This window comes from Pseudomonas sp. TJI-51 (genome assembly GCF_000190455.2).
Taxonomy (GTDB): domain Bacteria; phylum Pseudomonadota; class Gammaproteobacteria; order Pseudomonadales; family Pseudomonadaceae; genus Aquipseudomonas; species Aquipseudomonas juntendi.
Genome location: NZ_AEWE02000084.1, coordinates 1 through 46,310, shown reverse-complemented (window position 1 = coordinate 46,310; position 46,310 = coordinate 1). Strand labels below are relative to the sequence as shown.

At 63.6% G+C, this 46,310-nt stretch carries 41 protein-coding genes; 19 read left to right on the top strand and 22 right to left on the bottom strand.

Going from position 1 to position 46,310, the window contains the following annotated elements:
- Positions 1-1,145 (bottom strand): transcription termination factor Rho (gene rho, locus G1E_RS18535; protein ID WP_047149998.1); only part of this gene is annotated, 1,145 nt, incomplete at its 3' end.
- A gap of 226 nt (positions 1,146-1,371) precedes the next feature.
- On the bottom strand, positions 1,372-1,701 hold the full coding sequence (gene trxA, locus G1E_RS18530) for a thioredoxin TrxA (RefSeq protein WP_009684153.1): 330 nt from the start codon (positions 1,699-1,701) through the stop codon (positions 1,372-1,374).
- 242 nt (positions 1,702-1,943) lie between these two features.
- Between trxA and ppx the strand changes: the two genes are divergently transcribed.
- Positions 1,944-3,446: an exopolyphosphatase gene (gene ppx / locus G1E_RS18525; RefSeq protein ID WP_047149997.1), complete on the top strand. Its 1,503-nt coding sequence runs from the start codon at positions 1,944-1,946 to the stop codon at positions 3,444-3,446.
- On the opposite strand, the gene ppk1 is transcribed toward ppx, so the two are convergent.
- On the bottom strand, positions 3,433-5,682 hold the full coding sequence (gene ppk1 / locus G1E_RS18520) for a polyphosphate kinase 1 (protein WP_029886227.1): 2,250 nt from the start codon (positions 5,680-5,682) through the stop codon (positions 3,433-3,435). The genes ppx and ppk1 overlap by 14 nt on opposite strands.
- A 211-nt stretch (positions 5,683-5,893) precedes the next feature.
- On the opposite strand from ppk1, the gene G1E_RS18515 reads away from it, so the two are divergent.
- The gene (locus G1E_RS18515; RefSeq protein ID WP_009681657.1) at positions 5,894-6,496 is read left to right on the top strand and encodes a DedA family protein; all 603 of its coding nucleotides are present in this window, start codon (positions 5,894-5,896) and stop codon (positions 6,494-6,496) included.
- A 187-nt stretch (positions 6,497-6,683) separates the two neighbouring features.
- Positions 6,684-7,343, top strand: coding sequence for an isoprenoid biosynthesis glyoxalase ElbB (elbB, locus tag G1E_RS18510; RefSeq protein WP_009681656.1), 660 nt, complete (start codon positions 6,684-6,686; stop codon positions 7,341-7,343).
- A gap of 174 nt (positions 7,344-7,517) precedes the next feature.
- Here elbB and G1E_RS18505 read toward each other — a convergent pair whose 3' ends face one another.
- Positions 7,518-7,970: a YaiI/YqxD family protein gene (locus G1E_RS18505; protein ID WP_009681655.1), complete on the bottom strand. Its 453-nt coding sequence runs from the start codon at positions 7,968-7,970 to the stop codon at positions 7,518-7,520.
- Positions 7,971-8,138: 168 nt separating this feature from the next.
- Between G1E_RS18505 and G1E_RS18500 the strand changes: the two genes are divergently transcribed.
- Positions 8,139-10,988, top strand: a complete 2,850-nt coding sequence (locus tag G1E_RS18500) for a class I adenylate cyclase (protein ID WP_009681654.1) — start codon at positions 8,139-8,141, stop codon at positions 10,986-10,988.
- A 39-nt stretch (positions 10,989-11,027) separates the two neighbouring features.
- Here G1E_RS18500 and rnk read toward each other — a convergent pair whose 3' ends face one another.
- The 3 genes from rnk to cyaY form a co-directional block, all read right to left on the bottom strand.
- On the bottom strand, positions 11,028-11,438 hold the full coding sequence (rnk, locus tag G1E_RS18495) for a nucleoside diphosphate kinase regulator (RefSeq protein ID WP_009681653.1): 411 nt from the start codon (positions 11,436-11,438) through the stop codon (positions 11,028-11,030).
- Positions 11,439-11,584: 146 nt separating this feature from the next.
- Complete coding sequence (locus G1E_RS18490; protein WP_009681652.1) at positions 11,585-11,809, bottom strand: DUF1289 domain-containing protein; 225 nt, start codon at positions 11,807-11,809, stop codon at positions 11,585-11,587.
- 1 nt (position 11,810) lies between these two features.
- Complete coding sequence (gene cyaY / locus G1E_RS18485) at positions 11,811-12,143, bottom strand: iron donor protein CyaY (RefSeq protein WP_009681651.1); 333 nt, start codon at positions 12,141-12,143, stop codon at positions 11,811-11,813.
- Between the two features lie 250 nt (positions 12,144-12,393).
- Between cyaY and G1E_RS27095 the strand changes: the two genes are divergently transcribed.
- Genes G1E_RS27095 through G1E_RS18455 form a run of 6 tightly spaced genes read left to right on the top strand, consistent with a single transcriptional unit; the run spans position 12,394 to position 17,014 of the window.
- Positions 12,394-12,606 carry a lipoprotein gene (locus G1E_RS27095; protein WP_009681650.1) on the top strand — a complete coding sequence of 71 codons (213 nt, stop codon included), beginning with the start codon at positions 12,394-12,396 and terminating at the stop codon, positions 12,604-12,606.
- A 10-nt stretch (positions 12,607-12,616) separates the two neighbouring features.
- Positions 12,617-13,864, top strand: coding sequence for a diaminopimelate decarboxylase (gene lysA / locus G1E_RS18475; RefSeq protein ID WP_009681649.1), 1,248 nt, complete (start codon positions 12,617-12,619; stop codon positions 13,862-13,864).
- Positions 13,865-13,868: 4 nt separating this feature from the next.
- Positions 13,869-14,699, top strand: a complete 831-nt coding sequence (gene dapF / locus G1E_RS18470) for a diaminopimelate epimerase (protein WP_009681648.1) — start codon at positions 13,869-13,871, stop codon at positions 14,697-14,699.
- Between the two features lie 13 nt (positions 14,700-14,712).
- Positions 14,713-15,423 carry a DUF484 family protein gene (locus G1E_RS18465; protein ID WP_009681647.1) on the top strand — a complete coding sequence of 237 codons (711 nt, stop codon included), beginning with the start codon at positions 14,713-14,715 and terminating at the stop codon, positions 15,421-15,423.
- Positions 15,423-16,322 (top strand): tyrosine recombinase XerC, encoded by a 900-nt coding sequence (xerC, locus tag G1E_RS18460; protein ID WP_009681646.1) that lies wholly within the window; start codon positions 15,423-15,425, stop codon positions 16,320-16,322. The genes G1E_RS18465 and xerC overlap by 1 nt, the downstream gene beginning before the upstream one ends.
- On the top strand, positions 16,319-17,014 hold the full coding sequence (locus G1E_RS18455; RefSeq protein ID WP_009681645.1) for an HAD family hydrolase: 696 nt from the start codon (positions 16,319-16,321) through the stop codon (positions 17,012-17,014). Before xerC ends, G1E_RS18455 begins: the two co-directional genes overlap by 4 nt.
- A 163-nt stretch (positions 17,015-17,177) precedes the next feature.
- On the opposite strand, the gene sutA is transcribed toward G1E_RS18455, so the two are convergent.
- The 3 genes from sutA to glnK all read right to left on the bottom strand — a co-directional run bounded on the left by sutA (position 17,178) and on the right by glnK (position 19,655).
- A complete protein-coding gene (gene sutA, locus G1E_RS18450; RefSeq protein WP_009681644.1) occupies positions 17,178-17,507 on the bottom strand; it encodes a transcriptional regulator SutA in 330 nt (109 codons plus the stop codon).
- Between the two features lie 431 nt (positions 17,508-17,938).
- A complete protein-coding gene (locus G1E_RS18445; protein ID WP_009681643.1) occupies positions 17,939-19,270 on the bottom strand; it encodes an ammonium transporter in 1,332 nt (443 codons plus the stop codon).
- A gap of 46 nt (positions 19,271-19,316) precedes the next feature.
- On the bottom strand, positions 19,317-19,655 hold the full coding sequence (glnK, locus tag G1E_RS18440) for a P-II family nitrogen regulator (protein ID WP_002555808.1): 339 nt from the start codon (positions 19,653-19,655) through the stop codon (positions 19,317-19,319).
- A 384-nt stretch (positions 19,656-20,039) separates the two neighbouring features.
- On the opposite strand from glnK, the gene G1E_RS18435 reads away from it, so the two are divergent.
- On the top strand, positions 20,040-20,306 hold the full coding sequence (locus G1E_RS18435; RefSeq protein WP_009681642.1) for an accessory factor UbiK family protein: 267 nt from the start codon (positions 20,040-20,042) through the stop codon (positions 20,304-20,306).
- Between the two features lie 23 nt (positions 20,307-20,329).
- Here the strand turns inward: G1E_RS18435 and G1E_RS18430 are convergent, their stop codons facing one another.
- Positions 20,330-22,342: a DUF4034 domain-containing protein gene (locus tag G1E_RS18430; RefSeq protein ID WP_047149996.1), complete on the bottom strand. Its 2,013-nt coding sequence runs from the start codon at positions 22,340-22,342 to the stop codon at positions 20,330-20,332.
- Between the two features lie 257 nt (positions 22,343-22,599).
- Between G1E_RS18430 and G1E_RS18425 the strand changes: the two genes are divergently transcribed.
- Complete coding sequence (locus tag G1E_RS18425) at positions 22,600-24,090, top strand: YifB family Mg chelatase-like AAA ATPase (RefSeq protein ID WP_029887803.1); 1,491 nt, start codon at positions 22,600-22,602, stop codon at positions 24,088-24,090.
- A 45-nt stretch (positions 24,091-24,135) separates the two neighbouring features.
- Here G1E_RS18425 and G1E_RS18420 read toward each other — a convergent pair whose 3' ends face one another.
- Both G1E_RS18420 and G1E_RS18415 read right to left on the bottom strand, forming a co-directional pair.
- Complete coding sequence (locus G1E_RS18420; protein ID WP_009681637.1) at positions 24,136-24,504, bottom strand: response regulator; 369 nt, start codon at positions 24,502-24,504, stop codon at positions 24,136-24,138.
- Complete coding sequence (locus G1E_RS18415) at positions 24,501-25,493, bottom strand: response regulator (protein WP_009681636.1); 993 nt, start codon at positions 25,491-25,493, stop codon at positions 24,501-24,503. The genes G1E_RS18420 and G1E_RS18415 overlap by 4 nt, the downstream gene beginning before the upstream one ends.
- Before the next feature lie 241 nt (positions 25,494-25,734).
- On the opposite strand from G1E_RS18415, the gene G1E_RS18410 reads away from it, so the two are divergent.
- Complete coding sequence (locus G1E_RS18410) at positions 25,735-30,783, top strand: ATP-binding sensor histidine kinase (protein ID WP_009681635.1); 5,049 nt, start codon at positions 25,735-25,737, stop codon at positions 30,781-30,783.
- 91 nt (positions 30,784-30,874) lie between these two features.
- Here the strand turns inward: G1E_RS18410 and ycaC (G1E_RS18405) are convergent, their stop codons facing one another.
- Positions 30,875-31,501, bottom strand: coding sequence for an isochorismate family cysteine hydrolase YcaC (gene ycaC / locus G1E_RS18405; protein ID WP_009681634.1), 627 nt, complete (start codon positions 31,499-31,501; stop codon positions 30,875-30,877).
- A gap of 72 nt (positions 31,502-31,573) precedes the next feature.
- Positions 31,574-31,936, bottom strand: coding sequence for an AraC family transcriptional regulator (locus G1E_RS18400; protein WP_029887800.1), 363 nt, complete (start codon positions 31,934-31,936; stop codon positions 31,574-31,576).
- A gap of 180 nt (positions 31,937-32,116) precedes the next feature.
- Between G1E_RS18400 and G1E_RS18395 the strand changes: the two genes are divergently transcribed.
- Positions 32,117-33,091 (top strand): GlxA family transcriptional regulator, encoded by a 975-nt coding sequence (locus G1E_RS18395; protein WP_009681632.1) that lies wholly within the window; start codon positions 32,117-32,119, stop codon positions 33,089-33,091.
- A 185-nt stretch (positions 33,092-33,276) separates the two neighbouring features.
- The gene (locus tag G1E_RS18390; protein WP_009681631.1) at positions 33,277-35,064 is read left to right on the top strand and encodes a monovalent cation:proton antiporter-2 (CPA2) family protein; all 1,788 of its coding nucleotides are present in this window, start codon (positions 33,277-33,279) and stop codon (positions 35,062-35,064) included.
- Positions 35,065-35,068: 4 nt separating this feature from the next.
- Here the strand turns inward: G1E_RS18390 and G1E_RS27810 are convergent, their stop codons facing one another.
- Together G1E_RS27810 and G1E_RS27805 are read right to left on the bottom strand one after the other, a co-directional pair.
- A complete protein-coding gene (locus G1E_RS27810; RefSeq protein WP_009681630.1) occupies positions 35,069-35,353 on the bottom strand; it encodes a HigA family addiction module antitoxin in 285 nt (94 codons plus the stop codon).
- A 13-nt stretch (positions 35,354-35,366) separates the two neighbouring features.
- A complete protein-coding gene (locus tag G1E_RS27805) occupies positions 35,367-35,645 on the bottom strand; it encodes a type II toxin-antitoxin system RelE/ParE family toxin (RefSeq protein WP_009681629.1) in 279 nt (92 codons plus the stop codon).
- 851 nt (positions 35,646-36,496) lie between these two features.
- Here G1E_RS27805 and G1E_RS29660 point away from each other — a divergent pair.
- Positions 36,497-36,853: a PBECR2 nuclease fold domain-containing protein gene (locus G1E_RS29660; RefSeq protein WP_009681628.1), complete on the top strand. Its 357-nt coding sequence runs from the start codon at positions 36,497-36,499 to the stop codon at positions 36,851-36,853.
- 196 nt (positions 36,854-37,049) lie between these two features.
- Here G1E_RS29660 and ycaC (G1E_RS18375) read toward each other — a convergent pair whose 3' ends face one another.
- Positions 37,050-37,679 carry an isochorismate family cysteine hydrolase YcaC gene (gene ycaC / locus G1E_RS18375; protein ID WP_009681627.1) on the bottom strand — a complete coding sequence of 210 codons (630 nt, stop codon included), beginning with the start codon at positions 37,677-37,679 and terminating at the stop codon, positions 37,050-37,052.
- Between the two features lie 191 nt (positions 37,680-37,870).
- Between ycaC (G1E_RS18375) and G1E_RS18370 the strand changes: the two genes are divergently transcribed.
- Both G1E_RS18370 and G1E_RS18365 read left to right on the top strand, forming a co-directional pair.
- Entirely contained in the window at positions 37,871-38,782 is a 912-nt protein-coding gene (locus G1E_RS18370; protein WP_009681626.1) for a LysR substrate-binding domain-containing protein, read from the top strand.
- A 186-nt stretch (positions 38,783-38,968) separates the two neighbouring features.
- Positions 38,969-40,231 (top strand): OprD family porin, encoded by a 1,263-nt coding sequence (locus tag G1E_RS18365; RefSeq protein WP_047149995.1) that lies wholly within the window; start codon positions 38,969-38,971, stop codon positions 40,229-40,231.
- A gap of 120 nt (positions 40,232-40,351) precedes the next feature.
- Here the strand turns inward: G1E_RS18365 and G1E_RS18360 are convergent, their stop codons facing one another.
- From G1E_RS18360 to ycaC (G1E_RS18345), 4 genes are all read right to left on the bottom strand, one after another.
- Positions 40,352-42,193 carry an amidohydrolase gene (locus tag G1E_RS18360; protein ID WP_009681624.1) on the bottom strand — a complete coding sequence of 614 codons (1,842 nt, stop codon included), beginning with the start codon at positions 42,191-42,193 and terminating at the stop codon, positions 40,352-40,354.
- A gap of 387 nt (positions 42,194-42,580) precedes the next feature.
- Positions 42,581-43,399 (bottom strand): alpha/beta fold hydrolase, encoded by an 819-nt coding sequence (locus tag G1E_RS18355; RefSeq protein ID WP_009681623.1) that lies wholly within the window; start codon positions 43,397-43,399, stop codon positions 42,581-42,583.
- A 37-nt stretch (positions 43,400-43,436) separates the two neighbouring features.
- A complete protein-coding gene (locus G1E_RS18350) occupies positions 43,437-43,745 on the bottom strand; it encodes a hypothetical protein (RefSeq protein WP_009681622.1) in 309 nt (102 codons plus the stop codon).
- A gap of 114 nt (positions 43,746-43,859) precedes the next feature.
- On the bottom strand, positions 43,860-44,489 hold the full coding sequence (ycaC, locus tag G1E_RS18345) for an isochorismate family cysteine hydrolase YcaC (protein ID WP_009681621.1): 630 nt from the start codon (positions 44,487-44,489) through the stop codon (positions 43,860-43,862).
- Between the two features lie 309 nt (positions 44,490-44,798).
- Between ycaC (G1E_RS18345) and G1E_RS18340 the strand changes: the two genes are divergently transcribed.
- Positions 44,799-46,226, top strand: a complete 1,428-nt coding sequence (locus G1E_RS18340) for a mechanosensitive ion channel family protein (protein WP_009681620.1) — start codon at positions 44,799-44,801, stop codon at positions 46,224-46,226.
- The last annotated feature ends 84 nt before the right edge of the window (positions 46,227-46,310 follow it).

Below are 46,310 nucleotides of genomic sequence, written 5' to 3'. Positions count from 1 at the left end.
ATCCACATGCGCTGCAATTCGTCGTCGGCGGTCAGCAGCTCTTCGCGGCGGGGACCGGGGCGGGTGGTGTTGATGGCCGGGAACACGCGCTTCTCGGCGATGCGGCGATCCAGCGGCAGCTCCATGTTGCCGGTGCCCTTGAACTCTTCGTAGATCACTTCGTCCATCTTCGAGCCGGTTTCGACCAGCGCGGTGGCGATGATGGTCAGCGAACCGCCTTCCTCGATGTTACGTGCCGCACCGAAGAAGCGCTTCGGCTTTTCCAGGGCGTGGGCGTCGACACCACCGGTCAGTACCTTGCCAGAGCTCGGGATCACGGTGTTGTAGGCACGCGCCAGGCGGGTGATGGAATCCAGCAGGATCACCACGTCTTTCTTGTGCTCGACCAGGCGCTTGGCCTTCTCGATCACCATTTCGGCAACCTGCACGTGGCGCGCTGGCGGCTCGTCGAAGGTAGAGGCAACCACTTCGCCGCGCACGGTACGCTGCATTTCGGTCACTTCTTCCGGGCGCTCGTCGATCAGCAGGACGATCAGGTGGCACTCAGGGTTATTACGGGTGATGTTCGCCGCGATGTTCTGCAGCATGATGGTCTTGCCCGCTTTTGGCGGAGCAACGATCAGGCCGCGCTGGCCCTTGCCGATCGGGGCGCACAGGTCGATGACGCGGCCGGTCAAGTCCTCGGTGGAACCGTTGCCGGCTTCCATCTTCAGGCGCTTGTTCGGGAACAGCGGCGTCAGGTTTTCGAACAGGATCTTGTTCTTGGCGTTTTCCGGGCGGTCGAAGTTGATGGTGTCGACCTTCAGCAGCGCGAAGTAACGCTCCCCTTCTTTCGGTGGGCGGATCTTGCCGACGATGGTGTCGCCGGTGCGCAGGTTGAAACGGCGGATCTGGCTGGGCGAGACGTAGATATCGTCAGGGCCGGCCAGGTAGGACGCATCAGCCGAACGCAGAAAACCGAAACCATCCTGGAGAATCTCCAGCACGCCATCACCGGAGATCTCTTCGCCGCTTTTCGCGTGCTTTTTCAGCAGGGCGAAAATCACGTCCTGTTTGCGCGAACGGGCCATGTTTTCGATGCCCATCTGTTCGGCCATTTCCAAAAGATCGGTAATCGGCTTTTGCTTGAGTTCAGTCAGGTTCATAAGGGGAATGACGTAATCATGTAAGAAGGGAGAATTAAGCTTTGGCTTAATGAAGCCGCGCCGCTAGATGGCGACAGGATCGCGTACTGATTCGAATTGGGGATGCTTCGGCGACGGCATGTAGAGGGCACTGGAGAAGCAGTGCGAGGCCGAATGTAACACTTGCTTTTTTCTGCGTCTAGTGCTCTGAAAAAGAAAAGCCCCGCATTCGCGGGGCCTTTTCACATCACAGGTGGGCGTCGAGGAACGCGGCCAGCTGGGATTTGGACAGCGCGCCCACCTTGGTGGCCTCGACGTTGCCGTTCTTGAACAACATCAGCGTCGGGATGCCACGCACGCCATGCTTGGCCGGGGTTTCCTGGTTATCGTCGATGTTCAGCTTGGCGACGGTCAGCTTGCCCTCGTAGGTGGAAGCGATGTCGTCCAGTACCGGCGCGATCATCTTGCACGGGCCGCACCATTCAGCCCAGTAGTCGACCAGCACCGGGCCTTGAGCCTGCAGGACTTCGGCTTCGAAGGTGGCATCGGTGACATGTTTGATCAGATCGCTGCTCATGGATATCTCCAGGGTCGTAAGCAAAAAAACGTGGCCCATGATAGCCGCACCCACGCTCGACAGGAAGCTGCGGTCGATTGAGTGTAACTATAGTCGGGCAAGACGCCACGAATCGAAACTGTCATCTGCGTGTAATAGCATCGGATGGCACATTGCCTTGCATCAAGGCCTGGCGTGGCACGCGTTGGCGACAGCCTGCTATCGTGGCACGATTGCCGGGTTAACGACCGAGAACACACAGCATGCCGCACAACATCGCGAAGAACCTGTCTCTGATCGCCGCCATCGACCTTGGCTCCAACAGTTTTCACATGGTCGTGGCCAAGGCCCACCATACCGAAATCCGCATCCTCGAGCGGCTCGGCGAGAAGGTTCAGCTTGCCGCCGGCATCGACGAAGAGCGCAAGCTCAGTGAAGAGGCGATGGAGCGGGGCCTGGACTGCCTCAAGCGCTTTTCCCAACTGATCCACGGCATGCCGGCTGGCTCGGTGCGCATCGTCGGTACCAATGCCCTGCGCGAATCGCGCAACCGCAACGAATTCATCCAGCGTGCCGAAGCCATCCTCGGGCACCCGGTCGAGGTCATCTCCGGCCGCGAAGAGGCGCGCCTGATCTACCTGGGTGTGTCCCACACCTTGGCCGACACCCCCGGCAAGCGCCTGGTCGCCGACATCGGCGGCGGCAGCACCGAGTTCATCATTGGCCAGCGCTTCGAGCCGCTGCTGCGCGAAAGCCTGCAAATGGGTTGCGTCAGCTTCACCCAGCGCTACTTCCGCGACGGCAAGATCACGCCGGCCCGCTACGCCCAAGCCTACACCGCCGCGCGCCTGGAGCTGATGAGCATCGAAAACGCCCTGCACCGCCTGACCTGGGACGAGGCCATCGGTTCGTCCGGGACCATCCGTGCCATCGCTGCCGCCATCAAGGACGGCGGCCTGGGCAACGGCGAGGTCAACGCCGAGGGCCTGGCCTGGGTCAAGCGCAAGCTGTTCAAGCTGGGCGACGTCGACAAGATCGACTTCGAAGGCATCAAGCCGGACCGCCGTACCATCTTCCCTGCCGGCCTGGCGATTCTGGAAGCCATCTTCGATGCCCTGGAACTGCAGCGCATGGACCATTGCGACGGCGCGCTGCGCGAAGGCGTGCTGTTCGACCTGCTAGGCCGCCACCACCATGAAGATGTGCGCGAACGCACCCTGAACTCACTGATGGAGCGTTACCACGTCGACCAGGGCCAGGCAGCGCGCGTCGAGCGCAAGGCCTTGCACGCCTTCGACCAGGTCGCGGACGCCTGGGGGTTGAAGGATGGAAATTGGCGCGATCTGCTCGGCTGGGCAGCCAAAGTGCATGAAATCGGCCTGGATATCGCCCACTACCACTACCACAAGCATGGCGCCTACCTGATCGAACACTCCGACCTGGCGGGCTTCTCGCGCGAAGACCAGCAGATGATGGCCCTGCTGGTACGCGGCCACCGCCGCAACATTCCCAAGGACAAGTTTGCCGAACTGGGCGAGGAAGGCGTGAAACTGCTGCGCCTGTGCGTGCTGCTGCGCTTCGCCATCCTGTTCCACCATATCCGTGGCAACCAGCAGATGCCGAAGGTCCAGCTCAAGGCTGCCGGGGAAAGCCTCGACATCGCCTTCCCTGAAGGCTGGCTGGAACAGAACCAGCTGACCCAGGCCGACTTCGCCAACGAGGCGGAGTGGCTGACCCGGGTCGGCTTCGTCCTCAGCGTACGTTGAGGACCGGGTTGCTCAGGCGCTCCAGCAGGGTCGCCTGAACGCTGCGCGGGTTCTGGTTGCCGGTTGGGGTGCTGCGCACGTAGCGCCCGTCGGGCTGCAAGGTCCAGGCATGGGTGTTGTCGGTCAGGTAGCCTTCCAGCTCTTTCTTCACCCGCAGCAACAGCTTCTTGCCTTCGACCGGGAAGCAGGTCTCGACACGCTTGTCGAGGTTGCGCTCCATCCAGTCGGCGCTGGACAGGTAGATCTGCTCTTCGCCGCCATTGAGGAAGTAGAACACCCGCGTGTGCTCCAGGAATCGACCGATGATCGAGCGCACCTGGATATTGTGCGAAACCCCCGGAATACCTGGGCGCAGGCAGCACATGCCACGCACCACCAGGTCGATCTTCACGCCAGACTGGCTGGCCTTGTACAGCGCCTTGATCACCTTGGCGTCGGTCAGCGAGTTGAACTTGGCGATGATGTGCGCCGGCTTGCCGTCGAGGGCGAACTGGGTTTCCCGCGCGATCATGTCGAGCATGCCCTTCTTCAGGGTAAACGGCGCGTGCAGCAGCTTTTTCATGCGCAGGGTCTTGCCCATGCCGATCAGCTGGCTGAACAGCTTGCCAACGTCCTCGGTGAGGGCGTCGTCTGAGGTCAGCAGGCTGTAGTCGGTGTACAGGCGGGCGTTACCGGCGTGGTAGTTGCCGGTACCCAGGTGGGCGTAGCGCACGATCTCGCCGTGCTCGCGGCGCAGGATCAGCATCATCTTGGCGTGGGTCTTGAAACCGACCACGCCGTAGATCACCACCGCACCCGCCGCTTGCAGGCGGCTGGCCATCTGCAGGTTGGACTCTTCGTCGAAACGCGCACGCAGTTCGATCACCGCGGTGACCTCCTTGCCGTTTCGCGCTGCATCCACCAGGGCATCGACGATTTCCGAGTTGGCCCCGGACCGGTAAAGGGTCTGGCGCACGGCGAGCACGTGCGGGTCCTTGGCGGCCTGGCGCAGCAGGTCGATCACCGGGGTGAAGGACTCGAATGGGTGCATCAGCAGGATGTCCTGCTTGCCGATCACGCTGAAGATGTTGTCGGCGTTCTGCAGCAGCTTGGGGATCGCCGGCGTGAACGGCGTGTATTGCAGCTCCGGGTGGCTGTCCAGGCCGGTGATGCTGAACAGGCGCGTGAGGTTGACCGGGCCATTGACCTGGTACAGCTCGCTTTCGCTGAGGCTGAACTGCTTGAGCAGGTAGTCCGACAGGTGTTTCGGGCACGTGTCGGCGACCTCCAGGCGCACGGCATCGCCGTAGCGGCGCGAGAACAGCTCGCCGCGCAAGGCGCGGGCCAGGTCGTCAACCTCTTCGGAGTCCAGTGCCAGGTCGGCGTTACGGGTAAGGCGGAACTGGTAGCAACCCTTGACCTTCATGCCCTGGAACAGGTCGTCGGCATGCGCGTGGATCATCGACGACAGGAACACATAGTTGGCACCCGGGCCACCGACTTCTTCCGGCACGCGAATCACTCGCGGCAGCAGGCGGGGGGCAGGGATGATCGCCAGGCCCGAATCACGGCCGAACGCGTCCACCCCTTCCAGCTCGACGATGAAGTTCAGGCTCTTGTTCACCAGCAGCGGGAACGGGTGGGTCGGGTCGAGGCCGATGGGGGTGATGATCGGGGCGATTTCGTCGCGGAAGTAGCGGCGCACCCAGGTCTTGAGCTTGGGTGTCCAGTAACGGCGGCGAATGAAGCGGATCTGGTGTTTTTCCAGCTCCGGCAGCAGCACGTCGTTGAGAATGGCGTATTGCCGGTCGACTTCCAGGTGCACCAGCTCGCTGATGCGCGCCAGTGCCTGGTGCGGCTGCAGGCCGTCGGCGCCGGCCAGTTCGCGGGCAAAATTGATCTGCTTCTTGAGGCCGGCCACCCGGATTTCAAAGAACTCGTCAAGGTTGCTGGAGAAGATCAGCAGGAACTTGAGCCGCTCCAGCAGTGGGTAGCTCTCGTCCAGCGCCTGCTCCAGCACACGAATATTGAACTGCAACTGCGAGAGTTCGCGATGAATGTACAGGCTGCTGTCGTCCAGGCCAGGCACCACGATTGCCGGGGCCGGCGGCGGCGCAGGCACCGGGGCGGCAGGCTCGGCCGCCTGCCCGGCTTCCGGCGCGGTGGCCGGCGGCAGGTCTGGAGGGGTCTGCAGCATCTCTTCGGGGAGCTCCTGGGCATCCTTGATCGCGACAGGGCTAAGCACTTCATTATTCATCTGACGTTCCTGAGGACGTTAACGCCCTATCATCAATTGAGCGGCAAGATAAGCGCCCATTATGACGCCTGTGTGACATGGCAGGGCAAGCCATGACGCGTGGCTATGGCAATGCGGTGTAGGAATTGTTCATGTGGAGACACATTTGGACACTTTCCCGAATGCCCGCGAAGGGGTAGGCTGCGCGTTCATTTCGCCAGCACCTCAGAAAATGCTTCAACAATTCCTGCAGGATTTCGGCTACTTTGCCCTTTTTCTAGGCACCTTCTTCGAAGGCGAGACCATCCTGGTGCTTGCAGGATTCCTTGCATTCCGCGGTTACATGGACATCAACCTGGTGTGCCTGGTGGCGTTCTTCGGCAGCTATGCCGGCGACCAGTTGTGGTATTTCATGGGCCGGCGCCACGGCCGCAAGATTCTGGCCCGCAAGCCGCGCTGGCAGGCGATGGGCGACCGGGCGCTGGCCCACATTCGCCGCCACCCCGACATCTGGGTACTGAGTTTCCGCTTCGTCTACGGCCTGCGCACGGTCATGCCCGTGGCCATTGGCCTGTCGGGCTATCCGCCACGCCGCTACCTGCTGCTGAACGGCATTGGCGCAGCGATCTGGGCCATTGCCCTGGGTGCGGCGGCCTACCACTTCGGCGCCATCCTCGAAGGCCTGCTGGGCAACGTCAAGCGGTACGAACTATGGGTGTTGGCCGCCCTGCTGGGGCTGGGCGTGCTGTTGTGGCTGCGCCGTCGCTTCCGTGCCCTGCGCGCAGAGCGCAAGGCCGCCGCCCAGGCGGCGGGCGAACAGCGCGACCAGCAGTGACCCCGAGGCGCCAGTGCGGCGCATCGGGTTGCACACAGCGTGTCAGGTTGCCGGACGAACAAGGCGGCCGCGTGCCTGTCACAAGCATGACTGGCCCTGAAAACCAACCCGGCGAGCGCCCGCTCGCAATGCGCCGCGCAGGCAGCGCTCGATCTCCCAGGCGCGACACAACACTGGAGCTTCAAACATGACTAAAAAAGTAGCGGTGGTTCTTTCCGGCTGTGGCGTGTACGACGGCGCCGAAATTCACGAAAGCGTGATCACCCTGCTGCGCCTGGACCAGCGCGGCGCGCAAGTGCAGTGCTTCGCGCCGAACATTGCGCAGATGCATGTGATCAACCACCTGACCGGCGAAGAGATGCCCGAGTCGCGCAACGTGCTGGTGGAATCGGCGCGCATTGCCCGGGGCGAGGTCAAGGACATCCGCGAGGCCAAGGCCGAAGACTTCGATGCGCTGATCGTGCCGGGTGGCTTTGGGGCGGCGAAGAACCTGTCCAACTTCGCCGTGGAAGGCGCCAACTGCAGCGTCAACCCAGACGTGCTGGCCCTGGCCGAAGCCTTTGCCGCTGCCTGCAAGCCGATTGGCCTGATCTGCATTTCGCCGGCGCTGGCGGCGAAGATCTACGGGCCGGGGGTGGTCTGCACCATTGGCAGCGACGCGGATACTGCGGCGGCAGTGGTGAAGATGGGCGGCACCCATGAAGAATGCGACGTGCACGACATCGTCGAAGATACCCAACGCAAGCTGGTGACGACCCCGGCTTACATGGAGGCCAAGTCGATCAGCGAGGCGGCTGGTGGCATCAACAAGCTGGTGGACCGGGTGCTGGAGCTGACCCACGAGTAAGGCCTGCCTACGCGAAGCCCAGAATCCCGCGCGGCCCTTTGTAGGAGCGGCCTTGTGTCGCGAAAGGGCCGCGCAGCGGCCCCAGGATTTGAGCTTCGCCGCCTAAATTGCCGGGGCCGCTTCGCGCCCCTTTCGCGACACAAGGCCGCTCCCACAAAAGGGCCGCGTTACACTTCAGGCCCTCGATAGTCGCGAAATGATCCGGTCCAGCGCATTGGCGAACGCCTGCTTGTCGCGCTCCCCATAAGCCGCCTGCCCTCCCCCGACCTGGCCCTGCTCGCGCAAATCGGTGAACAGGTTGCGCGCGGCCAGCCGATCACCCATGTTGCGCTCGTCGAACTCGCGCCCGCGTGGGTCCAGCACTGCCACGCCCTTCTTGACCAGGCGGTCGGCCAACGGCACGTCACTACAGATCACCAGCTCGCCCGGCACGGCATGCTCGACCAGATAATCGTCGGCCGCATCCATGCCACTGGGCACCACGATCAACCGCACGATCGCAAACGCAGGCCTGGCCACTGCCTGGCCCGCCACCATCACCACCTCGAACTTGCGCTTGAGGGCGAACTTGACGATCAGATCCTTGGCTGCCTTGGGGCAGGCATCGGCATCGATCCATACACGCATCGGATAATCTCTTCATCAGCTCAATGTGCTCATGATGCCTCATGCACGGTAAAAGCCGGAACCGGCCGGCGCGCTGGAAAAATGGCGCCAATATTCCAATTAGCGCTTATCCGCCCCTGTTACTCAGGCTAAACTCGCCACAGCTTCACTGGCCTGCCCGAGCGCGCAATGAACCACCCCCACGAAATCCGCCCCGACCTGGACCAAGGCATCGACCGCAAAGTCCTGGCGACACTGCGCGCGCGTTTCCTGCACCTGAACCAGGCTCGGCTGCAGCGGGCAATGGAGGGCCTGTCGACACGTCAGCAACAAGTGCTGCTGCTGTTGCCCTTGCTGTTTCACGTGAACCACCCGCTATTGCCGGGTTACGTCTCGGGCAGCACCCCCGCAGGCGTCTCGGGCTACGAGCCCGGTAGCGAGCTGGTCGCAGAAGCCCAGCGCCTGGCCCGCTCATTCACCTACAAGGCCCAGCACGGCAACCCGCCACGGCCGATACACGGCCTGTTCCTGATGGGCAGCCTGGGCTCGCTGGCGCAGGCCGAGCACAGCGACATGGACGTATGGGTATGCCACGCCCCCGACTTGCCCGAGCCGTTGCTCGAAGAGCTGCGCCGCAAGTGCCAACTGCTGGAAACCTGGGCGGCCAGCCTGGGCGCAGAGGCACACTTTTTCCTGATCGACACCCAAGGGTTTGCCCAAGGCCAGCGTGATGGTCAGCTTGGCTCAGACAATTGCGGGACTACCCAGCATTACCTGCTGCTGGACGAGTTCTACCGCACAACCGTGTGGCTGGCCGGGCGTACGCCGCTGTGGTGGCTGGTGCCGGTCTACGAAGAAGGCAATTACCAGGCCTATACCCAGACCCTGCTGGCCAAGCGTTTTATCCGCAGCCAGGATGTGCTCGACCTGGGCAACCTGGCGCACATTCCGCCCGGCGAGTTCATTGGTGCCGGCCTGTGGCAACTGTTCAAAGGCATCGACTCACCCTACAAGTCGCTGCTCAAACTGCTGCTGACCGAGGCCTACGCCAGTGAATACCCTGGCGTGCGCTGCCTGAGCCTGGACTACAAGCAGGCAGTGTTCGCCAACCAGCTGGACCTGGACGAGCTGGACCCGTATGTCATGGTCTACCGGCGCATCGAACGCTACCTGCTGCAAAGGGGCGAGCCTGTGCGCCTGGAACGGGTACGGCGCAGCCTGTACTTGAAGGTGAACAAGAAGCTCAGCGATCAGAACCGTAGCAATGGCTGGCAGCGCCGTTTGCTTCAGCGCCTGGCTGACGAGTGGGGGTGGGATGAGCGCCAGCTGGCGATACTGGACAGCCGCAGCCAATGGAAAGTCCAGCAGGTTGCCGTGGAGCGCCGCGAACTGGTGGCCGAGCTGAACCACAGCTATCGCTTCCTTGGCCAGTTCGCACGCACCCGGAACGCCAGCAGCCGTGCCGACCAACGCGAGCTCAACGTACTGGGCAGGCGCCTGTATGCGGCCTTCGAGCGCCGTGCCGGCAAGGTCGAGGTGATCAACCCGGGTATCGCTCCGGACCTCGCCGAAGACACCCTCACCCTGGTTCAGTTACCTAACCGCAAGGAACCAGGTAACTACCACTGGGAACTGTACAGCGGCAACCTGAACTCTCACGACGTCGAGTACTTCAACCCGATAAAACGCTGCCGCGAGCTGCTGGAGCTGCTGGCCTGGGCCCATCGCAACGGGGTCATCGACAGCGGCACGCGCTTGGCGCTGCACCCAGGTGTCAGTGACCTGAGCGAGTTCGAGCTGGTCAACCTGCTCGGTTGCCTGCAGCAATGCATCCCCCTGCCCTTGCCGACCGTGAGTGAGGTGCGCCTGCTGCAACCCAGCGTTGCCGAGGAAGTGCTGCTACTGGTCAACGTGGCCATCGACCCACTGCGCCATCACCGCGACCTGAACATCCTGATGACCACCGAGCGCACCGACTCACTGAGCTATGCCGGGGTGCGGGAGAACCTGGTGCTGACCTTGGACCAGGTCACCCTGAACAGCTGGAACGAAGTGCTGGTTCAGCGCTTTGACGGCGAACACGCGCTGGTGCGCTGCCTGCGTGACTTTCTCAACAGCCCGGTGGCGCATGGCCACCGGCCGCGGGTACGGGTGCATTGCTTCTGCCCGAGCCGCGCACAGGCCATCAGCCAACGGGTTGAAGAGATCTTCGACACCGTGCAGCTGTTGCAAGCCCAGGGCCTGCAGCACCGCTACCTGCTACAGGTTGCCCAGCACACCCATGTGCTGGAGCTGCAACCGGGGCATGTCAGCCTGAGCACCCTGGCCGAGCACGATGCCCTGCTGGCCTACCTGGGCGAAGAACGCAGCGTCTACAGCCCGTTGTACCTGGACGCCAACGCCCTGCAAGATCACGACCTGCGCCTGGTGCTGGAGCAGGGTCGACCGGCGTGCATTCAGGTGTTCTACCGCCTGCAGGACGAATGGGCCGAGCTGTATGTGCTGGATGAATGCAACGCGTTATGGCAACAACGCCTGCCGCTGCATGACGAGGCGCACCTGCTGTTGCCGCTGCAGCGCTTTTTGCGCTCGGTGGTGATGCGCCGCGAGGCTCGCCTGCCGCTGGATGACCTTGGGCAGGCGGCCCTGGATATCCAGTACGCGCAGCTACTGCCTGGCGGCCCGGGCAAGGCCCGCAGCATCGAACCGCGCGTGGCGCCGCAGGAGGGCAGTGACCAGCCTTACTATGAAGTGCAGGCCATCATCCAGGCCGGTGTAGGGGGTGCTGCGCATGTGACACTGTACTGCGACCAGCAGGAGTTTTCCGAGCTGGAGCATGGGCCGCAGCTGTATGCGGTAGTGGCGCGGCAGATCATTGGCCAGCGGCGCGGGGCCGGGAAGTACCGGTGCTATATCACCGACCTGGACTTGTCCGAGCTGCTGGATGACCGGCTGGGGGCAACGCAGGTTTACCTGAGCTACAAGCGGGTGCTGGAGCAGGCATTGAACGAGGGGTTGGAGCAGGTGCTGTGCCAATGACCGGGCTGCTCCAACATGGGCCGCATGGCGGCCCAGGCCTCAGAGGTCGAAATCACCCGCCGCTTCAGGCTGGTACTCGACTTCCAGCAGTTTCAGCTTGAGGGTTTTGCCCCCCGGCGCCGGCCAGTCGATCTGTTCACCCACCGACAACCCCAGCAAAGCGCAGCCAATTGGCGCCAGCACCGAAACCTTGCCTTCCGCCCCGGCATCCTTCGGGTACACCAGGGTCAGGTGGTAGTCCTTGCCGCTGGCTTCCTCACGGCAGTGCACGCGCGAGTTCATGGTCACCACGCCTGCGGGTACTTCCTCATGACCGACGACCTGTGCGGCACGGTCCAGCTCCTCCTGCAGGGCGAACACACCCGGCGTACTCTCGTCGAGGCTGTCGATCAGACGCTCCAGACGCTGTACGTCCAATCGGGTGAGGATAAGGGAAGGCTTGGTGCTCATGATCCAGTCAGACTCCTTTGAACAGGCAATTTTCAATGCACAGATAAAGCAAAACCCCGCCCAAGGGCGGGGTTTGAAAAGGCTTTGGCGTCATCGACGCAGAACCCGACACTACCACAGACGGGCAAATACTCAAGCCCCTGCGGTCAGTGTGCCTTTGCCTGTGCACGCAGGACCTGTGCCTCGCGGCAGATCTGCCGGCGGCGCTCGTCATCGGCCGAGCGCCACTCGCGAATATGCTCGACATGCCGGTGGCAACCGGTGCAGACACGCTGCTCGTCGAGCCGGCAGACGCTGATGCAGGGTGATGGCACCGCGGGGCTGACGTTGCTGTACAACGGCTTGGGTGGCCGTGGCTGGGCGCTGCTCATGTCAGATCTCGTCGAAGTCCAGCTTTTCGCCAGCCCGCTCCCAAACGATGCGTTCGAGCATTTCGCCCAGCAGCTCTTCGCTCTTTTCGCAGACCCACTTTTTAGTCTCTTCGTCGTAGTCGAAGTGGAAACCACCGGAACGGTCAGCCAGCCACAGTTGGCGCAGCGGCTCCTGACGGCTGAAGATCAGCTGGGCGCCGCCTTCGAACTTGACGGTGAGCACGCCAGCGGAATTCTCCATGTCCAGGTCCAGGCCGCTCTCGTCGAACAGGTCTTCCAGGGCCTGTTGGGTCGCGTCGACCAGATCGTGGAAACGCGCTTCACTCAAACTCATTGCAGGAACCTCGAAATTGGCGGCATTACAGGCAAGCCGGGGAAGATACGGGCGCAACGCGCCAGCCGCAAGCTGCTAGCTACAAGCCGCAAGAAAAAGCCCAGCCTACACCCGATCGCTTTTTCTTGCCGCTTGAAGCTTGAAGCTTGCCGCGTCTGCTGCCCGCCCGGCGGACCGGCCCTTGCATAGGCAAGCCGCCGGTCGCTCGGTATACTCGGGCGCAATACTGCATTTTCTAAGGATTTCACCCATGAAGCGCCTGATTTCCTCCTTCGCGGCGCTGGTCGCTGTTGCCTGCCTCGTTTCGGCCTGCGGCCAGAAAGGCCCGCTGTATCTGCCGGACGACGGCGATAACGCTAAAGCGCACAAGTCGCACCAGCACTCGTCGAAAGCCAAGCCGACCGCGGTCCAGGAGCAGCCGCCAGCGCCCGAGTCCGAGCCAGAGCAGTCGCCTGCGCAGTAAAGGAAACCAGATGAACGCTTTCAACTACCGCGACGGCGAGCTGTTCGCGGAGGGTGTAGCCCTGTCGGCCATCGCCGAACGCCATGGCACGCCTACCTACGTGTACTCGCGCGCTCACATCGAGGCCCAGTACCGCAGCTACACCGACGCCCTGCAAGGCGCCGAGCACCTGGTGTGCTTTGCGGTCAAGGCCAACTCCAACCTCGGCGTGCTGAACGTGCTGGCACGCCTGGGTGCAGGTTTCGACATTGTCTCCGGCGGCGAGCTGGAGCGTGTGCTGGCGGCCGGTGGCCGCGCTGACCGCGTGGTGTTCTCCGGCGTGGGGAAAACCCGCGAAGACATGCGCCGCGCCCTGGAAGTGGGTGTGCACTGCTTCAACGTGGAGTCCACTGACGAGCTGGAGCGCCTGCAGGTGGTGGCCGCCGAAATGGGCAAGGTTGCCCCGGTATCGCTGCGGGTCAACCCGGACGTGGACGCCGGTACCCACCCTTACATCTCCACTGGCCTTAAAGAAAACAAGTTCGGCATCGCCATTGCCGACGCCGAAGCCATCTACGTGCGTGCGGCGCAGTTGCCGAACCTTGAAGTGGTCGGTGTCGACTGCCACATCGGCTCCCAGCTGACCACCATCGACCCGTTCCTCGACGCGCTCGACCGCCTGCTGGTGCTGGTCGACCGCCTGGCCGAGTGCGGCATTCACCTGCGCCACCTGGACCTGGGCGGCGGGGTCGGGGTGCGCTACCGTGACGAACAGCCGCCGTTGGTGGCCGACTACATCAAGGCCATCCGCGAGCGCGTTGGCGACCGCGACCTGGCCCTGGTGTTCGAGCCTGGCCGCTATATCGTGGCCAATGCCGGCGTGTTGCTGACCCGCGTGGAATACCTCAAGCACACCGAGCACAAGGACTTCGCTATCATCGATGCGGCGATGAACGACCTGATCCGCCCGGCCTTGTACCAGGCCTGGATGGGCGTCAGCGCGGTCAAGCCGCGTGGCGGTGAAGGCCGTGCCTATGACCTGGTCGGGCCGATCTGCGAGACCGGCGACTTCCTCGGCAAGGACCGGGTCCTCGACCTGGCCGAAGGTGATTTGCTGGCTGTCGAGTCGGCGGGCGCCTATGGTTTTGTCATGAGCTCCAACTACAACACCCGTGGTAGATGCGCCGAAATCCTGGTTGACGGTGACCAGGCGTTCGAAGTACGCCGCCGCGAGACCATCGCCGAACTGTACGCTGGCGAAAGCCTGCTGCCGGAGTAAGCCCATGCTACTGCGTTTTACCAAGATGCATGGGCTGGGCAACGACTTCATGGTCCTGGACCTGGTCAGCCAGCACGCCCACATCCAGCCCAAGCACGCCAAGCAATGGGGTGACCGCCACACCGGCATCGGCTTCGACCAGTTGCTGATCGTCGAGGCGCCGAACAACCCGGAAGTGGACTTCCGCTACCGTATCTTCAATGCCGACGGCTCTGAAGTGGAGCAGTGCGGCAACGGTGCGCGCTGCTTCGCCCGTTTCGTGCTGGACAAGCGCCTGACCGCGAAAAAACGCATCCGCGTGGAAACCAAGAGCGGCATCATCGTGCTGGACGTGCAAAACGACGGCCAGGTGAGTGTCGACATGGGCCCGCCGCGCTTCACCCCTGCCGAAATCCCCTTCGTCGCCGACGCGCAGGCGCTGAACTACCCACTGGAAGTCGACGGCCAGCTGCATTCGATTGCCGCCGTGTCCATGGGTAACCCGCATGCCGTGCTGCGTGTCGACGACGTGCGTACTGCCCCCGTGCATGAACTGGGCCCGAAGATCGAAAACCACCCACGCTTCCCGCAGCGGGTGAATGCCGGCTTCCTCCAGGTCATCGACCGCCACCGGGCCAACCTGCGCGTGTGGGAACGCGGCGCGGGCGAAACCCAGGCCTGCGGCACCGGCGCCTGCGCCGCCGCCGTGGCGGCGATCAGCCAGGGCTGGATGGACTCCCCGGTATCCCTCGACCTGCCAGGTGGCCGCCTGCACATCGAATGGGCCGGCCCCGGCAAGCCCGTGGTGATGACCGGCCCGGCCGTACGCGTCTACGAAGGACAGGTTCGTCTCTAAGCGAGTAACCGCCATGACCGATCAGCCCAAGGTTGTACCCCAGCAGTCCGCCGAGCTCGATGCCGAGGCGGTGGTCGCCTACCTGCGCGCCCACCCTACCTTCTTCAGCGAGCACGACGAGTTGCTGATCGAACAGCGTATTCCGCACCAGCGTGGCGACAGCGTGTCGCTGGTCGAGCGCCAGCTCAAGCTGCTGCGCGACCGCAACATCGAGATGCGCCACCGCCTGTCACAACTGATGGACGTGGCCCGCGACAACGACCGGCTGTTCGACAAGACGCGCCGGCTGATCCTCGACCTGCTTGATGCCGGTAGCCTGGAAGAAGTGGTCATGGCCGTCGAAGACAGCCTGCGCCAGGAGTTTCAGGTGCCCTTTGTCAGCCTGATCCTGTTCGGTGACAACGTTGCCCCCGTGGGGCGCTGGGTCAGCAATGCCGAGGCCCAACAGGCCATCGGAGCCCTGTTGGGCGGTGGCAAGACAGTCAGCGGCAACCTGCGCGAACATGAACTGGCCTTCCTGTTCGGCGAGGAACAGCGCCGCGAGGTCGGCTCCAGCGCCGTGGCCGCGCTGGAGTACCAGGGGTTGCATGGGGTGCTGGCAATCGGTAGCCGAGACCCGCAACACTACAAGAGCAGCGTCGGCACGCTGTTCCTCGGCTACATCGCCGAAGTGCTCGGCCGTGTCGTGCCACGGGTGACCCAGACCCTGCGTTCGGTACGCTGATGGAACGCCAGCTGGAGGCTTATTGCGCACACCTGCGCAGTGAGCGCCAGGTGTCGGAGCACACCTTGCTGGGCTACCGTCGCGACCTGGACAAGGTCATTGCCTATTGCAAGGAGCAAGGTATTGCCGACTGGCAAGCGCTGCAGATTCAGCAGTTGCGTCAGCTGGTCGCCCGCCTGCATCACCATGGTCAGGCCTCGCGCAGCCTGGCGCGGCTGCTGTCCGCTGTACGCGGCCTGTACCGTTACCTGAACCGCGAAGGCCTGTGCCAGCACGACCCTGCCGCCGGGTTGAGCGCCCCCAAGGGCGAGCGCAAGCTACCCAAGGTGCTGGACACCGACCGTGCGCTGCAGCTACTCGATGGCGGCGTGGACGACGACTTCATTGCCCGCCGTGACCAGGCCATGCTGGAGCTGTTCTATTCCTCGGGCCTGCGCCTGTCTGAGCTGAGCAACCTCGACCTGGATCACCTGGACCTTGCCGCCGGCCTGGTGCAGGTACTGGGCAAAGGCGGCAAGGCGCGGGTGCTACCGGTCGGCCGCAAGGCCCGCGAAGCGCTGAAGGAATGGTACCGCCTGCGCGGCATCGGCAACCCGCGCGACCGCGCCGTGTTCATCACCCGCCAGGGCAACCGCATCAGCCCCCGTACCGTACAGCAGCGGGTCAAGGCCGTGGGTGAACGTGAACTGGGCCAACACCTGCACCCGCACATGCTCCGCCATTCCTTCGCCAGCCATGTGCTGGAATCGTCCCAGGACCTGCGCGCAGTGCAAGAGATGCTCGGCCATGCCGACATCAGCACCACGCAAATCTATACCCATCTGGACTTCCAGCACCTGGCGGCGGTGTACGACAGCGCCCACCCCCGGGCCAAACGCAGCAAAGGCACAGACTCATGAGCATCAAGCTGATCACCTTCGACCTCGACGACACCCTGTGGGACACCGCGCCAGTGATTGCCAGTGCGGAAGTCGTGCTGCGCGACTGGCTCGAAGCCAACGCCCCCCTCCTGGGCGGGGTGCCGGTGGAACACCTGTTCGCCATCCGCGAACGCCTGGTGCAGGCCGAGCCCGGCCTGAAGCACCGCATCAGTGCCCTGCGCCGGCGGGTACTGTTCCATGCCCTGGAAGAAGTCGGCTACAGCGAGAAACACGCACAGGACCTGGCCAATGAAGGCTTCGAGGTGTTCCTGCATGCTCGCCACCAGGTGCAGATCTTCCCCGAGGTGCAGCCAATGCTGGAGATCCTGCGGCATCAGTACACCCTGGGCGTTGTCACCAATGGCAATGCCGACGTCAGCCGGCTGGGGCTGGCGGATTACTTCCGCTTCGCCCTGTGTGCCGAGGACCTGGGCATTGGCAAGCCGGACCCGGCGCCGTTTTTGGAGGCCTTGCGGCGTGGCGAGGTGGACGCCGGTGCGGCGGTGCACATTGGTGATCACCCGGCTGACGACATTGCCGGTGCCCAGCGCGCCGGGCTGCGCGCGGTGTGGTTCAACCCGCAGGGCAAGGCCTGGGCGGGCGAGCAGGCCCCGGATGCCGAGATCCGGCGCCTGTCGCAGCTGCCCGACGTGCTCGCACGCTGGCGCTGACAGGGGCCGCTTTGCGGCCCATTCGCGGGCACGCCCGCTCCCACAGGGACCGTGCAGGTCCCAAGACCTGTGGTGAACCTGTGGGCGCGGGCGTGCCCGCGAAGAGGCCGGCACAGGCACAAAAAAGCCCGCAGCGACGGCGGGCTTCTTGACGATCAGCCACTCAGATAGGACGGCTGCCGTACTTGTTGTCCGGCTTCTTGGGCGGGTCGGCGACCACGTTGGCCTCGACTTCCTGCACCTTGCCACCGCGCGACAGAAATTCTTCCATCGCCTTGGCCAGTGCATCACGCTCTTTCTGCTTGGCTTCCATGCTCGGCATCTCGTCTACCGAGACTGCCGCCTTGGATTTGCCCTTGGCAGCGGGTGCCGGGCTGCTGTCGTCATCGCCAGCGTCTTCGACGCCGTCATCAGCCGCCGCTTCGAGGCCTTCATCGCCCTCGTCTTCGTCACCTACTTCGAGGTCATCATTTTCCAGATCGTCGTCGCTCATGTTCTACCTCATGACTTGCGAAAAGCAGGTTAGTTATAGACCAGTGCAGCCGTAGACCGGCAGCTACCAGTGAAAATTCAACTGGCCGTGGGTTAGGCCACTGCCCTTGGGGCCGGCGCTCCTGATGGGAGGCGGTACCCAGCAGGCCCTGCTCCTGGCAGAACCTGACAAATCCATTAGCCCCTGCTGGCCACTCGCTATTGGCAAGCCTAGCAAAGGCTGGTTGAAGTGCGCGGACTGCTCGTCAAACACCCTTCGGCGCGCATTCTAGCGCGCCGGTAGAAAAAGCAAAGCACCATAAATGCCCTACGACTTGTAAGTTTTTTGCCTACGTCGCGAACGTGCCGAATAAACCGTTTGCCGAGCGGGAAATGTTAAAAATCTGGCAAAAAAATGCCCGGCAAGCCGGGCAAGTTTTTACCGCGTCGCAGTTACAGGTTGTAGCCGCGCTCGTTGTGCTGAGCCAGGTCGAGACCGACCGACTCTTCTTCTTCGTTGACCCGCAGGCCCATCACCAGGTCCAGCACCTTGAGAATCACGTAGGTGACGATGGCGGTGTAGACCACGGTAAAGATCACGCCTTTGGCCTGTACCCAGACCTGCATGCCGATGTCGGTGACAGTACCGAAGCCGCCCAGTGCCGGGGCTGCGAACACGCCGGTGAGGACGGCACCGATGATGCCGCCCACACCGTGAACACCGAAGGCGTCCAGCGAGTCGTCATAGCCCAGCTTGCGCTTGAGGGTGGTGGCGCAGAAGTAGCAGATCACACCCGAAGCCAGGCCGATTACCAGGGCACCCATGGGGCCCACGGTACCCGCGGCCGGGGTGATGGCGACCAGGCCGGCAACCACACCCGAAGCGATGCCCAGGGCGCTCGGCTTGCCGTGGCCGATCCACTCGGCGAACATCCAGCCCAGTGCCGCAGCGGCGGTGGCGATCTGGGTCACCAGCATGGCCATGCCGGCGGTGCCGTTGGCCGCTGCAGCAGAACCTGCGTTGAAGCCGAACCAGCCGATCCACAGCATGGCCGCGCCCATCAGGGTGTAGCCCAGATTGTGGGGCGCCATCGGGGTGGTCGGGTAGCCTTTGCGCTTGCCCAGTACCAGGCAGCAGACCAGGCCGGCGATACCTGCGTTGATGTGCACCACGGTGCCGCCAGCGAAGTCCAGTACGCCCCAGTCCCACATCAGTGCACCGTCACCGCTCCACACCATGTGCGCGATTGGCGCGTATACCAGGGTGAACCAGATACCCATGAACACCAGCATCGCGGAGAACTTCATGCGCTCGGCGAAGGCACCGACGATCAGCGCCGGGGTGATGATGGCGAAGGTCATCTGGAAGGTGATGAACACCGCTTCAGGGAACAGCGCAGTGGCCGAAGTCAGGCTCTCGGGCGTGACACCGCTGAGGAAGGCCTTGGAGAAGCCGCCAACGAACGAATTGAAATTGAGTACGCCTTTTTCCATACCGGCGGTATCGAAGGCCATGCTATAGCCGTAGACGACCCAGAGAATGCTCATCAGGCCGGTGATTGCAAAGCACTGCATCATCACCGACAGCACGTTCTTGGAACGCACCATGCCGCCATAGAACAGGGCCAGGCCCGGAATGGTCATGAACAGCACCAGCGCCGTCGCGGTCAGCATCCAGGCGGTGTCGCCGGAGTTCAGCGCTGGGGCAGCTTCCTCTGCCAGGGCGAGCCCGGGGGTTACGAGGGACAATAGGGCTCCTAGCCCTGCGATCTTACGCAGAGTCATGTTGTTTTCTCCTGGGGCTTTGGGTTTGGTGAGGCTTTGTTGTTGCTTAGATCGCGTCGGTATCGGTTTCGCCGGTACGGATACGGATCGCCTGCTCCAGATTCACCACGAAAATCTTGCCGTCACCGATCTTGCCGGTGTTGGCTGCCTTGGTGATGGCTTCGATTACCCGATCAAGGTCCTTGTCATCGATGGCGACATCGATCTTCACCTTGGGCAGGAAATCGACCACATACTCAGCACCGCGGTACAGCTCGGTGTGGCCCTTCTGGCGACCGAAACCTTTGACTTCGGTGACGGTGATACCCTGCACGCCGATTTCCGACAGTGACTCGCGCACGTCGTCCAGCTTGAACGGCTTGATGATGGCTGTGACTAGCTTCATGAAACTCTCTCCCGATTTGGTGGACTTGCCCCAGGAAAACAAACCCGTCTCAAGTCTAAGCGCAGCGGTTGGCTTTGTAACGCGTCGTCGGCATCCGGCTCCGCGTGCGCACTCCCTGGTCACAAGGAACTGCATCAGTGCATGGCTCGAACTGGTCTTTGCAGAAACCTTGCCAGTTCCGCCAAAGCCACGAAAAACAGCGAGTTATGTGATTTAGTCAGGATTGGCCAGTCGCCAGCATGCAGATCATGCACAGTTTCGGTGCGCGCAGGCGGGGGCTGCTGCTCGAAAAACGTGCAGTACCGCGCGAGCGTCTGTGAAAGAAAGGCCCATGTGCGTGCGTGCTACACTGCTGGCCATTTCTCAGTTTCAATGGAAAGCCCCATGCTCGCGCCCAAAGCCCTTCTCGATGCCCTGAGCGACCAGGCCTCGCGTCTGTTCAGCAGCGATACCGCACAGCCTCGCGCCGAACTGGAAAGCCAGTTCAAAGTGCTGATGCAAGGGGCGTTCAGCAAACTGGACCTGGTCAGCCGTGACGAATTCGACAGCCAGATGGTCGTGCTGGCGCGCACCCGTGCACGCCTTGAGGCCCTGGAGCAACAGGTAGCAGAGCTGGAAGCGCGGCTGGCCCCTACTGCCCAGCAGGACTGAACCAGCCCTGCTGCTGCCACACGTCAGGCGGAAACCCGCAGGGCGTTCAGCTTAGGCGGCCTGGGCGGTAGCTCACTGGCATGCAGGGTGCCGCGCAACAGCGCTGCACCACATTGGGTGAACAGTGTTTTCACCCGGTTGTGCGAGTTGAGTATCTGGGCCTGGATACGCGCGATGGTGGCGTCTGCCGGCTGCAAGCTGGCCGCACGGTTGGCCCATTCGATGGCGGCAAAGCGGCTTTGCTTGCGGGTGCCGCGCCCCTGCATCCAGGCCAGCCCCAGCTCGACACTGGCGCGTGCGGCAACTCCCAGGTCAGGGTGCTCGACCAGGCTCAACAGGTACGCCACAGCCTCGGCCCGCTCCCGAGAGTTGCCGAACTGGCGCAACAGGATGCCCAGATGCAAACGCGCGCGGGCATTGGTTTGGGCATCGCCCAGCGCGTCCACCAGCAGGTGCCTGACGGCCAGCATGGCGCTGCGCTCGCTGAGGTCCTCGCCACCCTTCATGCGCAGGCACGCCAGCTTGTATTTGGCCCGGCGGCTGCCCGCTGCCACTGCGCGCCGTAGCCAATGTTCAGCGGCCTGGCGATCAATGTACTCCTGCGGGGTATTCGCCTGGCCACCACAGTACAAGTCATACAAGCCAAGGGCTGCCCCCGGCAGGTTCAGTTCGGCACAACGCTCATACAGGTAGACGGCCACTTCATGGCGGTTGGCAGCCAACAGCAGGCGCGCCGCCGCAAGCACCGTGAACCCCGGCGCATGGCCTGCCAGCTGGCGTTTCACCGCCCGCTGCGACCATGCCCGGGCCTGCTCGGCCGAGCGTGGCAGCCCCCACAGACCAAAGCAGTGCCCTGCGGCGCGCAAGGCACAGGCGCCCGCATGGCAGCGCCCGTCGCACAGGCGCTCGAGGGCGCGGCGCAGCAACTGCTGCTCATCCGCCAGGCCGTCGCGCAGTATCAGCTCGGCCAGGCAACGGAACGGCTCGCCCATGGCCCCGATCGCTCCATGATCGGCATTGCATGCCAGGCTTGCGGCAAAGTCGCCAATCGCGCCGGCCTGATCGTGCAATGCAGTACAGCGCAACGCCCCCCGCCAGGCCAGCAGTACTGCGCGCTCCCTTGGCCTCAGCGGGCGCTGTGCCCAGGCGTCGAACAACTGCTGCCAGGTGGCCACGGCCTGCAACTGGTCGGCAGCCGGCAACAGTAGCTGTTCTTCGACGGCCATCCAGCGCAAGGCGTTACGCAGGCGCTCGTCCCAACTGGCGCACAACGGGCCGCTGGCCAACAGTTCAAGCGCATCGGCACCGGCGCCCGACCGCGGCAACCGGTAGATAGCCAGGGCCTGGATGGCTTCGAAGCAACCGGGGCGCAGGTCCAGTGCGTGGCGGAGCCAGTAGTAACGCGGGTCCTGGGTGTCCTGGTAGGTCCGCTTGGCCAGGCACGCGGGCAAGCTGCTTGGCAGTTCCGCCAGCGGTTGCACCCCATGCCTGACCAACAGCGGCGCGGCGGCTTCCTGCACCTCCACGTCGGCATGGGCACTGGGCCGATAGCGCGCAGGCCGCCCGTTGAACAACTCGGCCAACCAGCCAGGCTCGCGCAACTGCGCACTGACGCGCAGCATACCGATGGCCGCTGCCAGCGGTTGCGCCGAACGCTCCAGGGCCTGCAGCAGGTGCGCAGTCGCGGTTTCGCATATCTGCCCTACGGCCAGCACACGCGCAGCGTTGGGTTGGCCATCAGCCTGTACCCGGCAAGCGCGGTGGAAGCAGTGCATGCCCATTACCACGTGCGGGTGGTAAGCCTTGGGGCAGGCATCGACCCAGGCTTTGAGCACCTGGCTCGGGGCTTTGTCGCCCTGGTTGTCGAGGTCGGCGAACATGTGGCCTTCCAGGGCCGCCAGGTAGGCCGGAAACTCGCCGGGCGGCGCCTGATACCACTGCGCCTCGAGGCGGTCGAAAAAACGGGTAAGTTCAACGAATGCGCGGGCCTGCACCAGTTCGCGGATTACCTGGTGAGTGTGGGTGAGCGTTTGCACGGAGCAATTCCTCAAGTCCATTTGGAAGAAGGGACAGTGCCATTCCATGGCAACTGCAGTTGCCCAACAACACTAAGCCATACCCGGCCCCTGCGCAAAGAATATTGGATCCACCTTTTGCTCAGAGGTGTAAAAATCCGCGATGAATCCCTGCCCGGAAAAACCACGATGCACACTTCTTGCGCCGGCAGTAGGAGCGCTGGCTATCCTGTGCGCTACCGCAGGAAGCGGCCTTCACCCGCGACAACGGAGCGTCCATGTCCCTAGCCCTCGTCCATAGCCGCGCCCAGGTGGGCGTACAGGCACCGGCGGTCAGCGTCGAAACGCACCTGACCAATGGCTTGCCGCACCTCACCTTGGTCGGCCTACCGGAAACCACCGTCAAGGAAAGCAAAGACCGGGTACGCAGCGCCATCGTCAATTCCGGGTTGAACTACCCACAACGGCGCATCACCCAGAACCTGGCCCCCGCCGACCTGCCCAAGGATGGCGGGCGCTACGACCTGGCCATTGCCTTGGGCATCCTCGCCGCCGACGGTCAACTGCCAACCGCGGCCCTTGCCGAGCTTGAATGCCTGGGCGAACTGGCACTGTCTGGCACGTTGCGCCCGGTGCAGGGGGTATTGCCGGCGGCACTCGCGGCCCGCGAAGCAGGCCGGGCGCTGGTGGTGCCACGGGAAAACGCCGAGGAGGCCAGCCTGGCCAGCGGCCTGGCGGTGTATGCCGTGGGGCACTTGCTGGAGCTGGTTGCCCACCTCAACGGCCAGGTGCCCCTGGCGCCCTATGCGGCCAACGGTTTGATCCTGCAGCAACGGCCGTACCCGGACCTGAGCGAGGTGCAAGGGCAACTGGCAGCCAAGCGCGCCTTGCTGCTGGCAGCCGCCGGGGCGCACAACCTGTTGTTCACCGGCCCGCCCGGCACCGGCAAGACCTTGCTCGCCAGCCGGCTGCCCGGGCTGCTGCCGCCGCTGGACGAGCACGAGGCGCTGGAAGTGGCGGCGATCCAGTCGGTCAGCGGCCATGCACCGCTGAGCAACTGGCCGCAGCGCCCCTTTCGCCACCCACACCACTCCGCCTCTGGCCCGGCACTGGTGGGGGGCAGCAGCCGGCCGCAACCTGGCGAAATCACCCTCGCCCACCACGGTGTGCTGTTCCTTGACGAGCTACCGGAATTCGAGCGCCGCGTGCTGGAGGTGTTACGCGAGCCATTGGAGTCCGGTGAAATCGTGATTGCCCGGGCCCGCGACAAGGTACGCTTTCCCGCGCGCTTTCAGCTGGTGGCGGCCATGAACCCCTGCCCGTGCGGCTATCTCGGCGACCCAACCGGCCGTTGCCGCTGCAGCACCGAGCAGATCGCCCGCTACCGCAACAAACTGTCCGGGCCACTGCTGGACCGCATCGACCTGCACCTGACCGTGGCCCGCGAAAGCACCACGCTGAACAACCAGCCTAGCGGTGAAACCAGTGCCGCTGTGGCTGTGAAAGTGGCACAGGCCCGAGCGCTGCAACACGGGCGTCAGGCCTGCGCGAATGCCTTCCTCGATCTCGAAGGTTTACGCCGGCATTGTGCCTTGAAAGCCGCCGACCAGGTCTGGCTTGAAAATGCCTGCGAGCGGCTGACGTTATCGCTGCGCGCGGCACACCGGTTGTTGAAGGTAGCGCGAACGCTGGCGGACCTGGAGGGGTGCGAGACCATTGGCCGGGCGCATCTGGCCGAGGCCCTGCAGTATCGGCCGGGGAGCAGTTAGGTTGCGCAGTGGCCTTGCAGGCAAGGGCCTGCACCACCCCTTGGTTTACTGGCGGCCAGCCAATGCCCGTTCAACCACCGCCAGCAATACCTCTTCAGAAAACGGCTTGCCCAGGCACTCCAGCGCCCCCAGCCGCGTCGCCGCGTGCATGGCGGCATCATCCCAATGCGCCGACATGCAGATCACCACTATCGGCCATTGCCGAAGCGCCAGCTCACGCTGCACGTGCAGCCCGCTCATGCCGGGCATCTTCAGATCGAGCAGCACGCAACCGGCCTGCCCTGCCCGCTCAGACGCCAGGAACGGGGCACCGCCGGCGAAGGTCAGGGTCTCGAACCCGGCTGAACGCAGCAGGTTGGCCAGGCTCTTGCGCACCGAAGCATCGTCATCGACGATGCATACCCATCTGCTCATGCGCCGCCCATGCCCTCCTGCTGTGTGCCGAGCACGTTGTGCATGGCCACTAACTCCACCAATGAGCGCGACTGCATCTTGTTCATGATGCTCTTCTTGTGCACCTTGGTGGTCACCTCACTGGTGCCGATCTGCCTGGCGATCTGCTTGTGCGACAGGCCGTCGACCACCAGCGAGAACACCTGGCGCTCACGCGGGGTCAGGCGCTGGTACTTTTCCGCCACGAGCCGGGCATGGCGCCACTTGCGCCCTTCGGCCACGGCACGCACCCGCAGCGTACCCAGCAGGGCCAGCAACTGCTGCTCGTCAAAAGGCTTGGTGAGGAACTCCACGGCACCTGCGCGCATCGCCTGCACGGTCATCGCAATGGTGCCAAAGCCGGTCATGAACACGATCGGCCAGGGCAGCGCCAGCTGGCGCAGCGTTTCCTGCACTTGCAAGCCGGTGATATCGGGCAGGTGCATGTCGAGCAACAGGCAGGCGTAAGGGGTTTCCAGCCGGGCTTCAAACAGCGCCTCGGCACTGGCGAACAGATGATGGGGTATGCCCTGCGAGCGCAGCAGCCGGCCGAGCGCCGTGCGTACCGATGGGTCGTCATCAACCACCAGCACTGGCACATCCGCACTTTCGCCGGATGGCTCCAGAGTGTCGGCGCCTGCGCACAACGGCAAAGCCCCCAATGCCCGGCCTGGGGCCGCGAAGCTGATCTCGGCCGCCAACCGGTAGCCACGCCGAGGTACGGTCTGAATCAGCCCACGGTCGCCAAATGCCTTGCGCAGCAACGACACCTGGACCTGCAGGTTGTTGTCCTCGACCACGGTGCCGGCCCACACCTGGCTGAACAATTCTTCCTTGTCGACCACCCGGCCCTTGGCCCTGATCAGTGTGGCCAGCACCTCGAACGCGCGCCCGCCCAGCAGCATGGGCTTACCGTCGAGCAACACTTCGCGGCGCTCCAGGGACACCAGGGCATTGCCTATTCGGATCATGGCTTCCTCGCACGGGCACGGGCATTCGCGCAGCCACGAACAGCGTAGGCCAGCGGATGCGGTGGAACAATTATCCCGAGGGATAGGGTGTTCAAGGCACTATACAAGCGCCCGGAAAAGGCCAGGGGACGATAACGGACAACAGCGTGCCCGTTCCTGCCAAGCGGGCTGCAACCCGCATTCCCCATGGCCTGGCTGCGTATACTCACGTCTCGGGATGTCGCCAGCAGGGGGGTGTTTCATGCGCGATGAACGCCTTGCTCACAGGCCCATCGATTACGACCAGACAGTCGACGAAAGCTGGCTCAACAACTGCGACATCACAGCGTTGGGCCAGGATGGCGAGCTCAGTTGCTTCCGCCTGTGCGACCCCACCAGCGGGCAAGCCTGGCTCGCCATGCGAGCACCGCTCGAAGCGCCCGCCGCCTGTCAGCGCCTGGAGCGCGACTACCGGCTGAAACTGGACCCACAGTGGGCAGTGGTGCCGTGCGCGTTCGTGCGTTCCCCCGAAGGCCCACTGCTGGTGTACCCGGCCGGTCACTCCATCGCCGACCTGCTCAGCGAAGGCCGGCTGGCGCTGGAGCCGTTCCTGGAGATTGCGCTGAACGCCGCCACTGCCTTGGCCCAGGCCCACCAAAGCCATGTACTGCACGGCGCCCTGCAGCCAGCCCATGTGCATGTGCAGGACAACTTGCAGGTGCGGCTGGGCGGGTTCCGTGCAACACCTGCGCATCCGCTCGGCGAGCAAGGCATGCCGCTCGGCAACTGGACCTACCTGGCGCCCGAGCAAGTCTGCCCGCACGGCAGCAACAACGACCTGCGCAGTGACATCTATGCCCTGGGGGCGATCCTGTACCAGCTACTGCTCGGTGAGTTGCCACTGACCGGGCGCGATACCCAGCACTGGCGTCAGCTGCATGCGGGGGTACAACCCAAGACCGCCTGCGAAGTCGACAACCGCGTGCCGCAGCCGCTGAGCAGCGTGCTGGCCAAGGCCCTGGCCAAGGAACCGGACGCACGCTACCAGAGCGCATACGCCCTGGCCGTGGACCTGGGCTACTGCCACCGGCAATGGGCTGCCAGCAAACACATGGCGGCCTTTGAACCAGGTTGCGCCGACCCGGTCGCCGCCCATGGCAGCCGCTTGTATGGCCGCGATGCCGAACAGCAGGCCATTGCGCTGCTGCTCAAGGGGTTGCGCCGCGACAGCACGCCGCAAGTGCTGCATATTCAAGGCGCCGCAGGCATGGGCAAGTCGAGCCTGGTGGCCACTGCACTCAAGGCCAATGCTCAAGGGTACTGGGCGGTCGGCAAGTGCAACAGCGTGTCGCAGGCTGCGCCCTACGCGCCCTGGGTGGAAATCCTCGGCGCCCTGACCACCCAGTTGCTGGCCAAGGACAGCCACGAACTCGACGCCCTGCGCCACGACATCCTGCGCCGCATCCAAGGCCACGGCCGGCTGCTGGGCAAGCTGGCGCCAGACCTGCAGCTAGTGCTCGGCGCGTTGCCGCCACTGCCAGGCAAACTTACCCCCATGGCGCTGCAGAAGGAGCTGCGGGCCGTGGTCGAATTCCTTGCAGTATTCAGCCGCCCCGGCCTGCCACTGGTGCTGTTCATCGACGACATCCAGTGGGTCGATGAGGCCTCGCGCCAGCTCCTGGCGCAACTGCTGGCAAACGCGCCCGGCAACCTGCTGCTGATCTTTGCCCAACGCAGCGACACCGGCACTACCCAAGGCCCGGCCAGCGTCCCCCACACACTGCGCAGCACCACCCTGAACCTGCGCCCGCTGGCCGTTGGCGCGGTGGCCGAGTTGATCGCCGAGCGCTACCACGTGGATGCCGAAGCCGCCTTGGCACTGGCTGCACAGGTACATGAGAAGACCGCAGGCAACCCGTTCTTCATCCACCAGATCCTGCGCGCCATGGTCGAAGACCAGTTGTTCTTCTTCGATACCCAGGCCATGCGTTGGTCGTGGTGCCCACAGGCCGTGGCCCGTCACCGTTACGCCGACAATGTCGCCGAGCTGATGATCCACCGCCTGGCGCGCCTGCCCGCGCCACAGCGCGACGTACTGCGCATCGCCAGCGCCGCAGGCAGCCGCTGCGACAATGGCGTATTGCAGCGGGTGCTGGGGCGGGCGCCAGGCACTGCGGTGCAGGCCCTGATTGCCGCGGGCTTCCTGCTGTCGAGCCAGAGCGGCCTGGGCTTCGTGCATGACCGCGTGCAGGAAGCGGCGTATCAACTCACGCCAGGGCACGAGCGCGAAGCGCTGCATGCGCGCATTGCCGTGGCCATGCTCGGGGCTTGGCCAGACCGCTTGCAGGCGCTGCTGTTCGAGATTGCCCATCAGCTGCAACGCGCCAGCCCGTGCGGGTTTGCCGCAAATGACTGCGCAACCTTCCTGCAGCTTACGTACGAAGCGGCACAGCGGGCGCGTGACAGCCGCGCCTATGAGCAGGCCGCCGGCTACCTGCACACGGCACAACAGCTGCTCGAAGCCTGCAGTACGCTGGAAAGCCGCGCCACGCTTGGCTTTGCCATTGCCAGCATGGCAACGGAGTGCGACTTGCAACTGTCGCGCACGGTCGCCGCCCAGGCCCGCCTGGCTGAATGCCGCCAGCGTGCCGGCTCGACGCTGGAGCGGGCCAGGGTGTGCCAGTTGCAGGCACGCCTGGAGACCTTGCAGGGTAACTGCCAGGCTGCCATCGCCAGCGCGCTTGGCGGCCTGCGGATGCTGGGTATCGAACTCGCGCCGGGCCTTGACCCACACCAGGTGCAAGCCAGCCATGCCCGTGTGCAAAGCCTGATCGAGCAGAAAGGCCTCCACTGCCTGGAGTCGCTGCCACGCACCGACTCGCAAGAGGTCGCACTGGCAGTAGGTTTGCTGGCGACCCTGTCGTCATCCTTCCTGGTGCAGGACGACCTGTGTTTCCTGCACCTGGCCAAGCTCACGGAGCTGGCGTTGCTGCATGGCGTAGCGCCAGGGAGCACCTACGGCCTGGCCTGGTACGGGGTGATGTGCGCCGAGCGTTTTGGTGCCTATCACGATGGCCATAGCTGCTGCCTGGCGGCGCTCAAGCTGATCGAGCGCCACGGCCTGGAGGCCGACCTGAGCAGCGCGCTGCTCGCTCTGGACCAGCTCAGTGCCTGGACGTCACCCATGGAGCTGGCCCGCCGCACCGCCCTGGAGGCCGTCGATTCGGCGCACCTGAGCGGCGACCTGGCCATGAGCTGCCATGCCTGCAACCACTTGGTTTCCGACTCGCTGATCATGGGCCGCTACCTGCCGGAAGTGGCCGAGGAAGTCGCCCAGGGCCTGGCCACCGCGCGCCGGCATGGCTACCTGGAGGTGGCGCAGACCCTGCTGGCCCAGCAAGCGTTCGTCGCCGCCCTCAGCGGCACCCCCGGCACGACCGCAACCGCACCCTCGAACTCGCCCATTACACGGTTCTTCGAGTACCTGTTCGCCGGCATGAGCGCCTTCTACCTGGGCAACCATACGCAGGCCATGGCCAACCTGGCGCGGGCCGGCGACTACGCCTGGGCCGCGCCGGCCCACATCAACCTGGCCGACTATCACCTGTTCCGTGGCTTGCTCCTGGGCAGCCCGGAGGCCCCCGGCCGCCTTGCCGACAAGCTGCACGCACTACAGGCATTGCGTGAGCGCTTCGCTCACTGGGCAGGCTTCAACCCGGCCACGTTCCGCAACAAATTGCTGCTGATCGAAGGGGTGATCGCCAAGCTGGAGGGCGACGGGTTGGCCGCCATTCGTTGCTTCGACCAGGCCCAGATCGCCGCCACCGCTGCCGGCTTCATCCACGAACAGGCGCTGGCCCATGAGCAACTGGCGGAAGTGTGCATCCCCAGCGGCCTGATTTCCGGTGCCAACCTGCACCTGCGCGTCGCTCGCGATTGTTTCCATATCTGGGGCGCAACCGGCAAGGTGCAGCAACTCGAGACCCTGCATCCGTTCCTGCGCACCCAGCCGATCCAGGAAACCCAGCGTGCCACGCAGCAGGCCAGGCTGGACCTTGAGGCCGGTATCGAAGCGGCGCGAGCGCTGTCCGAGGAGGTGCTGCTGGAAGGCCTGATCGAAACCCTGATGGGCCACCTGACCGAGCACTCCGGCGCCGACCACGGTGCGCTGCTGATCGTCAGCGGTGCCGAATTCCAGATGGCCGCCCTCGCCTACATCGACGATGCCGGGCTGCACGTGAACATGGACAATTGCCAGAAATTCATGACCCAGGCGCCGTTGTCGGTCATCAACACCACCATGCGTACGCGCAAGCCGCTGGTGCTGAGTGATGCGCAAAGCGATTGCCCCGAAGCCTTTCGCCAGGACCTGCAGGCACGTGGCGCCCGCTCGGTACTGTGCCTGCCCCTGGTGATCCAGGGGGTGCTGATCGGCCTGGTGTACCTGGAAAACCGCCTGGTACCCGGCCTGTTCGGCAGCCAGCGCCTGGCCATGCTGGAGATCCTGGCGGCGCAGGCCGCGGTGTCACTGCAAACGGCCAAGTTCTACACGCGCCTGGCCGAAGACAACCAGAGCCGGGCGCAGATAGAGGCGGAACGGCGTCATTCTCGCGCAGAGCTTGCGCGCACTGCCCACCTGCAAGTCATGAACGAACTGTCGGCCTCGATTGCCCACGAAATAAGCCAGCCGTTGCTGGGTATCGCTGCCAATGCCGCCGCCAGCCTGCGCTGGCTGAAGCGTGCAAAGCCCGACCTGGAAGAAGCGATGGCCGGGCTGGAGGACATCCGCAACGACAGCGAGCGTGCTGCCAACATCCTGCGGGCGTTGCGCTCGCTGGCCAAGCAGGCACCGCTGCAGCGCCAGGCGGTGAAGCTGGACGCGGTGATCCGCGAGGTGGTGCGCCTGACCTCGACCGATGCCGCCAAGGGCGCAGTGCAGGTGCAAACGCACTTGCACGCGGGGGTCAGCGTGGTGGCCGACCCAGTGCAGTTGCAACAGCTGATGTTCAACCTGATCACCAATGGCCTGGAGGCACTGGCGGGGTACCGTGCCGATGGCGTGCTGCGCATTGCCTCGGCGGTAGTTGCGGGGCAGGTAGAGATCTGTGTGGACGACAACGGGCCGGGCATTGCGGTTGAAGAACGCGAGCGCGTGTTCGATGCGTTCTACACCACCAAGGGCAGCGGCATGGGCATGGGGCTGGCGATCTGCAATTCGGTGGTGCAGGCCCACGGCGGCCAGTTGCAGGCGCTGGTGTCGGAGCTGGGCGGCTGCCGGATTCGCTTCACCCTGCCGGTCAGTGACCGCTAGCCTGTGCCGGCCTGTTCACGGTGCACCCGCACCTGCGCATACCACGCTGCAGGAACGGGTGTACCCGCTGCAAGGCCGGTTCAGGGCTGAATCAGCGCGACGTCAGCGCCGCATAGCTGTTCATCAGGTTGCGATAGTTGGGTATGCGCTGCGACAGCAGGTTGCCCAGCCCTTCGATGTCGTTGCGCCAGTCACGGTGCAGCTCACAGGCCACCGAGAACCAGTTCATCATCTGCGCGCCCGCCTGGGTCATGCGCACCCACGCTGCCTGCTGCACGGTTGGGTTGAAGGTGCCCGAGGCATCGGTGACCACGAACACCTCGAAACCTTCCGCCAGCGCCGACAGGGTCGGGAAGGCCACGCACACGTCGGTGACCACGCCGGCAATGATCAATTGCTTGCGCCCGGTCGCCTTGATCGCCTTGACGAAATCCTCGTTGTCCCAGGCATTGATCTGGCCTGGGCGGGCAATGTAGGGCGCGTCCGGGAACATGGCCTTGAGCTCCGGCACCAGCGGGCCGTTCGGGCCTTGCTCGAAACTGGTGGTGAGGATGGTCGGCAGGCCGAAGAACTTGGCCAGGTCACCCAGGGCCAGCACGTTGTTCTTGAACTCGTTGGGGGCGAAGTCCTGCACCAGCGAGATCAGGCCGGTCTGGTGGTCCACCAGCAGTACCACGGCGTCGTCTTTGTTCAGGCGCTTGTAATCGGGTTGGCTCATGGGGGTGACTCCTCGGTTGGAAAAGCGGCGCGGTACTACCCGCAGGGGGCTATACCCGTGAATAGCTCCGGCTTAAGAATAGGCCTGGGCCTGGCGCCACGCATTCGGCGGCTGGCCGACCAGGCGGCTGAAGGCACGCGTGAAGTGGGCTTGGTCACAGAACCCGCATTCCAGGCTCACGTGGGTAATGGGCGCCTCGGTGGCAAGCAGGCGCTTGGCCTTTTCCATGCGTGCCAGCAGGCGCCAGGCCTGGGGCGAAAGCCCGGTATTGACCTTGAAAGCTCGGGAGAAATGGCTGCGTGTGAGGTTGCACAGGCCGGCGATCTCGATGATCGACAGCGAGCTGCGCAGCATCAGTTCCTTGGCCAGGCGCAACCGCGCAGGCGTCAGGGCCCCAGGGGGTTGCAGCGGCATTTGAGGCGTCCCGTCGTGCATGGCGACTCTCCTGTTCAGTAGGGAAAGTCTCACCCCCGGCACATGACAAAGTCCTGAGTCAAAGCTGAATTGTTCTTAATTGTGCGGTGCTGGCCCTGGCGGGTTTGCCGCTACCATAAGATGCGTTTCATATTCAGTTACAGGCCGTCAGCCGCACCCAGGATTCAAGGTAGAAAAGCAATGCAGGAAAAAACCGCCCACCGCACCGTAGCCATGGTGCTGTTCAACGATGTGCTGTTGCTGGACGTGACGGGGCCTATGGATGCATTCGCCATCGCCAACCGTTTCCTGCCGGCCGAGCGGCGCTACCAGTTGCTCACCCTGGCCGAGGGGCAGGCGGCGGTGCGTGGCTCGTGCGGGCTGAAGGTGGTGGCCGACCTACGCCTGGAAGACCTGCCTGCCGCCGTGGATCTGCTGCTGGTGCCCGGTGGCCCTGGCGCCTACAACATCGCGCTGCCAGTGCTCGAGCGCTGGCTACCCCAGGCCGTGCGCAGTGCCAAGCGGTTCGGGGCGATTTGTACCGGGGTATTTTTGCTGGGCCGGGCCGGGCTGCTGGACGGCTACCGTTGCACCACCCACTGGAACTACGTGGAGCGCCTGGCGCAGGCGTTTCCCGCGGCCAAGGTGGAAACCGAGCAGATCTATGTCATCGATCGCTGCCTGATCACGTCTGGCGGCATCACGGCGGGCATTGACCTGGCACTGGCAGTTATCGCCGAAGACCACGGCAAGGCACTGGCCCTGGAAGTGGCCAAGGTGCTGCTGGTGGCGCGCCACCGGCAAGGAGGGCAAACGCCGTATGGGCCGCTGCTGGCGGCAGTGCCACGCGACGACTCGCCAGTGGCGAGGGTGCAGGCATACATCGTCGATCATATCGAGCAGGCCTTCACCGTGCAGAAAATGGCCGACCTGGTGGCCATGAGCGGGCGCAACTTTGCCCGCACGTTTCAGCGCGAGGTGGGGATTACGCCACTGCAATACCTGCAGAATGCGCGCATCGACCGCGCCCGCCAGTTGCTCGAATGCGGCGACCTGCCATTGAAGGTGGTGGCGGCGCAGTGCGGGTTTGGCAGTGACCGGCACATGCGCAAGGTGTTCTGCGAACGGATTGGCATGACGCCGGCGCAGTATCGGGCACAGTTTGGTGGGGCCTGAGTCAGTGTGTTTCCTGTGCGGGCCGCTTCGCGGGGAAACCCGCGCCCACAGGGGCTGCACCGGTTGTCTCATTTTTCAGGACAATCTTTCTCCCCGATGGCAGATTGTCTAACGCCACCCCGGCCCTCAGAATTGTCCGCCAACCTGTTCGAACGCTGCCCCGGCAGCTCATGGAGTACGAGCCCATGCCACATGAAGGCAGCCTTCTACAAACCGCGGTGATCTTTCTGCTCGCTGCCGTCCTTGCCGTGCCCTTGGCCAAGCGCCTACAACTAGGTGCCGTGCTTGGCTACCTGCTGGCCGGTGTGGTCATTGGCCCGCAGGCATTGGGTTTGATCCGCGATACCGAAAGCGTGGCGCACATTTCCGAGCTGGGCGTGGTGCTGCTGTTGTTCATCATCGGCCTGGAATTGTCACCCAAACGCCTGTGGCTGATGCGCAAGGCAGTGTTCGGCGTCGGTACCGCCCAAGTGGTGCTGACCGGCATGCTGATCGGCGCCATTGCCCTGTTCGGTTTCGGTCAGGCGCTACCTGCGGCCATCGTGCTCGGCCTTGGCCTGGCGCTGTCATCCACCGCCCTCGGCCTGCAAAGCCTGGCCGAAAGCAAGCAACTCAATGCCCCGCACGGCCGCTTGGCCTTCGCCATCCTGCTGTTCCAGGACATCGCCGCCATACCGCTGATCGCCCTGGTGCCGCTGCTGGCCGCCAGCGGGCCGGACACCAGCCACGGCGACAGCCTGCAACACGGCTTGCAGATCTTCGCCAGCATCGCCGTGGTGATCGTCGGCGGCCGCTACCTGCTGCGCCCGGTGTTCCGCACGGTGGCCCGCACCGGCCTGCCAGAGGTGTCTACCGCCACTGCGCTGCTGGTGGTGATCGGTACCGCCTGGTTGATGGAGGAAGCCGGCATTTCCATGGCGCTGGGTGCCTTCCTCGCCGGCTTGCTGCTGGCGGACTCGGAGTACCGCCATGAGCTGGAATCTCAGATCGAGCCTTTCAAGGGCCTGCTGCTGGGTTTGTTCTTCATCAGTGTCGGCATGGGTGCCAACCTGCGGCTGCTGCTGGAAATGCCGCTGGTGGTGCTGGGCCTGACCCTGCTGCTGGTGGCAGTGAAGCTGGTGCTGCTGGTTGGCGTTGGCCGCCTGGCCGGTGGCCTGAGCGGCGCCAGCGCGCTACGCCTGGGCATGGTGCTGGCGGCCGGCGGCGAGTTCGCTTTCGTGGTGTTCAAGCTGGGCAAGGACCAGGGCCTGTTCGACACCCAGACCTACGACCTGCTGCTGATGACCATCACCCTGTCGATGGCCATTACCCCGCTGCTGATGATTGCCTGCGCCCGCGCCCTCAAGCGGCCGCAACTTGCGCGTGAAGTGCCTGAGCAATACAAGCAGATACAGGCGGATACGCCTCGGGCGGTAATCGTCGGCATGGGGCGTATGGGTCAGATCGTTGCACGCATCCTGCGCGCGCAGAAGATCCCGTTCATTGCCCTGGAAACCTCGGTCGATGCCATCGAGATGACTCGTATGTTCGAGCAGGTGCCGGTGTTCTACGGCGACCCGCTGCGCCCGGAAGTGCTGCATGCCGCCAAGGTGGGTGAAGCGGAGTACTTCATCATCACCATCGATGACCCTGAAGCTGCCATTCACACAGCTGAGCGGGTGAAGCGCCTGTACCCGCACCTGAAAGTGCTGGCCCGTGCGCGCAACCGCCAGCATGTGCACAAGTTGGCGGATGTCGGTGCCGAGCCAATCCGCGAGACGTTCTATTCCAGCCTGGAGATGACCCGCCGCGCGCTGGTGGGGCTGGGTTTGAGCGATGAGCAGGCGGCGGACCGGATTGGACGGTTCACCCAGCATGACGAAGAAGTGCTGGTGGCCCAGGGGCAGGTCCGCGATGACCGGGCCAAGGTGATGCAAACGGCCAAGGAGGCGCGGGTTGAGTTGGAGCGGTTGTTTGATTCGGATGCGGACTGAACAATCAGGCAAATATCAACCGCTCTATCTTAGGATGCTCACGGTGGGCCGCTTGCCAAAGATCGTAGGCCGCCTGTTCGGCAAGGTACTGCCGGGCAGGACCGAGGCCAGCCAATTCAAGTCGATAAGCAAGATCGGCAGATATTGCGGCACGCCCATTGAGCACCGTGGATAACTGCCCCCGTGAGTAGCCCAGGTGACGAGCTAACTCAGAGACGTTCATTCCAATTGCGGGCAACACATCCTCTCGCAATGACTCCCCGGGATGGGGAGGATCAAACATAGGCATGGCTGAGGCCTCCTTAGTGGTAATCGAGATAGTCAACAAGCTCCACATCGGTACCAATGAAGCGAAACACGAGGCGCCAGTTACCCGAAACATTCACCGCCCAAAAGCTTTCCAGCTTTCCATGCAGGGGATGAAGACGATAACCAGGGCGATTCATATCTGAAGCCGTTTTTGCTACGTCAAGGGAAGCAAGCAAACGCCGCAAGCGATTGACATGATCCGCACGCACCCCAGATGTGTCACGTTGCTGATGGAGCAGCCTCAGGCCCTTGTGCCTGAAACTTCTGATCATTGAAGGGTTAGTGTAAGGTCATGCCTTACACCTTTCAAGCTGGCAGTGGAGCGGAACATAGGGTTACTCCTGAAGGATTTCCGGGTTGCCCAGTTTGCTCTCGACGTTCCTCAATGGCGCCGTCATGCCATCCTTTTTCACTGTCAGAAATTGCCCAAAGCGGAATGGGGCACTCGCCTATCTGGGGGCTCTGAACGCCCTCATCCTGTCTCCTGACGATCACCGGGTCGCTGTCGGTTCAGCGATCGGGTATGGAAACCCGGATGTGATAAAGGGCTGCCGTAATGGCAGTTGTGCGCGTGTAGCCGCGGGGCGCTTACGGCTGTGGCTACAAAGCCCTGGAACACCTGGGCGAAACCGGCAACAGCCTGTTCTGGGGCAACCTGAATGCAGTTGAAATGGCAGGAGGGTTGGTTGAAAGCATTGCTGGAGGGTATCGAGTCGCAGCCCGCAAGTTGAAGGGCATCACAGCCGCCATGAGCAGGCCGAGGTGCCTGGCCTGCTCAGCCTCAATATAGAAAACACCCTACACGGCGCGTCACCCCGCGTCTGATTGTTCGCCGCAACCCTTCTCTCTAGGCTCACTTCGCCGTCACCGCGTCAGCGGCACCTATCGCAGCCAGGTATCTCATTGAGCCCCAACCACCCAACCGCGAAAGTCGCCGAGAGCAAGCGCCAGAAAAATTGGGTTGACGAAAAGCTGCCCGACCTCAAAACGCTTGCGCGAACTACGCGCCCAGGCTATCGAATTACTAACAGCTGCCGAGTCACATGACGCCGCAGTCGAACTTGCTGCGCAACACTTGGGCTTAGGGACAAAAGATGCCAGCCGGGTAGTCATCAGGAGCCCGATGGGTGACATCCTGATTCAGCGTAGCTGCATCCATCACATCGTCGAGAAGCGACAGGATGCCCGGGAGCGCTATGTCAAAGTCGCCCTCGATACCCTGATCGGACCATTTGAAGTGTGGCAGGTGGCATATACCAATGACACAAACAGGCTGGCCTTCATAGGCGTGTATGAAACCAAGCGGCAGATGCTGGTGGTCGTAGTCCTCAACAAAGGCAAAATGCTGTGGAATTTCATGCAATGCGATGCGAAAGCGCTGAACAAACATCGCCACGGCAAGCTGCTGTACAAGCGGTACACATTCCTGTCAGGCAAAGAAAAGGGCCACTGTCACCAGTGGCCCTGTAAGCATGCTTGATATTCATATACACACCCTCAAGCCGGGGTGTGGAGGTCTCACCCGACGCTGATGATTCAGCCATCGGCGGGGTTCCTACGCCAACTGTTGCCGCTGAATGGCAGCTGGTTTCGCGCTCAACTGAAACGCTAACAAACACTTCTATATCAAGTCAACGATGGCGCTCAGTGGAGCCCTTCCACCAAGTTACTGGCTGTTACTTACCCGCAGTCAACGCGTTATAGCTGGTCATCAGGTTCCGATAATCCGGAATGTGGTTGGAGCACAGCGCCGCCAGCCCTTCCACATCATTGCGCCAGTCACGGTGCAGCTCACAGGCCACGCCAAACCAGGTCATCATCTGCGCACCGGCCTGGCTCATGCGGTCATGCGCCGCATCGCGGGTCATTTCGTTGAAGGTGCCGGAAGCATCAGTCACCACGAACACGTCAAACGCCTCTTCCAGCGCCGACAGCGCCGGGAATGCCACGCACACCTCGGTCACCACACCCGCAATGATCAGTTGCTTCTTGCCAGTCGCCTTCACCGCCTTGACGAAGTCTTCGTTGTCCCAGGCGTTGATCTGGCCGGGGCGAGCGATGTACGGCGCGTCCGGGAACAGCTCCTTCAGCTCGGGTACCAGCGGGCCGTTGGGGCCTTGTTCGAAGCTGGTGGTGAGGATGGTAGGCAGGTTGAAGAACTTCGCCAGGTCGGCCAGCGCCAGGACGTTGTTCTTGAACTTGTCCGGCTCGATGTCACGCACCAGCGACAGCAGGCCAGCCTGGTGGTCTACCAGCAGTACAGCGGCGTCGTCTTTGTTCAGGCGGTTGTAGGTGAATTTGCTCATGGTCTGCGCTCCAAAGGTTTATGAATTTTTCAGCTATTCGGGGTGTTTCGCGTTGATGGGCACAGATTAAAATCATCACCTTTGTGGCGGTAGTCAGCAGAATCTGGCTTTAGCGTTCCGTTTCGTGAACGATGGCTGTGTAGGGGCTGTGCTGGCCTTATCGCCGGCAAGCCAAACCCGGAGACCGATCATTGGAAGACCTCAACTCCCTCTACTACTTCACCCAGGTAGTCGAGCACGGTGGTTTCGCCCCGGCAGGCCGGGCGCTGGACATGCCCAAATCGAAGCTCAGCCGGCGCATCGCCGACCTGGAGGAGCGCCTGGGCGTGCGCCTGCTGCACCGCACCAGCCGCCATTGCTCGCTCACCGAGATCGGCCAGGCCTACTACAACCGCTGCCTGGCCATGCGCGTGGAGGCCGAGGGTGCGGCGGAGATCATCGAGCGCAACCGCAGCGAACCGCGCGGGCTGGTGCGCATCAGTTGCCCGACCACCCTGCTCAATTCCTGGGTCGGGCCGATGCTGACCCGCTACATGCTCAAGTACCCGCAGGTGGAGCAGTTCATCGAAAGTACCAACCGCCGCGTCGACCTGCTGCACGAGGGCTTCGACATCGCTTTGCGGGTGCGTTTTCCACCGTTGGAAAACACCGACATGGTGATGAAGGTGCTGAGCAACAGCACCCAGTGCCTGGTCGGCCAACCTCAATACCTGGAGCAGTTGCCCAAAGGTTTCGACCCGCAGTTGCTCAGCACGCTGCCCAGCCTGCACTGGGGCAGCGCCCAGCGCGAGTACCAGTGGGAGCTGTTTCGGGGTGAAGACAGCAGCCGCAGCATCGTCATACCGCACAAACCACGCATGGTGACCGACGACCTGTTTGCCTTGCGCCATTTCGTGGTGGCCGGGGTCGGCATTGCGCACTTGCCGCGGGTGGCGGTGCGCGAGGACCTGGCGGCGGGGCGGCTGGTGGAGCTGATTCCGGACTGGCACCCGCGCTGTGGCATCGTGCATGCCATATTCCCGTCGCGGCGTGGGTTGCTGCCTTCGGTGCGGGCGTTGATCGATCATCTGGCTGAGGAGTTTGCGATCAGCGACATGGCTTGAGTCCTGAGCTGGCTTCTTCGCGGGCATGCCCGCTCCTACAGGTACCGCACAGGGCTCAGACCCTGTGGGAGCGGGCGCGCCCGCGAAGAGGCCGGTACAGGCAAACCAAATCCCCCAGCACACCCTTACAAGACCCCTGGCCTATCCTTCACCCACACTCCCGGATCATCCGCCGGAGTCCCCCCCATGATCCGCGCCACCCACGGACCAGGCCGCGCCCTACTCGCCACCCTCGCCCTGTGCCCGGCACTCAGCCAGGCCGCTGAACCCGGCTGGGCGCTGCTCAGCCGCAATTACTTTCTGCACAGCGACTTTCGCTCACCTTCCGGCAGTGGCCAGAACTACCGCCAGGAGTGGGCCCAGGGCTTCATCGGCGAGGTCCGCTCGGGCTTCACCGAGGGCACGGTCGGGGTCGGTATCGACGCCCATGGCTTTCTCGGCCTCAAGCTCGACGGCGGTCGCGGCCACGCCGGCACCGGCCTGCTGCCACGCGACAGCGATGGCCGCGCCGAATCCGACTACTCCAGCGCCGGCGCCGCGCTAAAGCTGCGCCTGGGCAACACCCAGCTGCGCTACGGGGAAATGATGGTTGAAACCCCGGTGTTCGACACCGGCGACAAACGCCTGCACCCCGAATACGCCACCGGCTGGTTGGTCGAGAACAATGACCTGTCCGACTGGCGCCTGCAGGCCGGGCGTTTCACCGCCTTCAACAACCAGGACAACAGCTCGACCCACGACGACTTCAGCGGCTACGGCGCCACCACCCACAACCGCGCCATCAGCCTGGCAGGCGCCAGCTTCGCGCCATCTGGCCCGTTCGGCGGCGCGTTATATGCCGGGCAGTTGCAAGACACCTGGCGCCAGGCCTACCTCAACCTGAACCTGACCGAAGGCAACTGGCGCCTGGACGGCAACCTTTACCACACCCGTGACATCGGTAGCGCCAGCGCCGGTGCGATCGACACGCTCGCCTACAGCCTGCTGACCAAGTACCGTTTCGGTGCCCAGGCGCTGAGCCTGGCCTATCAGAAAGTCGAGGGCGACACTCCGTTCGACTTCGTCGGTGGCGACTCCATCTACCTGGCCAATTCGATCAAGTACGCCGACTTCAACGGCCCTGGCGAGCGCTCGTGGCAACTGCGCTACGACCTCGACTTCGCCACCCTGGGCGTGCCCGGCCTGAGCCTGATGGGCCGTTACGTCAGTGGCCGCAACATCGATGGCAGCCATGCCCCGGCAAACGGGGCTTATGTGAACCAGTACGGCAACGGCGGCAAGCACTGGGAGCGCGACATAGACCTGAAATACGTGGTGCAATCCGGTGCCGCCAAGGACCTGAGCCTGTCATTCTCCCACGTCAGCCACCGTGCCAACCAGGCCCAGGGCGGCGATGACATCGACCGCCTCTACCTGATCATCGAATACCCGCTCAAAGGTAGCTTCTAAAGTCGGGCTTTCAGCGCGACCCTTCGCGGGCGTGCCCGCGAAGGGCTGCAAAGCAGCCCCAGTAACGCTTGACTGACAGGCATTACCCGCGCGGCCCCTTCTTCTCGACATCACATCAGCTTAGAAAGCAAAGCACGAACAGCCCAGCGCCCCCCAGAACCCCTGGAAGTCATTGACCGGCACACTCGATTTGCGCGCCTTGTCATGGCTGTGCGCATGCACCCCGCACGGCCCCGAACACTGGTGCACGGCTGCCGCCAGCGACGGCGTACCCACGCGCCAGTGCCCCGGCACCTTGGCTACTGGAGACCACTCCGGCAGCACCGGCACCTGCGGTGGCCCGAGGCGGTCAAACTCGCCGGCACCGTACACGACCTTGCCATCGACAATGGTCAGCACCGATTCGATGCCCTTGATCGCTTCTTCATCAACGCTGAAGAAGTCCAACGACAAGGCCGCCAGGTCGGCCAGTTGGCCTACCTTGATCTGGCCCTTCTTGCCCTGCTCGCTGGAGAACCAGGCACTGCCCTGGGTGAACAGCTGCAGCGCGGTCTCGCGGTCCAGGCCTTCCTTGTACAGCTCCATGCCGCCAACGGTCTTGCCGCTGACCAGCCAGTACAGCGAGGTCCAGGGGTTGTAGCTGGACACGCGGGTAGCGTCGGTGCCCGCGCCGACCGGCACGCCCATCTCCAGCATGCGTTTGATCGGCGGGGTCTGCTCGGCAGCCTTGGCGCCATAGCGGTCGACGAAGTACTCGCCTTGGAAGGCCATGCGGTCCTGGATGGCGATGCCGCCGCCCAACGCACGCACGCGCTCGATGTTCTGCGGGGTGATGGTTTCGGCGTGGTCGAAGAACCACGGCAGGCCATTGAACGGGATATCGCGGTTGACCTTCTCGAACACGTCGAGCATGCGCGTGATCGATTCGTTGTAGGTGGCATGCAGGCGGAACGGCCAGCGCTGCTCGACCAGGTGGCGCACCACCGGCTCCAGCTCTTCTTCCATGGTCTGCGGCAGGTCCGGGCGCGGCTCGAGGAAGTCCTCGAAGTCGGCGGAGGAGAACACCAGCATTTCACCAGCGCCGTTGTGGCGCAGGAAGTCGGTACCGCTGTGCAGCTTGACGCTGGATGTCCACTTCCTGAAGTCGTCCAGTTCTTCCTTGGGCTTCTGGGTGAACAGGTTGTAGGCAATGCGCACTGTCAGCTGGTTGTTGTCGGCCAGCTCCTGGATCACCGAGTAGTCGTCGGGGAAGTTCTGGTAGCCGCCGCCAGCGTCGATGGCACTGGTCAGGCCCAGGCGGTTCAGCTCACGCATGAACTGGCGGGTCGAGTTGACCTGATACTCCAGCGGCAGCTTCGGCCCTTTGGCCAGGGTGGCGTAGAGGATCATCGCGTTCGGGCGGGCAATCAGCATGCCCGTCGGGTTGCCGAACTTGTCACGCTGGATTTCGCCACCCGGCGGGTTCGGGGTGCTCTTGTCGTAGCCGACAGCCTTGAGTGCGGCACGGTTGAGCAAGGCGCGGTCGTAGAGGTGCAACAGAAACACCGGCGTATCGGGTGCAGCCTGGTTGATTTCTTCCAAGGTCGGCATGCGTTTTTCAGCGAACTGGAACTCGTTCCAGCCACCCACCACACGCACCCACTGCGGGGTAGGCGTGCGCGCAGCCTGGTCCTTGAGCATGCGCAGGGCATCGGCCACCGACGGCACGCCTTCCCAGCGCAGCTCCAGGTTGTAGTTCAGGCCGCCGCGGATCAGGTGCAGGTGCGAGTCGTTCAGGCCGGGAATGACCGTACGCTGCTTGAGGTCGACGATTTGCGTGCTGGCGCCCTTGTGGGCCATGGCCTCGGCGTCGTTGCCCACGGCGATGAAACGGCCGTCCTTGATGGCGACGGCGGTGGCAGTGGGCTTTTCGCGGTCAACGGTGTGCAGCTTGCCGTTGAACAGAATCAGGTCGGCGGTCATGGAACCTCCTTGGGTGGATGCGTGAGCGGAACCGGCGGCGCCGGTGAAGGGCAATGCAGACCAGAGCGCGCCGGCAGCACCCAGTACGGTGCTGCTGGCGAGGAACTGGCGACGAGTCTTGTCGTGGCGGTCCTGGGGCATGGTGTTCTCCGTCTCTGGGCGCGGCGGCGGCAGGCGCGACTGCAGAGCATGCCGCCCGATACAGGGGCAAGGCTTGGATGGATGTGCGGTGGGGCTGTTGAAGGTTAGCCCTGATCAAGTTTTGTGTTGCCAGGGCTGGCCCCATCGCCGGCAAGCCAGCGCCCACAAGGGCTTCACAGCTTCTGAGCCCTGAACAGCCCCTGTGGGCTTGCCGGCGGTTGGGGCCGCAAAGCGGCCCCGGCTTGTTCAGCGACTCAAGAACGCCAGCAGGTCCTCATTCAGCTGCTGCGCATGAGTCACGGCAAACCCGTGCGGCGCGCCGGCGTACACCTTCAGCTCAGCCCCACGAATCTGCGCCGCCGCCTGCTTGCCGGTAGTCTCGAACGGCACGATCTGGTCGTCATCGCCATGGATCACCAACGTCGGTACATCGACCTTGGCCATGTCCGTCCGGAAGTCGGTTTCGGAGAACGCCGTCACACAATCCAGGGTGGCCTTGAGCGACGCCATCAGCGCTATGTTCAAGGTCTGCGTCTGCACGCCTTGGGATACCTGCTGCCCATGGTTGATGCCATAGAACGGTGCGGCGAAGTCGGCGATGAACTGCGCCCGGTCGGCACGCAGGCCAGCCACGATACCTTCGAACACCGACAGGTCGACACCCTCGGGGTTGTCGTCACGCTTGCCGAACACCGGCGTAACGGCGCCCAGCAGCACCAGCCCGGCGACCCGCTCGGTGCCGTAGCGACCGATGTAGCGGCTTACGTCACCGCCGCCCATGGAGAAGCCCACCAGGGTCACCTCACGCAGGTCGAGGTGTTCGATCAGCTGGGCGATGTCATCAGCGAAGGTGTCGTAGTCGTAGCCGTTCCATGGCTGGCTCGAGCGCCCGAAACCGCGGCGATCGAAGGCAATGGCGCGGTAACCGCGGCTGGCCAGGAACTCCATCTGCGTGTCCCACATGTCGGCATTCAGCGGCCAGCCGTGGCTGAACAGCACGGGCTTGCCGGTGCCCCAGTCCTTGAAGTAGATCGAAGTACCATCGCGGGTAACGAACGTGCTCATAGCGGTATCTCCTGGATTATCGAGGTCAGGGGCTGGCTCAGCCGCGCAGCCAGTTGGCGCAGCGACGGGTCACCCAAGGCATGATGTAGAACACCACGGGCAGAATGACGAACAGGTTGACGATCAGGTTGCCGGTGATCGCGCCCCCCAGTTGCGGGAAGCGGGCAAACAGCGGCGCCAGCAGTTGCGGCACGACCATGGTCATCGGGCAGATCACCAGGTAGGTTAGCAGCGCCTGCTTCCAGCGCGGCGGTTGCGCGGCCGAGGTACCCGGCGTGCTATCGAGCACCTGGTGCTGCAGGCATACGGTCACCACTTCGCGGTTGTCTTGGAGTGCGGTGTTCATCGGCGTTCCTTGGGTGAGCTTGCCCACAGCCACTGTGCAACGGCCAAAGGGCGCTGGATTGGATAAGTGTGCTGCCCTGCGCGGGCACCGGCTGAGGGTGCCCGCGGCCGCGGCTTACTTGTTGGCGTTGAAGGCGTTGTAGCTGGTCATGAGGTTGCGGTAGTCCGGGATATGGTTGGAGCACAGCGCGGCCAGGCCTTCAATGTCGTTGCGCCAGTCGCGGTGCAGCTCGCAGGCAACCCCGAACCAGGTCATCAACTGGGCGCCAGCGCGGCTCATGCGGTCATGGGCGGCGTCGCGTGTCATGGCGTTGAAGGTGCCGGAGGCATCGGTAACCACGAACACGTCGAACTCTTCTTCCAGGGCGGCCAGCGCCGGGAAGGCTACGCACACTTCGGTGACCACACCGGCGATGATCAGCTGCTTCTTGCCGGTGGCCTTCACCGCCTTCACGAAGTCTTCGTTATCCCAGGCGTTGATCTGGCCTGGGCGGGCGATGTACGGCGCGTCCGGGAACAGGGCTTTCAGTTCCGGGACCAGCGGGCCGTTGGGGCCTTGTTCGAAGCTGGTGGTGAGGATGGTCGGCAGGTTGAAGAACTTGGCCAGGTCAGCCAGGGCCAGTACGTTGTTCTTGAAGGCATCCGGCTCGATGTCGCGCACCAGCGACAGCAGGCCAGCCTGGTGGTCGACCAGCAGTACGGCGGCATCGTCTTTGTTCAGGCGGTTGTATTTGAAGTTGGTCATGGTCGTTGCTCCATAGGGTTTGAAGTTCAGCAAGTTGGGTGTTTCGCGTTGATGGGTGAAGATTAAAACCGTCACCTTTGGAGCGGTAGATAGCGGTTTTTGGCTTTAGCGTTCTGTTTTGGGAACGATAGATTGGCGCTGGATTTGCTGGCCTCTTCGCGGGCTTGCCCGCTCCCACAGGGACCGCATCTCGCTCAGGTTACGCACGATGCCTGTGGGGCGGGTTTACCCGCACGCAGGCGCCCATTGCCTGCCCGGCCAACCTGCTCTATTACTACCCACAGCCCTCCCCTCACTCCCGAGACCACCATGCTGGCGTTCATCCAGTCGTCCCCGTTGCTGCTCGGTACTGCCCTGATCCTGCTCGACCTCGTAATCTGGCAGTTGATCCCCCTCCAGCACCGGGCCTGGCGCATCGGTATGCGGCTGGTGCTTTTCCTGTTGTTCAGCGCGGTGCTGGTGGCCGCCGGCATGAGCCCGCTGCAGCCACCGCCCTGGCCGGACGATGTGCCGCGCAACCTGATGGCCACGGTATTGGCCATCGGCTGGTGGCTGTTTGGCGCGCGCACGGTCACCGTGGTGTTCGGCCTGTTGCTGGTAGCGCGGGGTAGCCACGGCGGGCGCTTGCTGCAGGACGTGCTGGGGGCGCTGATCTTCCTTGCCGCGGTAGTCGCGGCCGCAGGCTATGTGCTGCAGCTGCCAGTCAAGGGCCTGCTGGCCACCTCGGGCGTGATGGCCATCGTCATAGGCCTGGCGTTGCAGAGCACGCTGGCTGACGTGTTCAGCGGCATCGTGCTGAACACCACGCGGCCCTATCAGATTGGCGATTCGATCGCGATCGACGGCACCGAAGGCAAGGTGCTGGATATCGACTGGCGGGCCACGCGCCTGCTCACGGGCACAGGTAGCCTGGCGGTGATCCCCAATTCGGTGGCGGCCAAGGCGCGCCTGCTCAACCACAGCAGGCCGGCGGATGTGCATGGGGTGTCGATCAACGTGGTAGTGCCAGCCAAAGTGCGACCCAGGCGGGTGTTCGACGCACTGGAAAAAGCCCTGCAGGGTACCAGCGCGATCCTTGCTTCACCTGCACCCAAGGTGTCGGTCAAGGCCTCGACACTGGAGTCGGTGGAGTACGAGGCCAGCGGGTTCATTGCCGACATGGGCGGCAAGACCGCGGCGCGCAACCAGTTGTTCGACCTGGCGCACCGCCACCTGGAGGCGAGCGGGGTGATGTGGAACGTCGACCTGGCCATGCCGCCACGCAGCCGCCAGCGCGAAGTGCTGGACGAGGTGCGGGTGTTCCGTTCGCTAAGCGCTGAAGAGCGTGACGCATTGAGCCAGCGCATGACGGCGGTGGAGTACCTGGCGGATCAGGTGATCCTGGAGGTAGGCGCGCATTCCGACCATTTGCTGGTGATTGGCAGCGGCGTGGTGTCGGCCTCTGTGCGCGATGGCGACAAGCTGCTGGAGGCCGGGCGCATGGGGCCGGGCGAGGTGCTGGGGGTGGAGGGGATCATCGACGAAGACGAGTCACTGGCCGAGTTCCGTACACTGACCAGCTGCGTGCTGTACCGCATCGACAAAGAGCAGGTGAAAAGTTGCCTGGCGCAACGTGGCGATGTGCAGACGGCGCTGAGCAAGTTGCAGCGGTTCCGGCGCCAGAGCCGGGAGTCGTTGTTGCTGCAGAAGCCGGCCCTGATCAAGAAGGGCGGCTTCCTCAGCTGGTTGCACAAGTAAGCCTGTACTGGCCCTATCGCCGGCAAGCCAGCTCCCACATTGACCGCACAGGCCTCAGGGCTTATGCAGTACCTGTGGGAGATT

Bases quoted from the DNA above. Each gene is read 5' to 3' on its own strand.
- trxA (WP_009684153.1), bottom strand. From the start codon at position 1,701: ATGAGCAGCGATCTGATCAAACATGTCACCGATGCCACCTTCGAAGCC.
- ppx (WP_047149997.1), top strand. From the start codon at position 1,944: ATGCCGCACAACATCGCGAAGAACCTGTCTCTGATCGCCGCCATCGAC.
- ppk1 (WP_029886227.1), bottom strand. From the start codon at position 5,682: ATGAATAATGAAGTGCTTAGCCCTGTCGCGATCAAGGATGCCCAGGAG.
- G1E_RS18515 (WP_009681657.1), top strand. From the start codon at position 5,894: ATGCTTCAACAATTCCTGCAGGATTTCGGCTACTTTGCCCTTTTTCTA.
- elbB (WP_009681656.1), top strand. From the start codon at position 6,684: ATGACTAAAAAAGTAGCGGTGGTTCTTTCCGGCTGTGGCGTGTACGAC.
- G1E_RS18505 (WP_009681655.1), bottom strand. From the start codon at position 7,970: ATGCGTGTATGGATCGATGCCGATGCCTGCCCCAAGGCAGCCAAGGAT.
- G1E_RS18500 (WP_009681654.1), top strand. From the start codon at position 8,139: ATGAACCACCCCCACGAAATCCGCCCCGACCTGGACCAAGGCATCGAC.
- rnk (WP_009681653.1), bottom strand. From the start codon at position 11,438: ATGAGCACCAAGCCTTCCCTTATCCTCACCCGATTGGACGTACAGCGT.
- G1E_RS18490 (WP_009681652.1), bottom strand. From the start codon at position 11,809: ATGAGCAGCGCCCAGCCACGGCCACCCAAGCCGTTGTACAGCAACGTC.
- cyaY (WP_009681651.1), bottom strand. From the start codon at position 12,143: ATGAGTTTGAGTGAAGCGCGTTTCCACGATCTGGTCGACGCGACCCAA.
- G1E_RS27095 (WP_009681650.1), top strand. From the start codon at position 12,394: ATGAAGCGCCTGATTTCCTCCTTCGCGGCGCTGGTCGCTGTTGCCTGC.
- lysA (WP_009681649.1), top strand. From the start codon at position 12,617: ATGAACGCTTTCAACTACCGCGACGGCGAGCTGTTCGCGGAGGGTGTA.
- dapF (WP_009681648.1), top strand. From the start codon at position 13,869: ATGCTACTGCGTTTTACCAAGATGCATGGGCTGGGCAACGACTTCATG.
- G1E_RS18465 (WP_009681647.1), top strand. From the start codon at position 14,713: ATGACCGATCAGCCCAAGGTTGTACCCCAGCAGTCCGCCGAGCTCGAT.
- xerC (WP_009681646.1), top strand. From the start codon at position 15,423: ATGGAACGCCAGCTGGAGGCTTATTGCGCACACCTGCGCAGTGAGCGC.
- G1E_RS18455 (WP_009681645.1), top strand. From the start codon at position 16,319: ATGAGCATCAAGCTGATCACCTTCGACCTCGACGACACCCTGTGGGAC.
- sutA (WP_009681644.1), bottom strand. From the start codon at position 17,507: ATGAGCGACGACGATCTGGAAAATGATGACCTCGAAGTAGGTGACGAA.
- G1E_RS18445 (WP_009681643.1), bottom strand. From the start codon at position 19,270: ATGACTCTGCGTAAGATCGCAGGGCTAGGAGCCCTATTGTCCCTCGTA.
- glnK (WP_002555808.1), bottom strand. From the start codon at position 19,655: ATGAAGCTAGTCACAGCCATCATCAAGCCGTTCAAGCTGGACGACGTG.
- G1E_RS18435 (WP_009681642.1), top strand. From the start codon at position 20,040: ATGCTCGCGCCCAAAGCCCTTCTCGATGCCCTGAGCGACCAGGCCTCG.
- G1E_RS18425 (WP_029887803.1), top strand. From the start codon at position 22,600: ATGTCCCTAGCCCTCGTCCATAGCCGCGCCCAGGTGGGCGTACAGGCA.
- G1E_RS18420 (WP_009681637.1), bottom strand. From the start codon at position 24,504: ATGAGCAGATGGGTATGCATCGTCGATGACGATGCTTCGGTGCGCAAG.
- G1E_RS18415 (WP_009681636.1), bottom strand. From the start codon at position 25,493: ATGATCCGAATAGGCAATGCCCTGGTGTCCCTGGAGCGCCGCGAAGTG.
- G1E_RS18410 (WP_009681635.1), top strand. From the start codon at position 25,735: ATGCGCGATGAACGCCTTGCTCACAGGCCCATCGATTACGACCAGACA.
- ycaC (WP_009681634.1), bottom strand. From the start codon at position 31,501: ATGAGCCAACCCGATTACAAGCGCCTGAACAAAGACGACGCCGTGGTA.
- G1E_RS18400 (WP_029887800.1), bottom strand. From the start codon at position 31,936: ATGCACGACGGGACGCCTCAAATGCCGCTGCAACCCCCTGGGGCCCTG.
- G1E_RS18395 (WP_009681632.1), top strand. From the start codon at position 32,117: ATGCAGGAAAAAACCGCCCACCGCACCGTAGCCATGGTGCTGTTCAAC.
- G1E_RS18390 (WP_009681631.1), top strand. From the start codon at position 33,277: ATGCCACATGAAGGCAGCCTTCTACAAACCGCGGTGATCTTTCTGCTC.
- G1E_RS27810 (WP_009681630.1), bottom strand. From the start codon at position 35,353: ATGCCTATGTTTGATCCTCCCCATCCCGGGGAGTCATTGCGAGAGGAT.
- G1E_RS27805 (WP_009681629.1), bottom strand. From the start codon at position 35,645: ATGATCAGAAGTTTCAGGCACAAGGGCCTGAGGCTGCTCCATCAGCAA.
- G1E_RS29660 (WP_009681628.1), top strand. From the start codon at position 36,497: ATGGGTGACATCCTGATTCAGCGTAGCTGCATCCATCACATCGTCGAG.
- ycaC (WP_009681627.1), bottom strand. From the start codon at position 37,679: ATGAGCAAATTCACCTACAACCGCCTGAACAAAGACGACGCCGCTGTA.
- G1E_RS18365 (WP_047149995.1), top strand. From the start codon at position 38,969: ATGATCCGCGCCACCCACGGACCAGGCCGCGCCCTACTCGCCACCCTC.
- G1E_RS18360 (WP_009681624.1), bottom strand. From the start codon at position 42,193: ATGACCGCCGACCTGATTCTGTTCAACGGCAAGCTGCACACCGTTGAC.
- G1E_RS18355 (WP_009681623.1), bottom strand. From the start codon at position 43,399: ATGAGCACGTTCGTTACCCGCGATGGTACTTCGATCTACTTCAAGGAC.
- G1E_RS18350 (WP_009681622.1), bottom strand. From the start codon at position 43,745: ATGAACACCGCACTCCAAGACAACCGCGAAGTGGTGACCGTATGCCTG.
- ycaC (WP_009681621.1), bottom strand. From the start codon at position 44,489: ATGACCAACTTCAAATACAACCGCCTGAACAAAGACGATGCCGCCGTA.
- G1E_RS18340 (WP_009681620.1), top strand. From the start codon at position 44,799: ATGCTGGCGTTCATCCAGTCGTCCCCGTTGCTGCTCGGTACTGCCCTG.